This is a genomic window from Pseudoruminococcus sp. (genome assembly GCF_047012705.1).
Classification (GTDB): Bacteria; Bacillota; Clostridia; order Oscillospirales; family Acutalibacteraceae; genus Pseudoruminococcus.
In genome coordinates this window covers 44,355-102,025 of sequence record NZ_JBKXNW010000012.1, presented here as the reverse complement: position 1 = coordinate 102,025, position 57,671 = coordinate 44,355, and the positions used below count along the sequence as shown (strand labels likewise).

52 protein-coding genes, 1 tRNA gene and 2 pseudogenes (1 of these 55 only partly in view) are annotated in these 57,671 nt (G+C 33.5%); 41 read left to right on the top strand and 14 right to left on the bottom strand.

Annotated features, from left to right (window positions below; translation table 11 throughout):
* A protein-coding gene (locus ACLU24_RS11930; RefSeq protein WP_412612895.1) for a hypothetical protein crosses the window boundary here: on the bottom strand, positions 1-882 show its 5' portion. 144 nt of this gene lie to the left of the window's left edge; the window shows 882 of its 1,026 coding nt (coding positions 1-882); its start codon is at positions 880-882; its stop codon lies beyond the left edge, outside the window.
* Between the two features lie 441 nt (positions 883-1,323).
* On the opposite strand from ACLU24_RS11930, the gene ACLU24_RS11925 reads away from it, so the two are divergent.
* From ACLU24_RS11925 to lepA, 11 genes and pseudogenes are all read left to right on the top strand, one after another.
* Positions 1,324-2,016 (top strand): iron-sulfur cluster assembly scaffold protein, encoded by a 693-nt coding sequence (locus ACLU24_RS11925; RefSeq protein ID WP_022264110.1) that lies wholly within the window; start codon positions 1,324-1,326, stop codon positions 2,014-2,016.
* 25 nt (positions 2,017-2,041) lie between these two features.
* A complete protein-coding gene (locus ACLU24_RS11920) occupies positions 2,042-3,049 on the top strand; it encodes a GGGtGRT protein (protein WP_412612893.1) in 1,008 nt (335 codons plus the stop codon).
* A 202-nt stretch (positions 3,050-3,251) separates the two neighbouring features.
* On the top strand, positions 3,252-3,647 hold the full coding sequence (locus ACLU24_RS11915; protein ID WP_412612891.1) for a phage integrase SAM-like domain-containing protein: 396 nt from the start codon (positions 3,252-3,254) through the stop codon (positions 3,645-3,647).
* Positions 3,634-4,185 carry a tyrosine-type recombinase/integrase gene (locus ACLU24_RS11910; protein WP_412612903.1) on the top strand — a complete coding sequence of 184 codons (552 nt, stop codon included), beginning with the start codon at positions 3,634-3,636 and terminating at the stop codon, positions 4,183-4,185. The genes ACLU24_RS11915 and ACLU24_RS11910 overlap by 14 nt, the downstream gene beginning before the upstream one ends.
* 644 nt (positions 4,186-4,829) lie before the next feature.
* On the top strand, positions 4,830-5,495 hold the full coding sequence (locus tag ACLU24_RS11905; RefSeq protein WP_412612890.1) for a Fic family protein: 666 nt from the start codon (positions 4,830-4,832) through the stop codon (positions 5,493-5,495).
* A gap of 59 nt (positions 5,496-5,554) precedes the next feature.
* Positions 5,555-6,052: a hypothetical protein gene (locus ACLU24_RS11900; protein WP_412612888.1), complete on the top strand. Its 498-nt coding sequence runs from the start codon at positions 5,555-5,557 to the stop codon at positions 6,050-6,052.
* Between the two features lie 596 nt (positions 6,053-6,648).
* Positions 6,649-6,834 carry a DUF5659 domain-containing protein gene (locus tag ACLU24_RS11895; RefSeq protein WP_412612887.1) on the top strand — a complete coding sequence of 62 codons (186 nt, stop codon included), beginning with the start codon at positions 6,649-6,651 and terminating at the stop codon, positions 6,832-6,834.
* A gap of 14 nt (positions 6,835-6,848) precedes the next feature.
* Positions 6,849-7,028, top strand: coding sequence for a hypothetical protein (locus ACLU24_RS11890; RefSeq protein ID WP_412612886.1), 180 nt, complete (start codon positions 6,849-6,851; stop codon positions 7,026-7,028).
* Positions 7,029-7,042: 14 nt separating this feature from the next.
* Positions 7,043-7,723: a recombinase family protein gene (locus ACLU24_RS11885; RefSeq protein WP_412612884.1), complete on the top strand. Its 681-nt coding sequence runs from the start codon at positions 7,043-7,045 to the stop codon at positions 7,721-7,723.
* Between the two features lie 84 nt (positions 7,724-7,807).
* A pseudogene (locus ACLU24_RS11880) lies at positions 7,808-7,903 on the top strand (GGGtGRT protein); the annotation flags it as partial.
* A gap of 198 nt (positions 7,904-8,101) precedes the next feature.
* Positions 8,102-9,913: a translation elongation factor 4 gene (lepA, locus tag ACLU24_RS11875; RefSeq protein ID WP_412612882.1), complete on the top strand. Its 1,812-nt coding sequence runs from the start codon at positions 8,102-8,104 to the stop codon at positions 9,911-9,913.
* A gap of 108 nt (positions 9,914-10,021) precedes the next feature.
* Here lepA and ACLU24_RS11870 read toward each other — a convergent pair whose 3' ends face one another.
* Genes ACLU24_RS11870 through rfbG form a run of 6 tightly spaced genes read right to left on the bottom strand, consistent with a single transcriptional unit; the run spans position 10,022 to position 15,583 of the window.
* Complete coding sequence (locus ACLU24_RS11870; protein ID WP_412612880.1) at positions 10,022-10,489, bottom strand: GtrA family protein; 468 nt, start codon at positions 10,487-10,489, stop codon at positions 10,022-10,024.
* A 6-nt stretch (positions 10,490-10,495) separates the two neighbouring features.
* Entirely contained in the window at positions 10,496-11,269 is a 774-nt protein-coding gene (gene rfbF / locus ACLU24_RS11865; protein ID WP_412612878.1) for a glucose-1-phosphate cytidylyltransferase, read from the bottom strand.
* A 7-nt stretch (positions 11,270-11,276) separates the two neighbouring features.
* Positions 11,277-12,239, bottom strand: coding sequence for an NAD-dependent epimerase/dehydratase family protein (locus ACLU24_RS11860; protein WP_412612877.1), 963 nt, complete (start codon positions 12,237-12,239; stop codon positions 11,277-11,279).
* Positions 12,196-13,167, bottom strand: a complete 972-nt coding sequence (locus tag ACLU24_RS11855; protein WP_412612876.1) for a glycosyltransferase family 2 protein — start codon at positions 13,165-13,167, stop codon at positions 12,196-12,198. Before ACLU24_RS11855 ends, ACLU24_RS11860 begins: the two co-directional genes overlap by 44 nt.
* Positions 13,168-13,176: 9 nt before the next feature.
* On the bottom strand, positions 13,177-14,517 hold the full coding sequence (rfbH, locus tag ACLU24_RS11850) for a lipopolysaccharide biosynthesis protein RfbH (RefSeq protein WP_412612875.1): 1,341 nt from the start codon (positions 14,515-14,517) through the stop codon (positions 13,177-13,179).
* Position 14,518: 1 nt separating this feature from the next.
* Positions 14,519-15,583: a CDP-glucose 4,6-dehydratase gene (gene rfbG, locus ACLU24_RS11845; protein WP_412612873.1), complete on the bottom strand. Its 1,065-nt coding sequence runs from the start codon at positions 15,581-15,583 to the stop codon at positions 14,519-14,521.
* A 480-nt stretch (positions 15,584-16,063) separates the two neighbouring features.
* Here rfbG and ACLU24_RS11840 point away from each other — a divergent pair, with 480 nt between their 5' ends.
* Genes ACLU24_RS11840 through ACLU24_RS11830 form a run of 3 tightly spaced genes read left to right on the top strand, consistent with a single transcriptional unit; the run spans position 16,064 to position 21,088 of the window.
* Positions 16,064-17,614, top strand: coding sequence for a hypothetical protein (locus ACLU24_RS11840; protein WP_412612871.1), 1,551 nt, complete (start codon positions 16,064-16,066; stop codon positions 17,612-17,614).
* A gap of 15 nt (positions 17,615-17,629) precedes the next feature.
* A complete protein-coding gene (locus ACLU24_RS11835; protein WP_412612870.1) occupies positions 17,630-19,459 on the top strand; it encodes a thiamine pyrophosphate-binding protein in 1,830 nt (609 codons plus the stop codon).
* 6 nt (positions 19,460-19,465) lie between these two features.
* Entirely contained in the window at positions 19,466-21,088 is a 1,623-nt protein-coding gene (locus tag ACLU24_RS11830; protein ID WP_412612868.1) for an aldolase catalytic domain-containing protein, read from the top strand.
* A 169-nt stretch (positions 21,089-21,257) separates the two neighbouring features.
* Here ACLU24_RS11830 and ACLU24_RS11825 read toward each other — a convergent pair.
* From ACLU24_RS11825 to ACLU24_RS11815, 3 genes and pseudogenes are all read right to left on the bottom strand, one after another.
* Positions 21,258-21,405 (bottom strand): annotated as a pseudogene (locus ACLU24_RS11825) (IS200/IS605 family transposase); the annotation flags it as partial.
* A gap of 548 nt (positions 21,406-21,953) precedes the next feature.
* Positions 21,954-23,219 carry a replication-associated recombination protein A gene (locus tag ACLU24_RS11820; protein WP_412612867.1) on the bottom strand — a complete coding sequence of 422 codons (1,266 nt, stop codon included), beginning with the start codon at positions 23,217-23,219 and terminating at the stop codon, positions 21,954-21,956.
* A gap of 90 nt (positions 23,220-23,309) precedes the next feature.
* Positions 23,310-25,034, bottom strand: a complete 1,725-nt coding sequence (locus tag ACLU24_RS11815) for a phospho-sugar mutase (protein WP_412612866.1) — start codon at positions 25,032-25,034, stop codon at positions 23,310-23,312.
* 637 nt (positions 25,035-25,671) lie between these two features.
* On the opposite strand from ACLU24_RS11815, the gene ACLU24_RS11810 reads away from it, so the two are divergent.
* Positions 25,672-26,253 carry a DUF305 domain-containing protein gene (locus ACLU24_RS11810; protein ID WP_412612864.1) on the top strand — a complete coding sequence of 194 codons (582 nt, stop codon included), beginning with the start codon at positions 25,672-25,674 and terminating at the stop codon, positions 26,251-26,253.
* Between the two features lie 47 nt (positions 26,254-26,300).
* Here the strand turns inward: ACLU24_RS11810 and ACLU24_RS11805 are convergent.
* Positions 26,301-26,384, bottom strand: a tRNA-Tyr gene (locus ACLU24_RS11805).
* Between the two features lie 85 nt (positions 26,385-26,469).
* Positions 26,470-27,489: a tyrosine-type recombinase/integrase gene (locus tag ACLU24_RS11800; protein ID WP_412612863.1), complete on the bottom strand. Its 1,020-nt coding sequence runs from the start codon at positions 27,487-27,489 to the stop codon at positions 26,470-26,472.
* Between the two features lie 219 nt (positions 27,490-27,708).
* Between ACLU24_RS11800 and ACLU24_RS11795 the strand changes: the two genes are divergently transcribed.
* Genes ACLU24_RS11795 through ACLU24_RS11785 form a run of 3 tightly spaced genes read left to right on the top strand, consistent with a single transcriptional unit; the run spans position 27,709 to position 30,040 of the window.
* Positions 27,709-28,518 carry a ParA family protein gene (locus ACLU24_RS11795; protein ID WP_412612861.1) on the top strand — a complete coding sequence of 270 codons (810 nt, stop codon included), beginning with the start codon at positions 27,709-27,711 and terminating at the stop codon, positions 28,516-28,518.
* Entirely contained in the window at positions 28,511-29,719 is a 1,209-nt protein-coding gene (locus tag ACLU24_RS11790) for a ParB/RepB/Spo0J family partition protein (protein ID WP_412612859.1), read from the top strand. The genes ACLU24_RS11795 and ACLU24_RS11790 overlap by 8 nt, the downstream gene beginning before the upstream one ends.
* Before the next feature lie 6 nt (positions 29,720-29,725).
* Positions 29,726-30,040 (top strand): hypothetical protein, encoded by a 315-nt coding sequence (locus tag ACLU24_RS11785; RefSeq protein WP_412612858.1) that lies wholly within the window; start codon positions 29,726-29,728, stop codon positions 30,038-30,040.
* Here ACLU24_RS11785 and ACLU24_RS11780 read toward each other — a convergent pair.
* Positions 30,021-30,722, bottom strand: coding sequence for a hypothetical protein (locus tag ACLU24_RS11780; RefSeq protein ID WP_412612856.1), 702 nt, complete (start codon positions 30,720-30,722; stop codon positions 30,021-30,023). The genes ACLU24_RS11785 and ACLU24_RS11780 overlap by 20 nt on opposite strands.
* 121 nt (positions 30,723-30,843) lie before the next feature.
* On the opposite strand from ACLU24_RS11780, the gene ACLU24_RS11775 reads away from it, so the two are divergent.
* The 4 genes from ACLU24_RS11775 (at position 30,844) to ACLU24_RS11760 (ending at position 33,027) form a co-directional block, all read left to right on the top strand.
* Positions 30,844-31,806 (top strand): DUF6017 domain-containing protein, encoded by a 963-nt coding sequence (locus ACLU24_RS11775; protein WP_412612854.1) that lies wholly within the window; start codon positions 30,844-30,846, stop codon positions 31,804-31,806.
* 404 nt (positions 31,807-32,210) lie between these two features.
* Complete coding sequence (locus ACLU24_RS11770; protein ID WP_412612853.1) at positions 32,211-32,492, top strand: septation protein SpoVG family protein; 282 nt, start codon at positions 32,211-32,213, stop codon at positions 32,490-32,492.
* 194 nt (positions 32,493-32,686) lie between these two features.
* Positions 32,687-32,851: a hypothetical protein gene (locus tag ACLU24_RS11765; RefSeq protein ID WP_412612851.1), complete on the top strand. Its 165-nt coding sequence runs from the start codon at positions 32,687-32,689 to the stop codon at positions 32,849-32,851.
* Positions 32,848-33,027, top strand: coding sequence for a helix-turn-helix transcriptional regulator (locus tag ACLU24_RS11760; RefSeq protein WP_412612849.1), 180 nt, complete (start codon positions 32,848-32,850; stop codon positions 33,025-33,027). The genes ACLU24_RS11765 and ACLU24_RS11760 overlap by 4 nt, the downstream gene beginning before the upstream one ends.
* A gap of 25 nt (positions 33,028-33,052) precedes the next feature.
* Here the strand turns inward: ACLU24_RS11760 and ACLU24_RS11755 are convergent, their stop codons facing one another.
* Positions 33,053-33,631 carry a hypothetical protein gene (locus tag ACLU24_RS11755; RefSeq protein WP_412612848.1) on the bottom strand — a complete coding sequence of 193 codons (579 nt, stop codon included), beginning with the start codon at positions 33,629-33,631 and terminating at the stop codon, positions 33,053-33,055.
* Positions 33,632-33,674: 43 nt separating this feature from the next.
* Between ACLU24_RS11755 and ACLU24_RS11750 the strand changes: the two genes are divergently transcribed.
* The 19 genes from ACLU24_RS11750 to ACLU24_RS11660 all read left to right on the top strand — a co-directional run bounded on the left by ACLU24_RS11750 (position 33,675) and on the right by ACLU24_RS11660 (position 57,535).
* Positions 33,675-34,058 carry a hypothetical protein gene (locus ACLU24_RS11750; RefSeq protein WP_412612846.1) on the top strand — a complete coding sequence of 128 codons (384 nt, stop codon included), beginning with the start codon at positions 33,675-33,677 and terminating at the stop codon, positions 34,056-34,058.
* Between the two features lie 15 nt (positions 34,059-34,073).
* Positions 34,074-34,373 (top strand): DUF5052 family protein, encoded by a 300-nt coding sequence (locus tag ACLU24_RS11745; protein ID WP_412612845.1) that lies wholly within the window; start codon positions 34,074-34,076, stop codon positions 34,371-34,373.
* 16 nt (positions 34,374-34,389) lie between these two features.
* The gene (locus ACLU24_RS11740) at positions 34,390-34,764 is read left to right on the top strand and encodes a hypothetical protein (RefSeq protein ID WP_412612843.1); all 375 of its coding nucleotides are present in this window, start codon (positions 34,390-34,392) and stop codon (positions 34,762-34,764) included.
* 69 nt (positions 34,765-34,833) lie between these two features.
* A complete protein-coding gene (locus ACLU24_RS11735; protein ID WP_412612841.1) occupies positions 34,834-35,127 on the top strand; it encodes a helix-turn-helix transcriptional regulator in 294 nt (97 codons plus the stop codon).
* 16 nt (positions 35,128-35,143) lie between these two features.
* Complete coding sequence (locus ACLU24_RS11730; protein WP_412612840.1) at positions 35,144-35,794, top strand: hypothetical protein; 651 nt, start codon at positions 35,144-35,146, stop codon at positions 35,792-35,794.
* Between the two features lie 17 nt (positions 35,795-35,811).
* A complete protein-coding gene (locus tag ACLU24_RS11725) occupies positions 35,812-36,192 on the top strand; it encodes a single-stranded DNA-binding protein (protein ID WP_412612838.1) in 381 nt (126 codons plus the stop codon).
* 25 nt (positions 36,193-36,217) lie between these two features.
* Complete coding sequence (locus ACLU24_RS11720) at positions 36,218-36,574, top strand: hypothetical protein (protein ID WP_412612837.1); 357 nt, start codon at positions 36,218-36,220, stop codon at positions 36,572-36,574.
* A 358-nt stretch (positions 36,575-36,932) separates the two neighbouring features.
* On the top strand, positions 36,933-37,334 hold the full coding sequence (locus ACLU24_RS11715; protein WP_412612836.1) for a plasmid mobilization protein: 402 nt from the start codon (positions 36,933-36,935) through the stop codon (positions 37,332-37,334).
* On the top strand, positions 37,321-39,159 hold the full coding sequence (locus ACLU24_RS11710; RefSeq protein WP_412612834.1) for a relaxase/mobilization nuclease domain-containing protein: 1,839 nt from the start codon (positions 37,321-37,323) through the stop codon (positions 39,157-39,159). Before ACLU24_RS11715 ends, ACLU24_RS11710 begins: the two co-directional genes overlap by 14 nt.
* 807 nt (positions 39,160-39,966) lie before the next feature.
* The gene (locus ACLU24_RS11705; RefSeq protein WP_412612833.1) at positions 39,967-40,422 is read left to right on the top strand and encodes a TnpV protein; all 456 of its coding nucleotides are present in this window, start codon (positions 39,967-39,969) and stop codon (positions 40,420-40,422) included.
* Positions 40,423-40,556: 134 nt separating this feature from the next.
* Entirely contained in the window at positions 40,557-47,603 is a 7,047-nt protein-coding gene (locus ACLU24_RS11700) for a MuF-C-terminal domain-containing protein (RefSeq protein WP_412612901.1), read from the top strand.
* A gap of 63 nt (positions 47,604-47,666) precedes the next feature.
* Positions 47,667-48,092 carry a hypothetical protein gene (locus ACLU24_RS11695; RefSeq protein WP_412612832.1) on the top strand — a complete coding sequence of 142 codons (426 nt, stop codon included), beginning with the start codon at positions 47,667-47,669 and terminating at the stop codon, positions 48,090-48,092.
* A gap of 74 nt (positions 48,093-48,166) precedes the next feature.
* Entirely contained in the window at positions 48,167-49,444 is a 1,278-nt protein-coding gene (locus ACLU24_RS11690; RefSeq protein WP_412612830.1) for a hypothetical protein, read from the top strand.
* A 7-nt stretch (positions 49,445-49,451) separates the two neighbouring features.
* The gene (locus ACLU24_RS11685; protein WP_412228593.1) at positions 49,452-50,297 is read left to right on the top strand and encodes a leucine-rich repeat domain-containing protein; all 846 of its coding nucleotides are present in this window, start codon (positions 49,452-49,454) and stop codon (positions 50,295-50,297) included.
* Between the two features lie 57 nt (positions 50,298-50,354).
* Entirely contained in the window at positions 50,355-52,367 is a 2,013-nt protein-coding gene (locus ACLU24_RS11680) for a VirD4-like conjugal transfer protein, CD1115 family (RefSeq protein WP_412612829.1), read from the top strand.
* A complete protein-coding gene (locus ACLU24_RS11675) occupies positions 52,367-53,209 on the top strand; it encodes a hypothetical protein (RefSeq protein WP_412612828.1) in 843 nt (280 codons plus the stop codon). The genes ACLU24_RS11680 and ACLU24_RS11675 overlap by 1 nt, the downstream gene beginning before the upstream one ends.
* Positions 53,210-53,345: 136 nt before the next feature.
* Entirely contained in the window at positions 53,346-53,711 is a 366-nt protein-coding gene (locus ACLU24_RS11670) for a hypothetical protein (RefSeq protein ID WP_412612827.1), read from the top strand.
* A gap of 87 nt (positions 53,712-53,798) precedes the next feature.
* Positions 53,799-56,717 (top strand): TrbL/VirB6 family protein, encoded by a 2,919-nt coding sequence (locus tag ACLU24_RS11665; protein ID WP_412612826.1) that lies wholly within the window; start codon positions 53,799-53,801, stop codon positions 56,715-56,717.
* Between the two features lie 62 nt (positions 56,718-56,779).
* On the top strand, positions 56,780-57,535 hold the full coding sequence (locus tag ACLU24_RS11660; protein WP_412228598.1) for a leucine-rich repeat domain-containing protein: 756 nt from the start codon (positions 56,780-56,782) through the stop codon (positions 57,533-57,535).
* Positions 57,536-57,671 lie beyond the last annotated feature (136 nt).

Here is a 57,671-nt window from a genome sequence, read left to right as displayed (position 1 = left end):
TGTTTCCTTATCAACAATCATCTCAAAAGTAGCTGTATTAAATTTCTTGCCATAATCTTCGGCAGTGCCTTTTATCACAACCGCATCTCTGCCGAGATATTCTGTATCTCCACTAATCTCCCACATATCTTGATTTGAAAGATAGCCAAATGTCAAACCCTGTGGAAATAATGAATATGAAGCTGAAACACATAAATTTGTTGAATTTAACCTATTCAAATAATGTATATCGCCATTTTCATCAACTGTTACTCTCTTATCATCTGCAAATTTTTCATGTAATCCTATTCTTGCTTGCTCAATATCATCTTCTGTTTGCAAAACAGAATTATTATAGTCTGCCAATTCACTAACCTTAGTAAAATATATCGGAGATTTTTCTTTAGACCTACTTACATTATCTATATGCATTATATCCCCACTGCCGACATAAACTTCCGAATCATTGTCTTTATTAATCATATGCTCATAGCACTTATTATTTATCATATCAACCTGATATGATACAACTGTTTCCTCTTGTAAGTCATCATTTAAATAATTTGTAGTAAAAGAACCTCTTACAGTGTTGTAATAATCGATTGCATTAAGCATTTTATGATAGTAGTCTTGTTTTGTTTCGGGTGTTAATTGCTCTACCGGAATTTCTTTTATCATAATTTTCTTAACTTGCTTAGACTTTGAAACTTCGCTTAGAGCTTGTGTATAATTAAAATCATTTGTTTTCGAGGTTTCTACCTGCGAAACTATGGAAGTATCTTTTGTTGCTCTTTCATTATATGTACTATTTTTATCATTTGCAGCCGATATAGTTATAATTCCCGTTGATGCTACTACCGAAACTAAAAGAACTGCAAATAATGCTCTAACTCTTTTTCTCATAAAAATCCTCCTCATCAAATGTGTTGTTTTATTCATATTCTTTTATAAAATTAAAATATCCATCAACAAATACCAATAAATATTTTACTCAAATACTAAATCATCGAACAGAGAATGTCAATAATCATTTTATAAGAATTTAAGCTTTTCTTACTGTTAAATTTGCTTTATATCACAAAACATACTTTAAGCCTATAACTCCTTATAAATATATATGCTATCAAAAAATATACGCCCTCTGCAAAAATACATTATAAAAACTTGAAAAGTATAAAAGTATATTACAGTTAGTTATATAAAACCACTTTTGCTTTAACATTTTTTCAAAAACATCGCAATCTCTATACCTCAATTTTCAACAAAATGCTTGCTTATTTTCTATAAAATGTTATAATAAAACCGTATGCAACATACAATTATCATCTGAAAGGAGTAACGCATATGAATTATTCACATGAAGTTGAAAACATGTGTATCGTAACAAAAGGACCTCACCATGGTCCTGCCCCAATCCCTGAAGAAGGCAAGTGGGTTAAGTCCACACAAATTACCGACATCTCCGGTCTTTCACACGGTATCGGCTGGTGTGCACCTCAGCAGGGTGCCTGTAAGCTTACCCTCAATGTAAAAGAGGGTATCGTAGAAGAAGCTCTTGTAGAAACAATCGGCTGCTCCGGTATGACTCATTCTGCTGCTATGGCTGCTGAAATTCTCCCAGGCAAGACTCTTCTCGAATGTCTTAACACAGACCTCGTTTGTGACGCTATCAACACTGCTATGAAGAACATCTTCGAGCAGCTCGTATACGGCAGAAGCCAGACAGCTTTCTCCGAAAATGGTCTTCCAATCGGTGCAGGTCTTGAGGACCTCGGTAAAGGTCTCCGCTCACAGGTTGGTACTATGTATAGCACAAAGGCTAAGGGCGTTCGTTATATGGAAATGGCAGAAGGCTATGTTCTTAAGACTGCTCTTGATGAGAATAACGAGGTTATCGGCTATCAATTCGTTAAGCTCGGCAAAATGCTCGAAGATATCAGACACGGCGTATCCCCTGATGAAGCATACAAGAACAACATCGGTCAATACGGTCGTTTTGATGGTGCTGCTAAGTATATCGACCCACGTGAAGAATAATCAAGACTAAGGAGGACAGGCTTTTATGGCAAACGATGTAAAATTTGAAGGCAAGGAAAGAAGAATTGCCAAAATAGAAAAATGTCTCGCTGAGTATGGCATTGCTAGTCTTGAAGAGGCTCGTGAGCTATGTCTTAGCAAAGGTGTTGACGCCTACTCTATCGTTAAGGGCGTTCAGCCAATCGCTTTTGAAAACGCAGGCTGGGCTTATACTCTCGGCTGTGCTGTTGCTATTAAGAAGGGTGTTAAGTCCGCTTCTGAAGCTGCTGCAGCTATCGGTATCGGTCTTGAAGCTTTCTGTATCCCTGGCTCTGTTGCAGAACAGAGAAAAGTTGGCTTAGGCCACGGTAATCTTGGCGCTATGCTCCTCGAAGATAAGACAAAGTGCTTCGCATTCCTTGCAGGTCACGAATCTTTCGCTGCTGCTGAGGGTGCTATCGGTATTGCAAGAACAGCTAACAAGGCTCGTAAAGAACCTCTTAAGGTTATCCTTAACGGTCTTGGTAAGGACGCTGCGTATATCATTTCCAGAATCAACGGCTTTACATATGTAAAGACTCAGTATGACTACTTCACAGGCGAGCTTAATATCGTTGAAGAGAGAGCTTTCTCTGAGGGCGAAAGAGCTGCTGTTCGTTGCTACGGTGCAGACGATGTTCGTGAAGGTGTTGCAATCATGGCTCACGAGGGCGTTGATGTTTCTATCACAGGCAACTCAACTAACCCAACTCGTTTCCAGCATCTTGTTGCAGGTACATATAAGAAGTGGGCTCTTGAAAATGGCAAGAAGTATTTCTCCGTTGCATCAGGCGGCGGCACAGGTCGTACACTTCACCCAGATAACATGGGTGCAGGTCCTGCTTCCTATGGTCTTACAGACTCTATGGGTCGTATGCACGGTGATGCTCAGTTTGCCGGTTCTTCATCAGTTCCTGCTCACGTTGAGATGATGGGACTTATCGGCATGGGCAATAACCCAATGGTTGGTGCTACTGTTGCTTGTGCTGTTGCTGTTTACGAAGGACTTAACTAAGCGGTTTTTGGCTCTTTTACTGCAATAAATTAAATAGACAAACATTAGTAAATTAGACACATCATATTTAGGTAAAAACCTGATGATGTGTCTATTCTTTTTTGTGCGACATAAGTATAAAAACAAAGCAAATAAGCACATTTTTCTATTTTTTTAACATCAAAAAATTTAATGATGTGTCTAACATTTAGGAGGTGTAATATTGCAAAGGTTAAAAATGGGTAATCAAAATCTAACATTTGGTGAATGTTGTAAAATGTATATACAAGACTGCAAAATGCGAAATCTAAGACCAGCAACCATTAATCATTACAAGAGTAGTTACAAGCAAATGTTTAATTATTTATCGCCTGATATGCCTATTAACGAATTTACAGTCGATACATTTAATCAATATGTGTTGTATCTAAAAGGGCATTTATCAAATGATATGAGTATTAATGAATATTTAAGAGATTTAATTACTACCCTCCATTATTTAATGGATAATGAGTATATGCATACTTTAAAAAGCATAAAAATTGATAAACCCGCAAAAGAAGCTTATAGCAACGATGAATTAAAGATACTTTTAAAAAACAAATATAAACAAATGTAGTTTTGCAGAGTTTGAGTCGTGGGTTATTACTTGTTTGCTGTTTACAACCGGTATAAGACAACACAGCTTGATGGAGCTAAAAATTAAAGATGTGGACTTTACTAATGCACTATTAAATGTGAGAGTAACCAAAACCCGCAAGCCGTTATTAATACCTCTCAACGATACAATATTGTGTATACTAAAAGACTTTTTAAAATATCTGCAGCATAAAAATATTGATGATTGGCTATTTTGTAATGTATACGGCAAAAAATTAACAAAGTCTACATCTTATCATATGCTTTATGAGTATAACCATAGGCGAGGAGTATTAACTACAGGACTGCACCGATATAGGCACACTTTTGCTAAGCAATGGATATTAAATGGGGGCAGTGTTGTAGTCTTATCAAAGTTGTTAGGACATAGCAACCTTAGCACAACACAAAACTATATTAATCTATTAGTTAGTGATGTGGCTAAACAAGTTGATGAAATTGATTTATTAAATCAGTTTTTAGATAAAAAATTTTTAAAAATGAGGGGCAAAAAATAATGAATGACATAAGCAACAGTTTTTAAAACCGCTTAAAATTATTATGCACCTAAGCACACTTAATCTAACTGATAACGAGATAGTTAATACAAAAGAGTTTAAACAAGTTGTTTTACAGCTTAAAAATATTGATAAACAAGGACATAAAAGGCAATTAATTTTGTTTTGTAATTTAATATTAAATTAATACATAGTGCAACGATTATTATTGCCGTTGTATAAAATTATGGTTTTATTGATAATTATATGTTTGTAACTTACCAAAGTAGGAGTGTTTATAAAATAATTGTCAAATGCAAATAGCCATTAAAGTAACAATATTTTATTTTCACATTTTAATGGCTATTGTATATACAATATTTATATAAGAATCTAACTAAATATTTTATATATGATTAAGGAGATGCAGTTACTTAACATTATGAGTCAATCTCCTAATTTTTAAATTTTTAAAACTGAATCAGAAAAATACTTGACAATATAAAAAGTGTGTGCTATGCTATTTTCTCATATAGTAAATGAATTACAGTTAAATATCTAACCATAAAAACTAATAATTGGAGTTTTTTAAATGGCATTAGCAAATGAATGTACTATCTTACAAAAATGATATTAAAAAATCAAAACTGTGAAGGAGTGATTCAATGTATTATCAAGATAAATTTCATTTAACGCCCGAGCAAAGTTTATTTCTCGCAAAAAAGAAATGGGATGAAAATGTTTATTGCGGAATGAAGATGGAGAACAGAGCTGTAACATTTCCGCAGACTAAAACTATTTTGAATGGTGTTAATGTTCCAAATGTCCAGCTTGACGATATACAAGCGATTTTAAATATGCGTGATGCTTGGAAATTTCTTTTAAACACTATCAACGAGCCATTAACATTTGATTATTGGTGCAAACTAAATGAATATATCGCAAGAAATGAAGCTCTTGAATGGGGCAGGCTGCGAACCGGCACCGTAGGAATATCTGGAACGGATTATGAACCGCCTATTCCGGAGCGTGAGAAAGTTATCCGAGAGTTTGAAGCAATCATTTATAATCTGGATGCATCGGCTACAGATAAAGCGTTAGAGGCTTTTTCATGGGGGGCAAGGGGTCAATTCTTTTGGGATGGTAACAAGCGTACAAGTTTAACGCTTGCAAATAAAATATTAATTTCTGCCGGAGCTGGTATTCTCACTATTACCGATAAACACATGGAACAATTCAATGTGCTATTATTAGATTTCTATAATACTGGTAATAATAAAACCCTGAAGAAGTTCTTATATGAAAACGCCATCCAGGGCATGATGATATAAAATAACTTAAAAATAATAAAGTTAAAATCTATATTTTAGAAAAAAGAAGGATTGGTACTTTGAACGAAAGTAAAGATATTCTCATGCTCAATGAGTTGTGGAATAATACAGATAGTAATACAATTACAAATAATGTTATACAACTATTAGAAAATAATGGTTGTCAAAGTTTTAGTGAACGATGGCAAAAGTTATCTGAAATTACAGGTTCAACCAAACATGCAGTTTATGCTTGGCTGAATCATGGAAGAAGTAATGTTAAAATTCCTTTCTTAAAGCTTTGCATAATTGCAGAGGTTTATGGAATTGAAATATCTAAATTATTAACTGGAGGTAATTATCACATGGAAAGAAAGTATGCAATTACAAGAACTATTGATAACAATGAAGTTGTTTTAAAGTCCTTTGATGAAAATTGCAAAGACGAAGCTATTGCTTATGGTGCTGAGGTTGCAAAAACCAATACCCAGGGTGTCATTAGTTGTGTTTTTGCATTATTTAATGATGAGGGCAAAATGAATAATCATAATGTTCGTGTGTTCGAGGTATGGAAGTAATGGATAAGAAAATTAAAATGCATGTATAGATTGGCATGGTGAAGGAACTGATGATTATTATGATGAGTCAATGATTATATTGAGTCTCATGATGATGCATCTGAATTTGAGGAATTTACCAGAGAACTTTTAAGCCAAATCACATTTGATTAACTTTTCCCCATTTATGGTGGTTTATAAATATATCTTGAAGATAAAATAATGGTTTTATTGACAATTATATGTTTGTAACTTACCAAAGTAGGAATTTTTATAAAATAAGACTCTTATATAATATATGATTAAGGAGATACAGTTACTTAACATTATGAGTCAATCTCCTAATTTTTTAATTTTTAACTAAATCAAGAAAACACTTGACAGACCAAATTATTTGTGTTACTCCTAATATTTTGTCGCAAAAGTCCGTAGTGAGTTGAAAAATCAACGAACACTTAAATAAAACAATCTTTACCGCTTTTAGCGGAGCAATTTCCTAAATTTTGGCAATAGGCTATGCTGATTGGATATATCAATTAAAAGCTTACTTTAAGGTAGGCTTTAGTTGTTGTATCCAATTTGCATAGCTTTTTTATTTTCTATTTACAGAAAGTAAGGTGATATCTATATTTAAGGTGTTCAATCAAAGATTAGCAGGATTTTTAATGCTAAAAGGTTTTAAATTATTGACAGTTGAGCCAAACAAAAACATTAAAGACTTTAACATATTTACATTTGAGAAGTCAGATAAACTAAATCGTGCAATTAAACAATATGAGGAAATCAAAAAATTTATAATCTAAGGAGTTTAAATCAAATGAAAAGTAAAAAAGAAACAAAAGATAAAAAATTATTAGAAACAAAGCAAGCATTAAATTTATCTAATAAGCAATTTGATAAAGTAAAAGAAAAAAATTTATCAATACAAGAATTATTATTAATATGCAAAAAAATAAAAGAGGATATTATAAAATTCCTTCGTTTAAAACCGCACTAAAGGATGATGTAAAAATGATTTATGGATACGCAAGGATATCTAAGCCAACGCAAAACATTGATAGACAAATACGGAGCATTAAAAATTATGACGGTACAGCAACGATTTTTAAGGAGGCTTATACGGGAACAAAACAAGACCGCCCAGAATGGATTAAGCTAAACAAAAGGCTTAAAAGTGGTGATACAGTTATATTTGATAGTGTGTCAAGGATGAGCCGTAATGCAATAGATGGTTTTAGCGAATACGAAGTTTTATATCAAAAAGGTATTAATTTAATTTTTATAAAAGAGCCACACATAAATACCTTAACATATAAAAATGCTTTAAATCAACAAATTGCAGCAACAGGCAATGAAATAGCAGACACATATATAGAAGCAACAAATAAAGTATTAATGATACTTGCTAAGCAGCAAATAAAACTTGCTTTTGAACAAGCACAAAAAGAAGTTGACGATTTACACAAAAGGACAGCAGAGGGTATGCAAACGGCAAAATTAAACGGTAAACAAATAGGTCGAAAAAAAGGAACAACTGTTGTAACAAAAAAGAGTATTAAGGCAAAAAAAATAATACAAAAACATTCTATTGATTTTGGCGGTTCGCTAACCGATAAAGAAGTGATGCTTATGATTGGCAAAATAACAAGAAACACCTACTATAAATACAAAAAAGAGTTAAAAAATACTTAAATCATCGTTGACAATTAAGTTTAATAATGATAAACTTATAATGTGTTTAAATTGCATTTATTTTGTGTTGGTTTTGTCTATTTAATTGAAATGATGGGACTTATCGGCATGGGCAATAACCCAATGGTTGGTGCTACTGTTGCTTGTGCTGTTGCTGTTTACGAAGGACTTAATAAGTAATATAAATCATGTTTTCAACGATTCATCTATAATATTGCTTTTAAACTTATGATAAAATCCCTTGCAGTGCTTAACGCATTTGCAAGGGATTTTTTATATTGTAAAAATGAATTGCTTTACATCATCGGCATTTGCGTGTTATAATAAATAAGTATAGCTTACTAAGCATAAAATCCTTACGAAAGGAATGTTATATAAATGGCTTTCGATAGAAGCAAAATTCGTAATTTCAGTATAATAGCACACATAGACCACGGAAAAAGTACACTTGCCGATAGAATACTTGAACAGACTCAATCCGTTGCAATTCGTGATATGGAAGACCAGCTCCTCGATAATATGGAGCTTGAGCGCGAAAGAGGAATTACTATCAAGGCTCGTGCTGTTACTCTACTCTATAAAGCTGATGACGGAGAAGAATATATTTTCAACCTTATTGACACTCCAGGTCATGTTGACTTTAACTATGAAGTTTCACGCTCATTGGCAGCTTGTGAGGGAGCGGTTCTTGTAGTTGACGCATCACAGGGTATCGAGGCACAAACTCTTGCAAATACCTATCTTGCAGTTGATGCCGGACTTGAAATAGTTCCGGTTATAAATAAAATTGACCTGCCAAGTGCAGACCCTGACAGAGTATGCAAGGAAATTGAAGATGTTATTGGTATTCCAGCCGAAGACGCTCCAAGAATTTCTGCTAAAGCTGGCATAAACATTCATGAGGTTATGGAGAGAATAGTTTCAGATGTTCCTGCTCCATCAGGCGACAACAACGCTCCACTTAAAGCCTTAATTTTTGATTCATACTATGATAGCTATAAGGGTGTTATTATATATGTAAGGCTTATGGACGGTCAGGTTAAAGTCGGCGATACCATAAAGATGATGAGTACAGGTTCAGAATTTACTGTTGTTGAATGTGGATTTATGAGAGCCACAAATCTTGAAGCTGTTGGCACTTTATATGCAGGTGAGGTTGGATATATCGCTGCATCAATCAAAACAGTAAGTGATGCTTGTGTAGGCGATACGGTTACTACAAAAGAAAATCCTGCAAAGGAAGCTCTTCCAGGATACAGAGCAGTTCAACCAATGGTTTTCTGTGGTATTTATCCTGCTGATGGTGCAAAATATGGCGATTTGCGTGACGCTCTTGAAAAACTTGAGCTTAATGACGCCGCTCTCTCATTTGAACCTGAAACATCTGTTGCACTTGGTTTTGGTTTCCGCTGTGGTTTCCTCGGACTTCTTCATATGGAAATCATTCAAGAGCGTTTAGAGCGTGAATATAATCTCGACCTCGTCACAACTGCACCAAGCGTTATTTATAGAATAACTATGAATGATGGTACTGTTCATATGATAGACAATCCTACAAATTATCCTGACCCATCACTCATAGCAAAAGCTGAAGAACCTATCGCAAACGCTCATATTTATGCTCCATCAGAATATGTTGGAAATATTATGGAGCTTTGTCAGGATAGGAGAGGCGTATTTAAAGATATGAAATATCTCGACGATGACAGAGTTGATATTCACTATGAGCTTCCTCTCGCAGAAATTATCTATGACTTTTTCGATACATTAAAATCTCGTACAAGAGGTTATGCTTCTTTCGATTATGAATTAAAAGGCTATGCTGAATCTCAGCTTGTCAAGCTTGATATTATGCTTAATGGTGATGTAGTTGACGCGCTTTCATTTATAATACATGCAGATAAAGCATATAACAGAGCAAGAAAAATGGCGGAAAAGCTCAAGGAAAAAATTCCACGCCAACTTTTTGAAATACCAATTCAGGCTTGTATAGGCGGAAAAATTATTGCAAGAGAAACTGTCAAAGCTATGCGTAAAGATGTTCTTGCCAAATGCTACGGCGGAGATATTACCAGAAAGAAAAAGCTTCTTGAAAAACAAAAAGAAGGTAAAAAGCGTATGCGTCAGCTTGGAAGCGTAGAAGTTCCACAAGATGCATTTATGGCAGTTCTAAAACTTGATAGTGAATAATCTTAAATAAAGAATAAACTAATATAATCCCCTTAGAGCAGGCACTTGAAATCATAAAAGTTTCAAGGCTGCACTAAGGGGATTATGTAATAATTTGGGTTTAGAGATTTATCTCATAACCCATTTTTTATTTAGAATATAATTGAGGGGAACTGTTATGCAAAGATTTATAAGTGGTGCGATAACTTCGGATATTCCTAATATATCAACAAAAAGATACAATAACAATGTTCCTATAATAAGATTTGTGCCATAGGCTATATATGTTTTTATAAGCGTCTTTTTTCTTTCAGTAGTTTTCTTAAAAACAAATTTACTGTTTAAAATATATGAATTAAATACACTCACAACAAATCCGACTGCATTTCCAATAATATATAAATCACGACTAATCAATATAAAAATATAGTATACTCCAAGCGAGATTATTGTATTACTAACGCCTACAAGACAAAATTTTATAAAACGGCTTATCCCAAGCCATTTTTCGTCCGTAAGTTCTATGCCAAAAATACGCAGTATCGACATTATCAGTTTTCTTAGAATATTTTCAAAAAACTTATAAAGCTTACCCATATTTTATCACCATGATTTCCACGGTGCTTTATTTTCGTCCCAAAGTTTTTCAAGATAAAACATATCTCTCTGAGTATCCATACATTGCCAAAAACCGTCATGTCTGTATGCCATAAGCTTTTTATCTCTTACAAGACCTTCAAGAGTAGATTTTTCAAATACAGTTTCATCGCCATCAATATAATCAAAAACCTCCGGCTCAAGAACCATATACCCACCGTTGATAACGCTACTGTCATCATCATGTTTTTCACGGAACGATTCTATGCAATTATGGTCGTCTATCGCCATAACACCAAATCTTTGCTGAACATTTATTGCTGTAATGGTAGCGGACTTACCATGTGAACGGTGAAACTCTAAAAGTTTATTAATATCAATATCACAGACTCCGTCGCCATATGTCATCATAAAGGTTTCGTCTCCTATATACTTCTGAATACGCTTAATTCTTCCGCCTGTCATAGTATTCAAGCCTGTATCGACAATGGTTACCTTCCAAGGCTCTGCAACATTATTATGTACAATCATTTTATTCTCAGCACTAAAATCAAAAGTAATATCACTTCTATAGAGATAATAGTCTGCAAAATATTCTTTAATCATATGTTGTTTATAGCCCGCACAGATTATAAATTCATTAAAGCCATAATGCGAATATTCTTTCATAATATGCCACAAAATAGGCATTCCACCTATTTCTATCATCGGCTTTGGTCTTAGATGACTTTCTTCTGAGATTCGTGTTCCAAGACCTCCCGCAAGAATTACAACTTTCATAAACAGCCTATCCTTTTCTATAATATTCTTTGCACCAATCTATAGTTGTTCTTATCCCCTCATCAAAAGTATGTTTGGGAATAAAACCTGTATCTTTAGTAAGCTGTGAAATATCAGCACAAAGATACATCAACGAATTTTCATTATATGGTATATCGCCAAAACCAAGTTTTGATTCAGAACCTATATAATCTTTTATTTTTTCAATATAATTCTTTAATGGAATAGCATTTCCACTGCCTACGCAATAAATTTTTCCGTCAATTCCGTTTTTAGCAGACAAAAAAAGTGCTTCTGCTGCATCGTCACTATAAAGATAATCCCACATCTGTTCGCCTTTAGTATACGAAATACTCTCTCCCTCAAGCATTTTGATTATGCTTGACATAATCATAGTATATTCGGCGTCATATGGACCATAAACGCTAAGAATTCTACACCATATATGTTTGATTCCATATTGACCGCATAAGATTCTTGTTAATCTTCCTGCACATAGCTTTGCAATCCCATACCCATTAATAGGGTTTTCGCTCATATCTGATGTGAGTTTCTGGGATTTCAAGCCATACTCTGCCTGAGAACCTGCTCCAAGAAAAATCTTACAACCAAGCTTATTGGCAGCCTCAACAGCATTAACCGCAAACTTTATATTATCAGCTTGAATGTTTACGGCATTTCTTATATTTCCAAATGTTCCAGCCCACGCAAGATGAAAAAATATATCGCATTTTTCATTTATAATTCCGGGTAATTTATCAATATTTTCGAGATTACATTCTATTATACTTACATCCGGACTACTTGGAATATTATCAATTCGTTTTGAATTTTTATGTGCAACCGCATAAATCGCATAACCTTCATTAAGAAGCTTATTTATGAGCGATATTCCTATAGCACCCGTACAGCCTGTCACAATCGCTTTAGGTTTTTTCGTCCTTATCGTCTTCTTCGTTGTCGTTATCAAAGTTAATTCTCCGTTCTTCAATTACGAGCGGTCTTTTCATAACACGCTGATTTATACTTAATATGTATTCTCCGAGAATACCTGTAAACATAAGCTGTAACCCACCAAGCACAAAAATGCCTATCAGTGTCGGAGCATTTCCGAGTGGGAATCCATACCAATTAACCAGCTTAATAATAAGATATACCAATGCTACAAGAAGACTTATTGCAGAAACAAAAAATCCGAGAATTGTTGCTACTCTCATTCCTACTTTTGTATAAGATGTAAAGCTGAGCATTGCCGCGTCATAGAGAGTATAGAAATTATTATGAGTTTTTCCTGCTCTGCGCTTTTGCTGTTCATAGTATATATCTTTACGTTTAAAACCAAGTTCTGCAACTATTCCGCGCAAATAAGGGGTTGGGTCATCAAGATTTTTCAACACCTCTATAAAAGCCTTATCATAAAGTCCTGTTCCGGTAAAGTGTTCAATCTGCTCTACATCAGACAATTTTTTCCATATTTTATAATATATAGTTCTGAGCATACGGATAAATAGGTTTTCCTTGCTGGTATTTTTAATAGCACAAACTATTTTATATCCTTTTTCCCATTCGTTTACAAATCTTGGTATAAGTTCAACAGGGTCCTGAAAATCACAGCACATAGTTATTGTGCAGTCACCAGTTGTCTGACACATACCATAGAAAGGAGAATTAAATTGTCCGAAATTCTTTGCATTAAAAATAGCTTTTATATGTTTATTATTTTTGCAAAGCTCGACTAATTTTTCTCTTGTTGTATCTTTGGAATCGTTATCTATAAATACTATCTCATAATCGTAATTACTCAGATATAGCTTAAACTGCTCTATAATAGCTTCGCTTATCGGCACAACATTTTCTTCTTCATTATAACATGGAATAAGAACGGAAATCTTCTTCATTTTATACACCTACCTATTTACCGCTGATATAATGACCTTACACATATAAGCGAGCTGTTCGTCTGACATTCCGGGATATACGCCAATCCAGAAAGAAGAATTCATTATCTTATCCGTATTTTCAAGAGAGCCGACAATCCTATACATATCCTTGTTATCTCTTATTATATCAAAGCAAGGGTGTTTTGTGATATTTCCTGCAAAAAGCATTCTTGTCTGAACTCCCATGCTTTCAATATATCTTACAATATTTCCTCTGTCTAAACCATCACGACAAGTCATAAGGAAACCAAACCAACATGGGTCTGAATTAGGACAGGCTTCCGGCAAAATAAGTTTATCTGAAACGGCTTCGAGACCTTTTCTCAAGAAAGCAAAATTTTCTCTTCTTTTCTTTGCAAACGATGGCATTTTTTTAAGTTGAGCACAACCAACCGCAGCCTGCATATCAGTAGCTTTAAGGTTATATCCAAAATGAGAGTATACATATTTATGGTCATAACCAAGCGGAAGCTCTCCATATTGTCTATCAAAACGATGACCGCACATATTGTCACAGCCAGATTTACAAATACAGTCACGTCCCCAATCACGCAGAGATTTTAATATTTTGGCAAGTAAAGCATTGCTTGTATATACTGCGCCGCCCTCTCCCATAGTCATATGATGTGGAGGATAAAAGCTTGATGTACCTATATCTCCAAAAGTTCCAGTAAATTTCTGAGTATCACCAATTTTATAAAGCGAACCAAGTGCGTCGCAATTATCCTCTATAAGCCATAGGTTATGCTTGTCACAAAATTCTTTAACAGCTTTTATATCAAATGGATTTCCAAGTGTATGTGCAAGTATAATAGCCTTTGTTTTATCCGAAAGCGCCGATTCAAGTATATTCACATCAATATTATACTGAGGAATCGTTACATCAACAAAAACAGGCACCGCCCCAAATTGTACAATCGGAGAAATAGTTGTCGGAAATCCTGCTGCAACTGTAATTATTTCATCTCCACGATTTATTGCACGATTACCAAGCAAAGGTGAAGTTAATGCCATAAAAGCCAATAAATTTGCACTTGAACCTGAATTTACTACAAAACAATATTTTGTTCCAATATATTCCGCAAAATTTTTCTCAAATTCCTCGGTAAATCTTCCTGAAGTAAGCCAAAATTCAAGCGAACTGTCAACTAAATTTACCATTTCTTCAGCATCATACACTCTTGACGCATATGGTATTCTATCCCCTTCTTTGAAATCCTTCTTTTTTGCATGATATTTTTGGTAATACTGAGCAGTAAGCTCAAGAATTTTTTCTCTTGCTTGCTGTTCTGACATATTTTCAAACATCTTATTTTGCCTCTCTTTTTATATTATCAAAGTATTCTTCTATTTGCTTATTCATAACGCTCATACATTCCGATGGGTCTGAAAAAAATGTTAAGTACCATAATGTCGTTTTTCTTACAGCTGTATCAATATCCCATTGCGGTTCAATACCAAGTCGTGTTTTTATTCTGGAGCAATCCAATTTAAGTAAACCTGCCTCATGTGGTGCATTTTCAGTCTTATTACTACACCATGAAGCTTGCCAATATTTACAGAAAAGGTTTACAAGCTCGCCTGTACTAACATAACTTTCATTATTGGGACCTACGTTATAATTTCCTGCGAGAGATTTATCTTCATACTGCCGACGAGCAATCTCAAGATACGCATAAAGCGGTTCAATAACATGCTGATACGGTCTGACAGAGTATGGATTTCTTACAATTATAGGTTTTCCGCAAGATGCTGCACGAAAACAATCAGGAATTATGCGGTTTTCTGCAAAATCACCGCCACCTATGACATTTCCTGCTCTGGCTGTAGAAACCGGAATAGAATTTTCATCAAAGAAGCTTCTTATATAGCAAGCTGTAACCATTTCAGAACACGACTTACTATTTGAATATGGGTCATATCCGCCTAACTCATCATTTTCACGATAGCCCCATTCCCATTCATTATTTTTATATACTTTGTCCGTTGTAACATTTACCAATGAACCTATACCACTCAGCCTTGCACATTCAAGAATATTTACTGTACCCATAACATTCGTCTCATATGTATAAGCAGGATTTTTATAACCTTCAAGCACTAACGGTTGAGCTGCAAGATGAAAAACAATATCCGGCTTTGCCTCATCGAAAGCTTTCTTTAAGGAATCAAAGTCACGAATATCGCCGTATATAGCATTTATATCCTTTTCTACTTGGCTAAGAGAAAACAATTTATTTTCTTCAGAGGGAGGAAGTGCATATCCGGTAACATTAGCACCTAAAAGCAGCAACATTCTGCATAGCCATGAACCTTTAAAACCAGTATTTCCGGTAACAAAAACATTTTTTCCTTTATAAAAATTATATATCATTTAATTTCTCCTGAATTTCAATCTATACTATATGTAATTATCAAATGTTAAACATTCTGTTCTTAAAACTAAAATACATTCATTTATACTACAATTTTATTTATGATAAACATTAAAAATTAAAATAATTCTACAAAAATCTACTTAATACCAATTAAATTATACATCATAAACATTTAATTATCAACAAATACCTAAAACATTTAGCTTATAGTATATATCGACTATATGCAATAATTTTTGATTTTTTATTAATATTTTGGGGAAAAATTCAAATAATTCAGAAAGTGCGGCCGCAAATATAAAATAGCTTTTTTATATAAAGTAAAAATTTGTATCAGGGTCATAAAGATAATTTTTATTATGTAAACAAATTGATATTTATTAATTTGTATGATATAATAAATTCGAAATAGTAATTTTTATATAATTTATATAATATTAAAAGCTATTTAAAATTTTATCTGGAGGCTCAATAAAGTGACGTTACACTATAAGAACATAAAACTTTCAGCAATGATTTATGCAGGCATACCTATCATAATATTTATGCTTGGATGGCTAAATATTATTTATGGCATTTTATTTTCTGCGGTATTTATAGCCGGTATTATATTTTTAATCAAAAAATCAAAAGATGATGACGGAGAAATTAAAACCCTTAATTTATCTAAAAAGAAGTTTTTGATTATTATAGCTATCGCTTTTGCCTGGTGTATATTGGCGGGGCAAGGTGGTTTTGTTCATCAGACTTCCGACCATACAATAAGAAACGCTATATTCTACGACCTTATTATTAAGCCTTGGCCTGTAACATACAATAATGGAGAAGCTCTTTTATCTTATTACATAGCTCATTGGATGGTTCCTTCAGTCTTTGGAAAGATTGTATTTTTTATTTCCGGTTCATATTTTGCAGCATATTTAGTAGGAAATATTGCGTTGTTGCTTTGGAGTAGTTTTGGTGTGGCTCTTGTTCTGCTACTATTTTCTATGATGGCAAATATAGGGAAGAAAACATATCCTATAATCGCCGTAATCTGTTTTGTATTTTTCAGTGGATTGGATATAGTAGGCTCAAATATTCTGAATGGTGGTGTTTTCTCACTACATATCGAATGGTGGGCAACCTATTTTCAGTATAGCTCAAACTCCACTTGTCTTTTTTGGGTATATAATCAAACAATAGTCACATGGCTTATGACGCTTATCATAATCAATGAAAAGAAGCTCAAGGATCTCGCTGTTGCGGGAATTTTAATTTTCCCATATGGGCCATTCCCATTTGTTGGAGCATTTATTATATGTCTGATAAAAGTTATAGAAAGATTTGTTGAAGAATTTAAAAAGCATAAGTTTGCTCAAGTAATTAAGGAAACATTTTCACCGCAAAATATTATGGTTGCACTAAGCGTGGCAATCGTATTTATTATCTATTTTATGTCGAACCAAATAGTAGCAAATGAAACAAATTCCGGTATAGATACAGGCTTAAGATTACATAGCGATTTAATATATGGATTTTTAGGCTTTAGCCCATTGTGGAACTTCATTTATAGATATATTTCATTTATTATTTTTGAGTTTGGTTTATTTGTATTTATTATGAGGAAAGGCCATAAGAATGATTTACTTTTTTGGGGAATAACTGCTTCTTTAGTTGTAATTCCTCTTATCCAAATGGGAACATCAAATGATTTTTCAATGCGTGTATCAATTCCCGGACTTGTATATATATGCCTTATGTTCTTAAGGTATATATTTGAAAAAATGTCCACGTTACCCAAAAAGATAGATTCAAAGTCAATAAAAAGTCAAATTGGTGTCATTGCGGCTGTTTTAGCACTTTTTATAGGTGCTATAACTCCGACTTTTGAATTTTATCGTGAAACTTCATTGACCATTCAACAGGGTATAGATTATGGCAATCAATATTCATCTCAGGAATCTCTTGAGAATATGAATTATGGTGATAACTTTACTAATGAACATTATAAAGACTCTGCTTTTTATAAAATAAGCAGACATTAAAAAGGAGAATTTAAATTGAAACAAAGACTTGCAGACTATGTGGCAGATTTTTTAGTTGCTCATGGCGTTACAGATTGTTTTAGCGTTGTTGGCGGAGGTGCTATGCACCTAAATGACGCTTTAGGGCATAAAGAGGGGCTGAAGGTAACTTATAATCATCACGAGCAGGCATGTGCCATGGCAGCAGAGGCATATGCTCGCATAGATAATAGAATTGCTGCGGTTTGTGTAACAACAGGTCCTGGTGGCACTAATGCCCTTACCGGTGTTTTAGGTGGTTGGCTTGATTCTATACCTATGTTTATTATCAGTGGTCAGGTTCGTTATGATACTACCGCACGATATGCTTTGCAATTTACAGAAACGCCTCTTCGAGCAATGGGCGACCAAGAATATGATATTGTTAAATCAGTTAAGCCTATGACCAAATACGCAGTTATGATAGAAAAACCTGAACAGATACGCTATGCTCTTGAAAAAGCTTGGTATCTTGCAACAAATGGCCGTCCGGGGCCTGTATGGATAGATATACCAGTAAACTATCAGGGTTGTACTATTGAAACTGATGAATTAGATGGATATAATCCCGATGAAGATGCCGCTATGCTTCCGTCACCTGTTTCTGAAGATATAATTCAAAAGGTTATTGAAAAGATAAGAAATGCAAAGCGTCCAGTGTTTCATGCAGGATACGGAATAAGACTTTCAGGAGCTTATGATGTATTTCGCTCTGTTGCCAAAAAACTGAATATTCCTATTGTAACTTATTTAAACTCAGTTGATTTAATAGAAGATGAAAACCCTCTTTATTGCGGCAGAGCAGGAAATACTGGTGACCGTGCAGGAAACTGGGCAATACAAAATTCAGATTTGATACTTGCAGTCGGAACACGAATTTCTATTCGTCAGGTTGGTTATAACTGGAAAACATGGGCAAGAGCTGCCGAAGTAATTATGGTTGACATTGACCAAGCGGAAATGAAAAAACCAACACTACATGTTGAAATGCCTATTTGGGCTGACGCTAAAGATTTTCTGACAAAACTTAATGAATCAGCAGACGATATAGTTAATAATTCTAAAGAATGGCTTGAAACTTGTCAGGGTTGGAAAAAAGAGTATCCAGTTGTTCTTCCTAAGCATTGGGAGGAGAATGGAACTACTGCAAATGTTTATGCTTTTATTCATTATCTAAGCAGTCGATTACCAGAAAATAGTCTCACTGCCTCTTCTAATGGTGCTTGTTGTGTTGTGGGGAATCAGGCATATGTAATACAAAAAGGTAGCCGTTTGACTAATAATAGTGCAGTTGCAAGTATGGGGTATGGACTTCCTGCTGCAATCGGAACTTGCATCGGTGGCGGTAGAAGAAATACCATATGTCTTGAGGGCGATGGAAGTATTATGATGAATTTGCAGGAACTTCAAACTGTAATTACGAATAAACTGCCTATAAAAATATTTGTAGTCAACAATCAGGGTTACCATTCTATCCGTATTACACAAACAAATCTTTTTAGTCAACATACAAAGGTTGGCATTGGTGTAGAATCCGGTGACCTTTCTTTCCCTGAATTTGAAAAACTTGCGAAAGCATTTGGATATACATATTATAGTGCAAGAAGTAATGCAGAGATGAAAAATGTAGTTGATGAAGTCCTTGAAAAAGATGGTCCGATTTTCTGCGAAATATTTACTGATACTAAGCAGGTATGGGAACCTAAAAGCAGTACAAAAAGATTAGAAGATGGAACCCTTGTGAGTCCTCCGCTTGAAGATTTGGCACCATTCTTACCACGTGAGGAGCTTAAAAAGATTATGTTTATTCCGATGATTGAGGAGTAAGACTATATGAAAAAAGTATCTTTACTTGATTGTACATTGAGAGATGGTGGCTATGTTAATGACTGGAAATTTGGACATAGTCACCTTATAAGTATTTTTGAGCGTCTGATTGATTCTAATGTAGATATTATCGAAATCGGTTTCTTAGATAAAAGAAGACCATTTGATATTGATAGAAGCATTATGCCCGATACAAAGTGTGCTGATAAAATCTATGAAAAATTAGAGCGAAAAAAAACAATGCTTGTTGGAATGATTGATTATGGAACATGTAGTATCGAAAATTTACAACCATGTGAAAATAGCTGTTTAGATGGAATTCGTGTTATCTTTAAAAAACATCTTATGAATCAGGCCATGGAGTTTTGTCGTAAAGTCAAAGCACTTGGATATAAGGTATTTTCACAATTAGTTTCTATAACAAGCTATAATGATGAAGAACTGATGGAACTTATCAATTTAGTAAATGAGGTAAAGCCATATTGTGTATCTATTGTAGATACATATGGTTTACTTTATCCCGAAGATGTACTACATTATTATGAAATATTAGATAATAATGTAGAAAAAGATATACGCATAGGTTTTCATGCACATAATAATTTTCAATTGGGATATGCAAACTCATTAGCTTTTATAGATAAAAAAACGAATCACGATATTGTAGTTGACGGAACACTTTATGGTATGGGGAAAAGTGCAGGTAATGCACCTATTGAATTAATTGCTATGAGATTGAATAATAAATTTAATAAGAATTATAATATTTCACCTATGCTTGAAGCTATCGAAGAAAGTATTATGGAATTCTACTCAAAATCTCCTTGGGGATATAAAATGCTTTTTTATATTTGTGCAAAAAATCGATGTCATCCAAATTACTTTACATATTATGAAAGTAAAAGAAATCTCTCAATATCAAAAATAGACCATATAATGTCAAAGATAGAACCAGAAGAAAAAAAGCTTTTATATGATAATAAAGTTGCAGATGAACTTTATAAAAGCTTTATTGAAGGTGAGTATTCTGACTATAAAGATAGATTAAAATTCGTAAAAGAAATTGCGAGAAAAAGGTTACTTATTCTTGGGCCTGGCAAAAATATACAAATACAAAAAGATAAGGTTAACAGCTTTATTGAAGAATATGCCCCATATATTATTGCAATTAACTATATACCAGATGGTTTTAAAATTGATTGTGTTTTTGTTACTAATGGAAAAAGATATCATGATATGACGCTCAAACTGAAAAATAGCAGTAATATTAAATTTCTTGCTACTACAAATGTTGAATGTAGAAATGGTTCATTTGATTTTGTAATTAATAGAGCGCCTCTTTTAGAAGACAAAGAGAGTATTATTGATAATTCTTTTCTGATGTTACTTAAATTTTTTAAAAGCATAGATATTGATGAATTATATTGTGCTGGCTTTGATGGGTATTCAGATAAAGAAGATAATTATTGCAATCCAACAATGGAATACTTTTTTGTCAAGCAAAAAGCTTCCCACTTAAATTTTCATATGAAAAATGCCATTGCCGATTTTAGAAAAACAATGAATATTAAATTTATTACATATTCAGCGTATGATGAAGTGGAAGATATTAATGGTGCATCAATATAAAATTCTTGTGTTTTGTTATTAAAAAGTCAAATAAAAAAACTTTATAATGCTTATAAAGTATATAGATACATAATAGCCCTACGTAAAATGTGAGGTTTGCAAAACTATTCCATAGGGGCAATATACCCGCATATAAAGGTGCAGAAATGTCTGAGGAATCATCATCGAAATCTTTATAATCCTTAAAGCTTAAACTAATTCATTATATCTTCTATTTCTTGATTTCGGATGTATTCTTGCACTATCTTTTTATTTGCTCTTACTGTACTTACATAATATCCTTTTGCCCAAAATACTCGCCTGTCATACTTATACTTCTATAATTCCCACACGCTTAAAACCACACAATCTTCTCAGTACCTTTCCTACATCACTACTCAATTTCTTATGTATTACTTTTCTCATCCCTATTTCTATTGAACCACAAGCTTAGCTTGTGGTTTTCTTAATACAAAAAAATCTCAGTCATATAAAAGCTAATCTGACTAAGATTTTTATTTTTCTTTGATTTTTCGCTGGCTCGCCGTCTCAGAATCGCATAATTGATTTTGCAGGAGAAGTTTATTGATTCAATTAAGGAAACTAACTACTAAAATGGCGTACTCCGTCCGCTGTTAGAGCAAAAGAGGATTTTAAGGTTTTTCTCTTAAAACCCATTAGGGACTCCGTCCCTCACCCCTGTAGGCTTTTTCAAAAGCTTAAGCAAAACTTTTAAGTATCTTAGGGTAGTTTGTTAGATAAGCGGTAGTTACTTCAACCACATAAAAAAACTTACCTTGCAAATGTTGAGCGAGACTTGCCAGACAATTCTGCGTCTTATCCTGTGCAATCACACCACACGACTTCGCCGTGGATAGGCGCCTAATTATTTTCCTTTGATTTTTCGCCAATATTCCGCAAAAGCTTGCTCGTTTTTATTTTCAGCGGGAATATAATATATAGCGTCCTTTATTGCATCAGGCAAATATTGTTGTTCAATCCAATGGTTTTTAAAATCGTGCGGATAATTATAAAACTGCCCTTTGACCTTTGCGTCTGCCCCGTCATAATGTTTATTTTGTAGTTGCCTTGGAATAGCACCTGTTTTTCCGGCTTTTATATCCTCCACTGCTGAATTTATAGCCATATATGCCGAATTGGATTTCGGTGCAGAGCATACTAAAATCACTGCGTCTGCAAGCGGAATTCTTGCCTCCGGCAAGCCTACCTGCAAGGCTGAATCAACCGCCGCCTTGACTATTGGAATTATCATCGGATATGCCAAACCCACATCTTCACAGGCACAAACAATAAGTCTTCTGCAAACTGACGGCAAATCTCCTGCTTCTAAAAGTCTGCCGAGATAATGCACCGCCGCATTAGGGTCAGAACCTCTCATAGATTTCTGAAAAGCTGAAAGTAAATCGTAATGCTCATCACCTTCTCGGTCATACTTTGCAGCACTCATTTGAGTAAGTGATTTTACAGTTTCGAGTGTAATATGTTTTATGCCGCCCGTTGCACAGGTTGAGAGAACAGAAAGCTCAACCGCATTAACCGCCTTGCGGACATCTCCGCCACAGCCATAGGCTATATGTTCGGCAACTCCATCTTCAAGCTCAATTTTTTCTTCGGACTCTTCACGAAGTATATTATAGGCTCTCTCTACTGTATTAAGAACATCATTCTTTTCAACCCGTTTAAATTCAAAGACGGTCGAACGGCTCAAAATAGCACCGTAAACATAGAAATATGGATTCTCCGTAGTAGATGCAATAAGCGTAATACTACCATTCTCAATAAATTCAAGAAGTGTCTGTTGTTGCTTTTTATTGAAGTATTGAATCTCATCAAGATAGAGCAAAATTCCATTTAAGCCAGAAAAACCTGAAAGTTCAGAAACAATATCCTTTATATCTGCTGTTGATGCAGTAGTACCATTCAACTTACGGAGTGTCATATTTGTACGCTTAGCAATAATTGAGGCAAGTGTGGTCTTTCCGACGCCCGATGGTCCGTAAAAAATCATATTAGGAATTTTGCCCGATTCAATAATATTTCTAAGCGGCATATTTTTGCCAATAAGGTGCTTTTGTCCTGAAATTTCGTCAAGCGTTTGTGGACGGATTCTGTCTGCTAACGGTCTGTTCATAAACCTCAATCTCCAATATCATTTCTGTATGCGAAAACAGCCACAGTATGAAATCTGTGGCTGTTTATTAAATTAATTTTTATTCAGTAATTATAAGCCTAATTTTGTTTCCATATCCTTGCCAAGCTTATCGCAAAGAGCAAGGGATTCTTCTCTTGTCTTACCAACAGAAGTAAGGTAAAGCTTAATCTTAGGCTCTGTGCCTGATGGACGAACAATAACAGCTCCGCCATCTGCAAGTGAATATGAAAGAACATTTGACTTTGGAAGATTGATAACTTCCTCTGTGCCTGCCTTCAAGTCCTTAGCAACTGAAAGCTTATAATCGGCTGTTGCAACAACTTCGATACCTGAAACTTCAGCAGGAGGATTATCGCGAAGACCACTCATAATATTAGCCATTTTCTCCATACCTGATGCACCGTCAAATTCGAAGCTGAGAGTTCTGTTGATATAGTAGCCATATTCTTCATAAACGCTGTTCATAACTTCATAAAGGCTCTTGCCTTTCTTTCTGTAATATGCAGCCATCTCGCAGATAAGCATAGATGCAACAACAGCGTCCTTATCTCTTACATATGTGCCGGCAAGGTAGCCGTAGCTTTCCTCAAATCCGAATACATATCTTGATTCTTCGCCATTCTTTTCAAGTCCAAGAATCTGCTCGCCGATATACTTAAAGCCTGTGAGAACATTTCTGAGTTCACAGCCATACTTTTCGCAAATTCTTTCAACAAGCTTAGATGTAACGATTGTTTTAACTGCAACCGGCTTTTCAGGAAGTGTACCGTTAGCTTTTCTGCAAGAAAGAACATAATCCATAAGAAGGATACCTGTTTCGTTACCTGTGAGAAGTCTGTAACCGTCCTCTGTCTTAACTGCAATACCTACACGGTCGCTATCAGGGTCGGTAGCGAGAAGTAAATCTGCTCCAACCTTTTCAGAAAGCTTTAAGCCGAGGTCGAGTGCTTCTCTGATTTCCGGGTTAGGATATGGGCAAGTTGTGAAATTGCCATCCGGATTTTCCTGTTCAGGAACTACTGTAATATCTTCAACACCGATTCTTGCAAGAATCTTGCGAACAAGCTTATTACCTGCGCCGTTAAGTGGAGTATAAACTACTTTGAGTCCTGCGTTCTTGCAAATATCTTTATTGACTGTCTGAGCCTGAACATTATCAAGATAAGTTTCATAAACGTTCTCATCAACCCACTCGATAAGACCGCTCTTAATGCCCTCTTCAAAATCAACAAGCTTAACACCATTGAAGATGTCAACCTTTTGAATTTCATCATAAACTGTGCCAGCGTTTACATCTGTCATCTGACAGCCATCTTCGCCATAGCACTTATAGCCGTTATACTTTGCAGGGTTATGGCTTGCTGTAACCATAATACCTGCCTTACATTTAAGCTCTCTTACGAGGAATGAGAGAACCGGTGTTGGCTGAAGTTCTCTTGAAATATAAGCCTTAATGCCATTTGCTGCGAGAACTCTTGCAGCCTCTTTTGCAAAATAATCCGCCTTGATTCTTGAATCATAAGAAATAGCAACAGCAGCTTCGCCATACTTTTTTTTGAGGAAGTTTGCCAAGCCCTGAGTTGTACGGCGGACAACATAGATATTCATTCTGTTTGTACCGGCACCGATAACACCTCTCAGACCTGCTGTGCCGAATTCGAGTTCACGATAAAATCTTTCGTAAACTTCATTTTCATCATCTGCAACTGACTTTAATTCTGCGATAAGGTCAGAATCGTCAACGGCATTTTCAAGCCAAAGATTAAATTTATTTTTTACATTTATTTCGCCCATAAATAACATCTCCCATGAGTATATTCTTGTTCAAAACTTTCCCATAATAGTATATACTTTCATATTCTCAATTATATCACGAAATCTTTTTTCTTTCAACATCAGCTTTAGAAAATTATTACATTTCTATCAACTGTAACATTGTTTTTTCTCACTGTAATAATAAATCAGTAAATATTCACTATTTTCACCAATGAATTTGTGTAAATATAATAATATGCGTTTGAATCGTAGATTAAATAAAATTAAAAGTTTCGCGCAAGCCTTTTCAAAGGCTTGCGGACTCCAAAGGCAGAGCCTTTGGTGGGTCTTAAGGGCGAAGCCCTTAACTTGTTTTTTTCTAAGTGCGAATTTTGTTCGCACTTTAATTACTAATGTTGATAATAAGAGAAAATTAAGCGGTGGACTTCGTCCACCGCTTTAGGAGCAAAGAATGTTAAGGGCGTTGCCCTTAAAACCCATGAGGGACTCCGTTCCTCAACCCTACAAGCTTTTGAAAAAGTTTGAGCAAAACTTTTATCTGTCTTAAGAAAGATGGTTAACTAAGGGGTAATAATATCAAGGAAATTTTAAATTCACACTAAACAAACAGCTTGAATATACTATTAAGAGTATTATTTCAGGAGGTAGGATTTTTATGAATAAGGCAAATACCCCACCAAAAATAAGCAATGTTGCAAGGCGTTATCTTGACACATTTTCCGTTATCCTTGATACTATGATTCGCTGTATGACAGAATTTAAACTTACAGACAGCATTTCCTGTAACTTCATAAAGCAAATGATTCCACACCATCGAGCCGCAATAGATATGTCATTAAACATACTTAGATACACTACCGACATAGAAGTACAGAACATAGCGCTTAACATAATTGCAGAACAAACTAAGAGCATAGACGATATGGTTTCAATTGAGGTTTGTTGTCGTGCCAAGACTAATTCGCCTATTCAGCTCAAGCCATATATGAGAACATATAACGAAATTACACAAAAGATGTTCAGTGAAATGAAATCCTCGCCACAAACTAATAATGTAAACTATAATTTTCTTTGCGAAATGATTCCACATCATATGGGTGCTGTAAGAATGAGCGAAAATGCTATGAGGTATTCCATTTGTCAGGAACTTCGACCAATTATCAGCGCCATTATACGCTCTCAAAAGGAAGGTATAGCAAAAATGCAAGTATTGGCACGGCATTATCAATCGACATAAACATATAACTAAACAAAAAAGCCTTCTGCATGATGCAGAAGGCTTTTTGGTGGGAGAGGGTGGATTCGAACCACCGAAGCCGAAACAACAGATTTACAGTCTGCCCCATTTGACCGCTCTGGAACTCTCCCATATGTAAGGGCTGTCTTTTGAACAGCCCTCTTTTTAGTCTGGAGCTGGTGGACGGATTCGAACCCCCGACCTGCTGATTACAAATCAGCAACGATAAAAATAAGATGATGATATATAATCGCAAAACACATCAATAGATATATTCATTTTAGTTTCTTTTAGGTGTGTGTATATTGACAAAGTAGTAGAAACATCTGAATGTCCCAATAATTTCTGTGCAGATAAAACATCTACACCAGAAGAATAAAGTAGTGTAGCATATGTATGTCTAAGCATATGAGGAGTTATTTTATCTACTTTCTTTTTTATTCCCTTTGGATTGTATATACTTTGGCTTGCCTGTTTAATTGTTGCATAATTATGGCTAAGTTGATTGTTATATGATTCCCACAATCTTTTCCAAGATGACGGTGTATGCATATCCCCCTCAGTATTACAGCAAACAAATCTGGAATTTGATTTGGTTTGATATTCTTTAAGTTCTTCTAATATTTCATTTGGCACTGGAATAATTCGTGGCTTACCATTCTTTGTTCCACTCTTGATACTATACTTATTAGAAGATACTCGTTCTACTGATTTAATTATAGATAAAGAAGATTTTTCAAAATCTATATCAGTCCATTGCAAAGGGATTAATTCTCCTGTACGCAATCCGCAAAATGTCATTATCAGTGCTGGTAATCTTGCTCTATGAGATGTACTAACAATCCACCCTATCTCACTATCATTCAATGCTCTACGAGTGGTTTTAGGTGCATTTCGAGGTATTTGAATTTTTCTTGCAGGATTCTTATCATAATTAGAATTATCAGCAGCATATTCAAAAATTTTAATAGCTACATTTTTGATGTCCTTTAATAGCTTTTTTGAAGAGGGTTTATGAGTTTTTGGATTTTCAAACGCTAAATTTGAAATTAGTTCATCAAAGTGCATTGGTTTAATTAAATTAATTGCAGTATCACTAAAAAAATCTATTAGATAATTCACTTGACTATCAATAGTTCTTTTATAAGTTGCAGATAAACCAATAAGCTTTTGTTTCTTCCATTTCTTTGCCCACTCGCTGAATGATGAATTTTCATCTAAGATTATTAGTTCCATATTTAAAACCTACTTTCTGTTGCAACAGAATTGATTATAAATATTTTATAATTGTCTGTCAACATTTATAAAATATTTCTATTCTATAAATATTTATATTAAACAAGTTGAACAAAAAGTATTTATTTTTAGGTTATAAGTATTTGATATTAAGCCGATTACAAATGTACTCGGCTTTTTATTATATAAAAAATTATTGCGATTAAGGAGAATGCGACTATGAAAACAAAGAAACCAAAGAAACCAATTATCATTGCTATTGCAAATCAAAAAGGTGGAGTAGCAAAAACCACAACCGCCATCAACATCGGTGTCGGGCTTGTTATGCACAATAAAAAGGTGCTTCTTGTTGATACAGATAATCAAAGTCACCTCAGCCGTTGGCTTGGTTATGCTCAAGATGGAAAACCAACTATTTCAGAGCTTATCTGGCAAACGGTTTCAAAAAATAAACAGCTTATTTCAGAAGCAATCAGACATTCTGAGATTGAAAATATAGATTATATACCATCAAACTTTATGCTCGCAGGCATAATCTCAATCTTAGGCACAGACAGTGATAGCACTGGTGTATTTTCAAGATTATTTGCTGATGAAACTTTTGAAGATTATGACTATATAATCATTGATTGTCCTCCAACACTCGATTTGCTTGTATCAAATGCACTGAAAGCGTGTGATAAGGTGCTTATTCCAGTACAATCTGATTACTGGGCATATGAGGGCGTAGACCAACTGCTCGCAACATTACAGCGTGTAAAGCAGACAACTAATGTTGAGAAGTTTGTGCTTGGTATGTTGGTTACAATGTTTAATAATCGTACAAACTCCGCAAAGGCTATTGTAGAAGCTCTAAAAGATAGCTATGGTAACTTTGTATTTGACACTGCAATCTCATATCGAGATGAGGTCAAGGTTGCATCAATTACTCACAAAAGCCTTGTCGGAAGAAAGAGCAGTGTAACAGGGCAACAATATATGGCAGTAGTTGATGAAATTATAAGCAAGGAGGATAACATCAATGGCTAAACCAAAGCTCAATATACAAAAACAAGGATTTCCAAGTGTTGCGGACGCATACAATGATATTCTTGGTATAAAAAGTGATAACCAGTATGTAAATCTTCCACTTTCTTCGCTTGAGGAAATAGATAATCAGCCATTTCCAATAAATGAATCAAAAATAGAACAGATAGCTGATAGCATTGAAAATGTTGGTGTTATCGAACCTATTATAGTCGTTAAAGACGGCGAAAAATACAAAATTTTGTCGGGAAGACATCGTTTTAGAGCTTGCAAAAAGCTTGGTAAAGATGATATTCCTTGTTATATAAAAAATGTACAAGCTGATGATGATATTGCGAGATATATCATTATTGCAACTAATACGGACCGCAATAATGAATATAAACCGAGCGTATATGCAAAAGCTTATGCAGAGCAGCTGTCATTAATGAAAAAACTTGGTAAGAAATCAACTGTATCAGCAATAGCGGAGCAGAATGGTCTGAGCCGTAAACAGATATATCGCTATATAAGGCTTACAAATCTCATTCTGGAAATGCAAGGCTTAGTTGATGATGGAATTATAAGTATTGAAACAGCAGTTGAATTTTCTTTTCTTTCGATAGAAAAACAGTCCTCACTATATAACTACATAGGTGGTTTTGAAAAATCTTATATATCAAGTTTATTAAACCTATCCATTGCTAAATATATTCGAGGATTGGAATTAAGCGATAATGAGTTTGATGAACATATTCAAGATATTGTTACTGGCAGATTTAATAAGCCAGTTGAGCAAATTACTGTTGAGCCTGAACAGTTATATTCAGATAAATCTGAAATAGATAGCTCTGATGAAGATACTATTCAGGATATAGAAGTTAAAAAATCGGATGCACCTAAAATATCAGAAACAAGCATTTCTGAAAAAAGCTTTGAAAATGAAATAACAGATAATTACGAAGATACTGTTTCTGATGAAACAGATACAGAAACTCAGTCTGATTACCAAGAAGAGCATAAAACCATAGATATTACAGCAGATATGTACAAAAGAAGTCCTGAAGAAATAAATGATATGTGTGATTCGGGAATGTTCAACGAAATAATAGAGGGTTATATTCTTCTTGCCTGTGATGAAGCTGGTAAGGAACTTGGTATAAATCTTAGTAATCTCTTGAGTATATACTCTGCTCAAGACGCACGAAATAGATATATGAGGTAATATATTATGGAATATTTCTGGATTTCTTTTGCATTACAAATAATTATACTTCCTTTGGCATTATCAAAATCAGCTGTTAATCTTGATATATTAAATACAGCTTTATGTATGTTAATCGCAGGAATACTTGTTATTGTTTCATCATTAAGTATAGGTACTTCCTCACTTTTGGAACTTTTCTCTTTAGTATTTTGTTTCTTGGGGACATTGAATGAAGTTGATAATATGCGTTTTGGAAATATAAAAAAAGCAAGGCTTCATATATTACTTTGGATTTTAATTGGAATCATAATTTTAAATATTATAACTTTTTTTGTATAATACTTTTAAGCCCTTCATAAAAAGATTTATCATATTTTTCCTGAATATTTGCAGGTATATATTCATTTCGGCTAAGAACACGTTGTATATAGTCAAATTTTATCGCTCTTTTTAATTCATTTTGCTTTATTAGAAGAATAATAAGAGCACCGGATAAAAATATCGATGAAAACAATATTCCAATGTTATTTTCAATAATGACTTCTACTACCAATATAACTGATAAAAGTAAAATGATAAATACTATAATCCAAATCATCATCCAATTATTTAACTTTATTCCAAAATAACTAACATTACCTAATTTTATATTTATATTTTCAAAACAATCTATATCTTTTTCTATATCTTTATTTTTCCTTATGAATTTCTTGTATGTTTTATTTTTACTTCCCTCTTTATTCAAACAATCAGCAATTTTAGCATTACAGATAATCATAGCTTGACGAGTAGCATTAAATTTTTCACTATCTTGTATATTATTGCGGTCTAATAACTTAAAAGCTAATGTATCCAAATCATTGCTTAATCTAATTATCTTATTTATATACTTAGATTCTTTAAGAAAATCTAAATCCTGTATTAGCTTAATTCGTCTTTGATTCAATTCAATTACATCTCGAATGTTCTCCAAGGAAAAAATATAATTATACTCAATATCTGATAGCTCTGAAATATTCAAGCTTATCACCCTTTCTATTTTGATAATATATTGTATCAAAAATCATCAAATAAATAAACACAAATCCGTTCTGATATTCAGGACGGATTTTTAATTATTTCGATTATGGAGGTTGCGAAAAATGACAAAATCAAGAACATCAAATTCATCAGTTTGCAGAGTACATAAGAATGCAAACTATACTGTAATGAGTAATTATCATCTACAATCCCGCAATTTATCATTAAAAGCTATTGGATTGCTCAGCAAAGTATTTTCTCTTCCTGATGACTGGGATTATTCCATTGCTGGCTTGACTTGCATTTGCAAAGAAAACGAAACAGCTATTAAATCTGCCCTTAATGAGCTGAAAGAATGGGGATATTTAACTGTCACAAAGCTCATGCCAAGTGAAACAAAAAGTGGACGCATTGAGTATGTGTATGACTTCTATGAGTATTCAGATAAAGATACACATTCACGAGAAGGTACACCGGTAAAGAAAGCTCATATAAAAAAACAAGAAGTAGAAAATCCACCCCTTGAAACATCTGAAATTACTTCTATGAAACAAGAAGTAGAAAAACAAGAGGTAGAAAATCTACCCCTTGAAATTCTACAGGTAGAATTTCTACCGACAGAAAATCAAGGACAATTAAATACTAAAGAATCAATTACTAAAAAACAAAGTACTAATTATCTTATCAATCAATCTCTTACTGATGATGAGATTGATAAGATGAAGTGTGAAATAGAAAATCGTATAGGATATAAACGACTTGTCAGTAACTATGGCGATATTGTTGATGGCATTGTTGACATTATGCTTGATGTATATTCATCCACTGGTACAGTGCAGATATGCAATCAAGCAAAGCCTATCAAGCTTGTACAGCGTGTATTTGACAAACTTGATGAGGTAACAGTTGAGTATGTTTTAGATTGCTTCAAAGTAGCAAGTTCACGCAATCCAATCAGAAATATCAAGAAATACTTGCTGGCAGCCTTATACAACGCTCCAATGACCTCTGACGCATATTATAGTGCCGAGGTTAATTATGATTATGGAGGTACGGAAAATGACGATTATGGATATGAAGATTAGGTAAATATAAATCATGTTGATTAAATTTCTAATGGTTATCTTTGGTATTGTTTTGATTATATTAGTACATGACTACTATGAAAATCGAAAAAGTTCAAAATTAAGATATATGTTGTACTTGTTTTTAAAGATAGTATATATATATTATATTATATACTATCTTTTTGAATTTGTTATATTTAATTTATATAATATATTTTTAAAATTAAATATGAGTAAAATAATGCCAATAAATCCTATAATCAGCCTATGTTCCAATGTTTTATTTTATATAATTAATATACTTATTTTTACTATACTTACTATAATTCATTTTAATAAGAGTAACAAATCGAAACAATTATAAAATATTTAAAGCAGTTTTAAAAATCAGGACCGCTTTTCAATTATTGGAGGTACAGAAAATGACAATTACAGATATAGTAATTGAAACTGAAGAAGTACAAAATGCTAAACCCCAAAGAAGATTAGCTAAAGCTCGTATTGTCATTGATGGAAGCTTGAAAATCAATGATATACAGATTCTCAAAAACAATAAGCGAATGTTTGTTGAGTTTCCTTGCCCTCAAGGAAATTCCTCGAATCCATACATTATTCCTCTCAACCGTAACATAAGAGCTTACATTGAGAGAGAAATCATTGGAAAATATCTGAGCGAAAGGAAATGGCATAATGATATGTCCTGATTTTCAGCGAATGATGGAACAAATATTACAAGGAAATCATGAACTATATTTGATAATTAAATTTTTATATTGGTTTAATGCTTTATCAATTTTACCACATATCTTCATAGTTATTGATTTACTTCCAAAATTATTAAATGATATATTAAGTAATAATATAAAAAAATTATAATGTAACGGTAGGAGGAATCAGAATGTACTGTGATAAAAACTGTATAGCAAATCTTGATGGTAAGTGCTGCATTAGTGATTGCAAAGGTCAGTTTGTTGGATTCAGCTTTAGAAATACAGACAAGGAACAATGTACAAGGCTTTATGAAATGGCAAGAACTATTTTTACAAAGGAGAAGAACAAATGAAAAATGAAATTAAAATCAGAGTACGAGATTTAAGAAAGGCAAGAAATATAACACAGGTACAGCTTGCACGAACACTTTGTGTTTCAAAACAAAGCGTGTCAAATTGGGAAAATGATAATATTCTTCCCTCAGTTGAAACACCTGTAAGAATCACTAAGTATTTTTTGTACACATAGATTATTTACTTAGTTTAGATATTATTCAATTAAAAGATTGATATGGAAATTTACTCAATAGTTCCAATAAACTTATTATAGTGGCTAAAAATGTAGTTATTGTTGCTATAATAGATGTTATATTTTTTATCCATAAAACTGTATTAGAGAATTTATTATTAAATATCTTTGAAAAAAATTTGTCAGTTATGGATTTGATAAATTTAAATATATCTACAATCAAATTAATTAAAAATAAAATCGAGCCTAATAATAGCCAAAACATAAATATATACAATATCACATTACCTCTTCCTCCTAAATATACATATACCCAGAATACTAATGAAATAGCTGTTATTATTAACATCATTGCATAGATTGATATTTTATAAAAAATTTGTTCTCGCTTTTTTTCATTTAATGGAGTTAATATAAAACCAAAAGAAAAAGAGCATGATGATGCAAATAAACAAAACATATATAAATTAATATCAGATTCCCCACTTTTAATACCAATCATAGAAAAAATAACACCACAAATAAATAAAGAAAGTATTAATTTATATAAAAAGGATTTATTTTCAACTTTGTGTTTAATATGTATCTTTATTTCTTTTATCATAAGAGTAACACCTCTATTCATTAATTTTATAGGAGATATAAAAATGTATAATATTAATATTAACCTGGTAATGCTCATTATATTTGTAATAATTGCACTTCCATCTTTAGTTGTTTTATTACTTTTGTATAATAAGGAAGTTTATAAAAATTATTATAAGAATAAAAAGATAGCAATAAAAATAATTAAATCGTGCAAAAACATTCATACTTTTTATGAATTAAAAACTTTGTTGCCATATTCATCGGGTTTAACATATGAAGATATATTTGATATAAATTTCAATATTGTTAGTGATATTGAAGATGATACAGAAATAATAATTACACTATATTTTTCTGACAGCATTATCATAGAAAAATTGACAGAAAAATTAATTGAACCTGATTTAGTTAATCTAAAAATAGGTAGTATAAATAAATTATAACAAGAGGAATGACAAATGAAAAATAAATTTTCATCAGCTAGACTTAAAAAAATTATTGTAATTACAATTTCGGTGAGTGTCTTAATTGTTTCTATGGCTGCTTGCTCAAGTTTCAATAGAAAAATTAAAGACACAACATCAGACTTTGGAGGTGGGTTGAACAGAACAATTACAATTTATGATTATAATGGAAACATTATAAAAACATATGAAGGAAAATGTGATATCGAAGAAAGCGAAAATAAAGTGCTTTTTGATATAAATGGTAAGCGTACTATCATATATAATGCTATCGTTATCGCAGAAGAAAATTAAAATAGGAGAAAATTATATGGACTTTAACAATGCAGATTATTTGAATAAATTTTTTACAATATCTTTGATAATTCTTGCACCTTTTATTATATATGCTAAAGTTTCCAAAGTAACAGATTGCAAAAATAGATGGAAACTTGCTCAAGAAATATTGAATATCAGTAAAAAAAGTCAGAAAATTTCAGAATTAAAGGATTCATTATCTAAGATAACTTCATTGACTTATTTAGAATTATTTGACATAAATACTGATAATGATTTTGATGATAATGAAGAAATATCCATCTCTTTGTATTATAAAGATAAAACTATAAAATATAAAATATCAGAAAAATTAAATCACCCTTGGCTTTATTCTGATATAAAAATTGGCGAAATTAATTCAATGTAAATTATATCAGAATTATATCATAAAATATGAGAATTCACAACAAAATAATATAGTAAGGAGAAATGACAAATGAAAAATGAAATTAAAATCAGAGTACGAGATTTAAGAAAGGCAAGAAATATAACACAGGTACAGCTTGCAAAAACACTTTGTGTTTCAAAACAAAGTGTGTCAAATTGGGAAAATAATAATATTCTCCCTTCTGTCGAAATGCTTGTAAGAATCGCTAAGTATTTTTCGGTCAGTACAGATTATCTGCTTTATTTGGACGATAGAAAGTATGTAGAAACTACAAATCTCGACAAAAAACAAATAGCTCACTTCCAACAGCTTATGGATGATGTAGCGAAAAATAATATTTAAGAATGGAGCTGACTATATGAGTGCGGAATACTATGACAGCAGATTTCGAAAAAATCTTTTAGAACTGCTTTCAAGTTGCAGGAAAATGTTCCAACAGATAGAGCTGTCCTCAACAGATAAAGATTATAATTTTTTCATAACAGATACAATTAAAAAGGTTGACGAGGCTTATAAAATTGTAAGCCCTTCACCTTTTGATTTTCTATCTGAAAAAAAACTTGAGAAACTGCAATCAGATGAATTCTTAAAACAGAAAGCTGATGAACTTGACAAAAAACTTAAAAGTGTAAGAAAAGATGTTGCTGATGAGTTGCGTGAAAAAATCGAAAAGGAAATGTTGCAACAATATAAAGAAAAGCTAACCGAAGAAATTCAAGAACAAGTTATCAAGGATTATCGAAAACTGCTTACAGAAGAAATCAGAGCTGAGCTTACTCCTATAATCAAAGAAGAATGCAAGCAAGAGCGTAAACTTAAAAAAGCTCGTAAGAGAGCTAAAACGCTTGAACTTATACAAAATGAAATTTTAAGTATCTCTCAGGAAACTAAAGCTAAGGCTTCTAACGATAACGCAAATGAAAAAAAGTCGACACAAAATATTGAAAGCGATACTGACGAAGATGAGTTCGATGTTACTCCAGAGCCGGATATAGATAGCATTGGATAAGGAAAGGAAAATGTAATATGTTAAACAAAGTAATGTTACAGGGCAGACTAACAGACTACCCTGAACTAAAGCATACAAAATCAAACAAAGCTGTTGTTGATTTTTTCTTAGCAGTTGAAGAAAACCGAGCCGTCAATGGAGAAAGAAATTCAAATTTCTTTCGATGTGAAGCTTGGGGAAGTACCGCAGAATTTATCTGTAAATACTTTGAAAAGGGGCAGCAAATTATTGTTGATGGTAGGCTCTCATCAAATACATATACTGACAAGGATAATGTAAAACGCACAAATATATTCATAGTAGTTGAGGGTGTGAATTTTTGCGGAGCTAAAAGTTCAGAAGCTCAACAAAAAGAATTTGAAAATTCTTTTGATACTGATATGGATGTAATAAGTTAAAAATTTATTGAAAGGGAAAGATGATATGAGTAGATATGATGATAAAATAAAAAGTAATTTGGAGAAGATAGCAAAGCTGCAAGATGAGATTGAAAAAAGAAAAGCTAAGATTATTAACTTGCAGACTGAAAACAAACAGCTTCAAGCAGAAAAGGATAACGAATTTAGCCAAACTCTTCTCAAGAAACTTGCAGAGCTTGGAATAAATTCTCCAGAGGACAGAGTAGCACTTATGAGCAAACTTGAAGATTTTGCACTGGAGCAGGAAATTGCAAAATCCGAAGCAAAGGCACAAAGTGAAATTTCTTCATTATCTTCTGATTCAGAAACTTCACAGAAAACTGAAAAGTTTTCAACAACTGCTCAATCAAAAGAATATTAAAATCGTGAGATTGCCAGAATGACACTCTTACGATTTTTTTCATTTTTACAGTTTCTGAATTTGGAACAAATTTCAGAAATCTGTAAATTTGGTGAGCGAAAGCGATTTTAAAATTTTGCAAAATGCAAAATTTAGGGTTTTAGGGTTATCCCCTAACAAGCGATTTTGTACACCAAATGGTGTACAAAATCTCTGCTTGCGACCTTGAATTTTGCAAGCAAAATTCAATCTGTTTTTCCGCAGAAAAACAGACCGCCGGAGGCGGGGTCCGTTTCTGTTTCGTCCACCTTTTTAAAGGTGGCAGAGTTCAAGGGACAGCGTTCCTTGTCGAAACTGCTATGAAAGGAGTTGAAAATATATGTCAGAAGAAAAGAAAAGTTGCAGAGTATACTTAAGAGTTACTCCGTCGGAGTTAAATGAATTACAGAAAAAAGCTAAACAAGCACATATGAGTATTTCAAGCTATATCATTCATTTATCAGAAAACAAAAAAATAATCGTTTCTGAAAACATTCCTCGACTTCTTGTGGAGGTAACTCGTATTGGCACGAACATAAATCAGATTGCACATATTGGCAATTCACAGAAATATGTCAACAAACAGCAGCTTGACGAAATCGCAAATTTGCTTGAAGATGTAAAATCAATAATGCAAAAAATTCTATCTGAAATATATAATGAAGATGAACATACATTCAGAAGTCTGGAAAAAAAGATAGATAAACTTCTGGAAAAGGTTGATAAAGATGGCAATCTGTAAAGAGGTAGAAAAGAAAATCAAATCTCATCAATATGTTTACGATTCGATTGCCTATGCCCTATCGCCTGAAAATAGTGACGGTGATGAAAAATGTTTTCAAGCAACTTGTTTAAATTGTGATAACAATGGAGCAGATAGCTTATCTGAACAATTCTATGCTGTTAGAAAAATGTTTGATAAAGACAATAAAATTTTAACACATCATTATGTGCAAAGCTTTTCTCCAAATGAAAAAATCACTCTTGAGCTTGCACATAGAATTGGTGTAGAGCTTGCTCAAAAAATTGCTCCGGGATTTCAAGTTATTGTTTCAACTCATATTGATAAAGACCATATACATAATCACTTTTTAATCAATTCTGTAAATATTGATACGGGAATGAAATGGAAAGCTGATAAAGCTACAAGAAAGAATATGCGTAAAGTTAGCGATACAATTTGTAAACAATACGGACTAAGCACTATAAAAAACGAATCTGGACTGAGTGGTATTGACCAAGCGACCCAAAAACTTGCAGAACAGGGTAAGTCTTGGAAAGTAGAATTATGCATGGCTCTTGATGAAGCAACTCAGATATGCAACAGTAAAAAAGAATTTATTGAGTTTATGAAACACAAGAATTTCATTATAACCCGATATGAAAAAGATATAACATTTCAAAAGGTCGGTGAGAAAAAGAAAATCAGAGTTAGCAGGCTTGCAAGACAATTTGGAGATTGTTATACAAAAGAAAATCTTGAAAAGCTGATGGGATTTTATCATTTACCTAAGCAATCGGAGATTTCTAAACCATATGAAAAGAAAAAAATTCAGACAAATTTCAAAAGCGAATTTGAAAAATATGAGCAAAATTATTTCAGAAAAAATCCACCGCCTGCTAAAGTACAAGAATTGAAAACTTTGAAAAGACTGATTAAAAATTCTCGTAATCCTCTTTTAATGTTGCTCTTTATCATTATGATACTGCTTATAAGACAAAGGAAGCAACGAAACAGGCTCGATAGAAAATACAGTCTGCTTCATATATATAGCAGGCAAGCGAAATATAAAGTAAAGAAAATCTCGTTAGAGGAAAAACTTGATAAGATAGAAAAAATACAAACCACTGCCGGAAACATACCTTATAAAAATCTTATCGAATCACAAGGCGAAAATTATCGTGTCAGGCTTGCACTTTCTGCTGTGCCAAAGCTTTATGCTTATCCGTTTTTCTTTTCCGCAAAACTGTATAAAGATTATGCTCTTGTTACTATTAAAGAAAAAGACAAGAAGTTACTACAGACCGCACTTGAGGTCGAAGATATACAAGTTTTAGAAAAACATAATAAGCACTACACTCCGTTGAATGATTATTATGAGTTAAAAGCACGAGCTGAAAAATTTGGAGTCAAAGTAGAATTTTTGAATATTCAAAAGGAGCAGTTAAGCAAACTTGATGATGAAAAGGATAGATTTGTTGCGATTGAAACAAAAGAAGGAAAAATTCGTTTAGCATTTCTTCCGCAAAATAAAGATTATATATTACATACTCTTTATCCTGAAAAGTATAAAGATAGTAATTTATTTTCTGTTGTAAGAAATTCAAAGGTTAATACAAGACTTCGCAGTGAAGCATTGCTTGAAGGTCAAGAAATGCATTATCGTTTTTTGACAAAATCACAAGTTGAACAACTTGCAGCAAGTGGCAATGATGAACTTTTTGCAGTCTTTAATAAAAATGCAAAAGGTGAAAGCTTAGGCGAAAGTTATAATATTGCATTTAAGGAGAGTGACGAACAGAAAATTAATGAAGCATTAAATCATACAAATAAAAGAAAATTATAACAATAAACATCCGAAAAATTTCCCTGTGAAATGTTGACTTTTACACTTTAAAGTGATAAAATCTTAATTAAGAGGAGGATATTCAAGTGGCGATAAAATATCGTGAAGCAGTAGACTTGAGAATGTCTACAAGACAAGAGCTTACCTCATCACCTGAAAATTGGTTGAAGTTTTTAAGGACAGCTTCAAACACTTACAAATATAATTTTTTTGACCAGCTACTTATATTTGCACAGTTTCCTAATGCAAAAGCTGTTGCGGTATTTGATGTGTGGTCGAAAACATTTGGAAGAAAAATTCGTGAAGGCGAAAAAGGTATAGGCTTAATTGATGATAAAGGAGAATATCCAAGAATTAAATATGTTTTCGATATTTCTCAAAGTTCACCTATACAACCTAAAAAACAGCAGCCATATATATGGGAGCTTACAGAAGAAAATCATCAGGAAGTTGCTTTTCTTCTTTCTTCTGATAAAAACAAGTCTATTGAAAATGCTTTAGCAGATACAGTAGAAGATACTGTTAATGAGATGATTGATGATTATGTCAATAATTCACTTAATGAAGATAACTCTATTAAACCTGAAAAATTCCGTCAGCTTGTTTGTGATAGTGTCAAATATATGGTATTGCAACGCTGTGGACTTGATACATCTTCATATATTGATAGCGATATATTTAGTAGCCTGAATGAATTTTCAAATCCTGATGTTATAGATATACTTGGCGAATCAATAAGCAATATATCAGAACAAGCTTTAAGAAAAGTTGAACAAACAGTTAAAACTATTGAGAGGAGAAATCAGAATGAGCGAAACAATGCCCAAAACAAAAATGATAGATGGAGTAGAACATCTTCTGTGCGAGTCGAACATGACATATTATCCAACGACAACAGTGGACAAGACAACTGGTCTAAGCTACACACTCGACCCGGAAACATTCATATACCTTCCAGCTCTGAGCGTAGAGGAGGATACGAGGGACGTGGGTCGCTGGGGGCGACTTCGCCACAAGTATCTCAGAGAAAACAAGAGAAGAATATTGACAAAGCTAATCGACACACACAAACTGACAGACCACTTGATAGAAGTCAACGAAGCAGCGGAGAAACAGATGGAACAGCTCGAAGCGGAAATGATGGAAGCAGAGGGAGTAACAGAAGAACTCAAAGCAACAGACCAGATGAAGTGGGTACAAATGATGAACTCAATCAGAGCAAGAGCAGAGGAAATAGTTCTGAACAATCTGATATACGCATAACACAAGAAAATACAGTAACGCAAACGGCAGAGGATAATTCCCCTGCCGTTTTTTCATTTGAACAGATAGGCTTTTTTGATTTTAAAGTATCAGAACAGCAAAGCGAAATTGACAACTTTGTCAATGCTGTATTGATGAAAGGCACTGGAACTGAGGACGGCAAATTCAGGGTAAATGACTTTTTCTTAGAAAATCATACAGAAAAAGAAAAAATTGATTTTCTTAAAGAGGAATTTGGTTGGTATGGTCGCTACACTTCAAACGAAAGTCTTGAATCTCAACCAAGCAAGGGTTTAGCATTTACTCGCACAGATAAAGAAAATCCTGAAAACAACTTAAACATTCATCTCTCTTGGCAAGAAGTAGCTGAACATTTAGATAGTATGATTTCAGCCGAAACATATATTACAGAAAAGGATATTGCCGAAAGACAAAGACACGCTTTATATGTCCTTAAAAACTATTCCGGTGATAATCCTAACGATGTTTATGCTATACAAAAGGCAAAAGAAATTCTTGACAGTTATAATATTGACTACAATGATATTATTTCACCTGAGTTGCCTGAAAAATCAATTATTGATAGTTCTGTAGATTACTCAAAAGATTTATTTTTCTTGAATGAGAACAGCGAAATAGTAACTCTTTTACAATATAATCCCGACTCAAACTCAGGAGGTCAATTCGTATCAACAAATGTGCGTTATAGTCAAATACAAGAAGCTGCACAAAAGTTTGAAAACTCGGCGGAAGATTTTTTTGATTATATTGTTTCTGTTGGTCAACAATATATATCAGATATTGGAACAGATTTGTATGAAGCTGATTTAAGAAAATATACAAGCAGCACTCATAATTTCGAAGGATTTACACCTGAAATAATGACGCAGCTTGTTAGTATTACGAAAACGAAAAATGATGAACTTTATAAATCTGATACACATCCAACAATTACTTGTGAATGGAGCGAAAGCCCTGCATTTGAAGACGGCAAAACTTATTCTGTTGCCGAATTTGACAGCATAATGAAGCAAGCCGATGATGATTGGATTAAACAAAGGCAGTATGAAATTGATACTTATGGTGATGATATTGATAAAATCTATGAAGCATATGAAAAAGGTGAAATAAGCGGTATACATCAAGGATATGCTAAAACAAAGTTCAATGTGAATATGCCTGATGGAACGGTTCATACATTCCGACAAGATATTGGTGACGGTGATGGTGGAGTTATTGATTTTCTAAAGCAATATTCAGAATATTCTGAAGTTGTTAGGATACTTGAAACGGATATATATCTTGAAAATTATAGTGATGAGCTATTGAAGCCTACGCTTGCTTTTGATGAAGAAGTTGCAATAACAGATGAATTTTTCAATTTTGAAAAAGCATGGCATAATGTTGATTCTGGTATACCAGAAATTGCTGAAAGATATAGAAATGGCGAAGATATAAGCATTGACCTTGCAAAATATTTTACAAACCATTATGTAAATTTAAATAATTTCAATGATTATGGAAAATTTGAAATTCATTCTGATGATAACAAAGTGACAATTCAAAATGGAGAAATTTCTAAAAATTACTCTTTAAATGAATTAGGTGAATATTACCTTAGCTATCTGAAAAATACCTTTATCAACATACAAACCAAACGAGTTTTGGAATATCCTGAAATAAAAGATGAAGTAGAAAAACTTATTACAAGTGTTAAAGTAGAACAAAAGTCAGAAAATAAAACAGCAAAATCTAATGAAAAAACATTTGCTGAACAAGTTGATGAAGTTTTATCTGGTAAAATGCCTTTCTATTCAGCTCTAAAGGTTTGTAATACACCTAAAATTCTTCTTGATATAGGTTGTAAACAATTACCTATGTTATATACTCAAAAGCATTTAAAAAATGCTATCAAGGAAAAAACAAATAAGGAACATACTCATGGATTATCTGTTGAACAAATAAAGCAACTACCTGAACTCATAGAAAATCCATTGATGATTATGGATTCACTATCTAATAAAAACAGTATAGTTATAGTAACCTCTGAAACTGATTTAGATAATCTTCCTATTATGGTATCTGTTAAACCAAATGGTAAAGGTAGGTACGAACTTGAAGAATTAGACTCTAATTTTATAACAAGTGTTTATGGAAGAAATAATTTTGAAAATTTTTTTGAAAGAACAGTAAAATCAAATAATCTGCTTTATTGTAATAAAAAAAGCCAAAGTCTTTTTGAAAGATGGGGAGAACAATACTCCGAATTAACAAAAAGCTTTGGCTTTGATACTATTATACATCAAAGTCGCAACATTGTCAACGAAAATATTGTTGAGGAAAAATATACCTCTACTCAATCTGAAGAAAAAGAAACAATCCAAATTAAGCCTGAAAACTATCATATTTCAGACTTATCGCTCGGACAGAGAAAACCTCTCGAAAAATATCAGGATAATATAACAGCCATTAAAACCTTAAAACAGCTTGAAGCTGAAAACAGAAACGCAACTCCAGAGGAACAGGAAATACTTTCAAAGTATACCGGCTGGGGCGGTATGGCAAAAGTCTTTGAGCTTGGTAATAGTCACTATGACGAAGTTAAAGGATTGCTTACAAATGATGAGTATGCAGCTGCAAGAAAATCGGCTATGAGTGCCTTTTATACCTCCCCTGTTATCATTAAAGAAATATATTCCAAACTTTCTGATATGGGATTTTTAAAAGGGAAATTGCTTGAACCGAGCTGTGGAGTAGGTAATTTTATTGGTATGATTCCTCAAGATATGCAGGCAAAAATTACTGGCATAGAACTTGACAGTCTGACTGGAAGAATTGCTAAAAAGCTATATCCAGAAGCTCAGATACAAATATGTGGTTTTGAAAACTCAAATTTGAAAAGTGAAAGCTTTGATGTTGCAGTTGGTAATGTTCCTTTCGGCGATATAAGAGTTTATGATAAAAAATACAATAAGGAAAATCTGCTTATACACGATTACTTCTTCTCTAAGTCACTTGATATGGTAAAGCCTGGCGGTGTAGTTGCATTTATTACATCAAAAGGCACACTTGATAAACGCAATGACACAGCTCGTCGGTTACTTGCTGAAAAAGCGGAATTTTTAGGGGCTGTAAGGCTGCCTAACAACGCTTTTAAGGCTAATGCAGGTACAGAGGTTACCTCAGATATTATCTTCTTACAGAAGCGTACAGAGCCAATTAAGATAACATCAGAAGATGAGCCGTCATGGCTTAAAACCGAAGAGGACGAAAGTGGAATTGAAATGAATTCCTACTTTGTTCAAAATCCACAGCAGATATGCGGGCATATGGAAATGGTAAGCGGTCAATTTGGTATGGAAAGCACTTGTGTGCCAAACAGAGATACAAAGCTTTCTGAGCAAATACGAAACGCTATGGAAAATATACAAGGCAATATCTCTACAAAAGATACTAAGCTTGACAATGTAGATTTCGTAGATGAACAGGTTGAAATACCTGATTCACTCAGAACCGGAAGCTATTTTCTTTCTTCTGATAAGGTTTATTTCTTTGAGTATGGAACTGCAACAGAAGTAAAATTACCAAAATCGAACAGAAAACAAAATCTTGAGAGAATGGCAGGACTTATTGCCATTCGTGATACAGTAAGACAACTGCTTGAAATGCAGCTTGATGATAAAGTAACGGACGATGAAATTAAAGATGTTCAGTCTGTTCTATCTTCGCTCTATGATGATTTTGCAAGCAAATACGGAAGAATAAATGATGATGTAAACAAGTCAATCTTTAAAAACGATTCATCGTTGCCATTGCTCCGTTCACTTGAAAAGTTTGATAAAGATAAATATGTCGGTAAAGCTGATATATTTACCAAAAGAACGGTTAATGCATATAAAAGAATTACATCAGTACCGACCGCTGTTGACGCTCTTGCAGTATCTCTCAGCGATACTGCAAAGGTTAATCTTGAGTATATGTCTAAGCTTACCGGTTTGGACAAAGAAAAACTTATTGAAGATTTGCAAGGTTCTATTTATCGTATTCCAAATACTGATAAATATGTAACCTCAGATGAATATCTTTCCGGAAATATTCTTAAAAAGCTTGAAGAAGCACAAAATGCTTTTGATAAAGGCGATAGTAGTCTTGCAATCAATATACAAGCACTTGAAAAAGCTATGCCGGAAAAAATACAAGCAAGTGATATTGATGTAAGACTTGGTACAACTTGGATAAATCCTGAGTATATTAAAGATTTTGTTTATGAGCTTTTAGACACCAGTTATTATCATAAAAATCCTCTTTTTAAAAAGGAATTTATTGATGTTCAGTATTCAGAGCTTTCCGGAAAATGGTATATTACAAACAAATCATCTGATAAAAACAATGTTCACGCTACATTCACATATGGTACAAGTGATAGAACCGCATATGAACTGATAGAAGATATACTCAATCTGAAAGCTACTCAGGTTAAAAGTGCTCAGGTTGTCGATGGCAAAGAAAAGCTTGTTGTTGATAACAAAAAGACTGCACAGGTCAGAGCAAAACAGGAAATTATACAACAAAAATTTCAAGAATGGATTTTCTCGGATAAAACAAGGCGTGACGATATTGTAGATACATACAATAGAATATTTAATGTTAATCGACCGAGAGAATATGACGGTAAATATCTGAATTTTGTCGGAATGAACCCTGAAATACAGCTCAGACCACACCAGCTTAACGCTGTTGCTCGTTGTTTATATGGCGGTAACACGCTCCTTGCACACGAAGTTGGAGCCGGTAAAACATTTGAAATGATTGCCGCAGCAATGGAAGGTAAGCGTTTAGGCTTACACACCAAAAGTCTTATGTGTGTTCCTAATCATCTCACAGAGCAGATGGGAGAGGATTTCCTGAAGCTTTATCCAAATGCAAATATTCTTGTCGCTAAAAAGAAAGATTTTGTAGGTGATGCTCGCAGAGCTTTAATGGCTAAGATTGCTACAGGCAACTATGATGCAGTTATAATCGGTCATAGTCAGCTCGCTAAAATTCCACTGTCAGCCGAAAATCAAGAGCGTTTCATACAAAATCAGATTGATGAACTTATAAACAATATAGCGGAAATGAAAGCTCATAATGGGCAAAACTTTCAGGTTAAACAAGCTGAACGAACTAAGGCTAATCTTGAAGCAAGGCTGAAAAAGCTGCTTGATACAAAAAAAGATGATACAGTAACCTTCGAGGAGCTTGGAGTAGATAAACTATTTTTGGACGAAGCTCATTATTTTAAGAATCTTTTTCTTTCGACAAAAATGACGAATGTTTCAGGTATTGCAACATCAGATAATGTAGGAAAGACAGCAGACTTATATATGAAAACACAATATCTTGATGAAATAACAAATGGCAAAGGCTTAGTATTTGCAACAGGAACGCCAGTTTCCAATACTATTTGTGAGATATATAATATGATGAAATATTTGCAATCTGATTTGCTCAAAGAAAAGAATTTGTGGCACTTTGATTCTTGGGCAAGCACATTTGGCGAAAGTGTAACACAAATGGAACTTGCACCGGAGGGCAACACTTATCGTGCTAAAACTCGTTTTGCAAAATTTCATAATCTTCCTGAACTTATGAATTTGTTTAAGGAATGTGCTGATATTCAAACAGCAGATACTCTTAATTTACCAAATATACCGGATTGTGAGATACATAACGTATCTTGTGAACCTACAGAAATACAAAAGCAGCTTGTCGAAGCCTTAGCAAAAAGAGCTGTAAAGATACATAATCATGAGGTTGACCCACACGAAGATAATATGCCTAAGATAACAACTGATGGAAGAAAGATAGGTCTTGACCAAAGGCTTATAAACCCTGATTTGCCTGATGAACCGGGTACAAAGGTTAATGCTTGTGTTGACAATGTTTTTAGAATCTGGAATGAAACTAAGGAAGAAAAATCAACACAGCTTATCTTTTGCGATTATTCAACCCCGAAAAAGGACGGTTCATTTAATATTTATGACGATATTAAAAAGAAACTGCTTGCAAAAGGTGTGCCTCCTGATGAAATCGCTTTCATACACGATGCAACAACAGAAGCTGCAAAAGAAGAACTTTTTTCAAAGGTAAGAAGTGGTGAGGTTCGTGTACTTATAGGCTCAACTTCCAAAATGGGTGCTGGAACTAATGTACAGACAAAGCTTGTCGCAAGTCACGACTTAGACGCACCGTTCCGCCCAGCAGATATGGAACAAAGACGAGGTCGAATGGTTCGTCAAGGTAACGAAAACAAACAAGTACATCTTTACCGCTATTGTACAAAGGATACCTTTGACGCGTATTTATTTCAAATGCTTGAGCGTAAACAGAAATTTATAAGTCAGATAATGACCTCTAAATCTCCTCAACGCCGATGTGATGATGTTGATGAAGCGACCTTGTCATATGCCGAAGTAAAAGCTCTGTGTGTTGGTGACCCACGCATAAAAGAAAAAATGGAACTTGATAACGAGGTTGCAAAGTTAATACTTGAACGAAGTAGCTACCAGCAAGAGCAATATAGGCTGGAAGATATGGCTGCAAGTCTAACTAAGAAAATCTCAATTTTAGAGGATGTTATACCTAAGAATCAGAACGATTTTCTTTACTATCAAAAAAATCATTCTACTTCTGATGGAGATAAAAAGAAATTCGAGGGTATAACGATAAACGGTCAGCAATATAGCAAAAAAGATGAAGCTGCGGAAGCACTTAAACAAGCTTATATTAAAGCTTGCAGTGATGGAAATAATAAATACACTCCGATAGGTGAATATAAAGGTTTTGAAGTGGCAGTAATGTTTGATTGTTTTTCAAGAGAATACAAGGCATCTCTTACAAGAGAAGGTACTTATTATTTAGACTTGGGAACGGATAACTTCACAAGAATGGATAATGTTCTTGAAAAATTGGAGAATACCTGTAAGGAAAGAATAGGAAGACTTTCTGAACATAAGAAATCTTTAAAAGAAACTAATGAACAGATTGGTAAGCCTTTTTATAAAGAAAATGAATATCAATCTAAAACTGCAAAGCTCGCTAAGCTTAACGCAGAACTTGATGTTGATGGTAGAAAGGATAATATAGCTGATATTGAGGATACAAAAGAAGTAAGTCAGAATATTGTGCAAAAACGATAAGTGGGACTTGAAGTCCCACTTATCTAAAAATTTTATTACTCCAAAACAGAAAGGAATTTTATTATGTATATTCATACATCAAGCGTTTCACAAAATGGATTTGTGTTAGGTAATTCAGGAAATGGTCAAGGATTTCATCCATGGGACAATGATTATTGGAGTTGGGGAGTTAGAGATAAATCAGGCATTCTTTTGGAATCATATGTCAACAATACACAATTAGATATAAAAAGAGCTGAACTGTTTAAACGAATGATAATTGACTGCAAAGAAGATTTCAATCCGTCTATACATATTCTTACAGTTAAGAAATGGTCGGATGAGTTTGCTCTATATTTTCTCGGATATAGTGGATTAGGAGAAAATATATTTAATTGTTATTTTCTTAAAACAGTAGATGAATTACTTGCAGAAAGTAAGGAGGTAAGCGATTTAGAGTGCAATCGCATAATTGAACATTTCAGAACTGTTTATAAAATAAGACAATAGTATACTATCATTTATAAGATTTTACAGTAAGTGGGACTTAAAGTCCCACTTTTAAATTTAAGGAGGTAAATTTTATGACTGAAACACTCGAAAATATAGAACAAGCAGAAAACACCAAGGTAGAATTTACTGAAAATAATCAGGCGCAAACGGAATCAGTATCTATTGCTGATAAAAATGAATTTCTTCAGAATTTCATAAAAGATACGGACACTCAAAGCGTTGAAGAAGCTAAAATCAAGGATAAAATCAGTATGCTTGAAGCTAAAATAGCAGATATTAAAGCTACAAAATCAAGTCAGAATGATACAATCAAGGCTTGTAAAACGGTTATAGATAGCAATATATATCCAAAGCTCAACCCTATCATTTCTTCTTTTTCTGCCCATCTTGAAAAGCTTGATAAGAAAAAGGACAAGAAAATCGTAAAAAAAGAAAAACAGCTCAAAAAAGCTCAAAGAAATCTCGTAAAGCTACAGCGTAAGCAAAAAAGAAGCAAACTTCTTAAAAGCTTCATTTCTGCTATGGTTCATAACTCGTCAAATAAGCAGGAAACATATATCAACGCTATGCAAGCTCTGAAAGAAGATAGCTTAGGTCGTGCAGATAGACAACTTGATAAAGCTAATTCTAAGCTTAACAAATTAAATGCTAAACTGAACAGTAGTACTCTTGGCGAGGTAGATAAACTGAAAATTAAATCTCAAATTAAAAAAGTTGAGAGTAAAAGAGATACGCTCATATCAAGAATAAATAATCTTAATGAGCTTGAACAGGAGCTTAATAAACTTGCTAAGATAGAGCTTGTTGATAATAAGATAGATGAACTTAGAAATACCGCCGTAGAAACAGCAGAAAAAGCGGCTATGAATGGCAGCAGTGTATCTGAAACTATTGATAATGTAGCTGAAACTTCAAGCGAAGTTATCAAAGGAGTTTTAGAACCTGACAAAGTTAAGGAAGCAGAAAATGATATGAGTGAAGAACAAAACAAGCAAACTGAAAATCAACAGGAAGAAACTAAACAAGCAGAAGTCGAAGCTCAAATTTCGGAAAAAGAACAAAAAGGCGAAGATAAGCCACAAACTAATATTGTTGACCAAGAGCAAAAAATTGAGGATAAACCTCAAGAGAAAAAAACTCAAACAAATGGCAACAATTATTTGAAGAAAACTGGCTTAACACAAAAACAGTTGTTAGCAATTTTGAACACTGGTATAGCAGTCAAAGTGGCTGAAACCATACCGGACAAAGAATATACAGTAGCTTTTACTAAAGAAAATAAAGAAAAAATAAACCAAGTGCTTGAAGCTGTAAATACTCAAATTCAAGGTAAACATATAATGAGGTGATGATTGTATGGATAATTTAATTATTAAGGACAATATCGTTATAGGTTGCTCAGAACCTGACATTTTAAGTGTTAAAATTCCAGAGGGCGTTATCGCAATAGGCGATAACGCTTTTTTAGATTTCCGTAGGTTATCTGAGATACAATTACCAAGCACACTCAAAAAAATCGGTGACAAGGCATTTAAAGGCTGTGAAGCTTTGAATGTTATAAACATTGAAAATGTAAGAGTGATTGGTACTGGAGCTTTTGCAGGCTGTAAATCATTATCTAAAATACAGTTTGGAGATAATATAGGCTATCTTTGCAATGCAACATTTTGTGGCTGTACATCTATTGATGAAATAGATGTGCCTAAAAATATTTCATACATCGGTTGTGAATGCTTTAAAGATTGCACTGGTCTTACTGAGATAAAGCTTGCAGGTGTTATGGAAATTGATAACAATGCCTTTGAGCATTGTACAGAGCTATATAGTATATCTTTTCCATACTCACTACTACATATTGCACCAAATGCTTTTTCTTTTTGTACAAAACTTCAAACAGTTATGGTACAAAACAGATTTGTTGATATTGATGAAACAGCATTTGAATACAGTGTAAATGTTATTGTCAAAGCTGCACAATTTTCAACAGCATATCATTTTGCCATTGAAAACCGTTTTAAATTTATACCAACAATCGTTTCTGCCGATTATCGTATAGTAACAAATGAAGATGTAGCGACCTTAAGTAAAGCAGGCATACTTTTCAGAATGAAAGTTATTGATAGTAGCACTATCATAATTTCTTTTGATAAGTCTGCAAAGAATAAAATTGAAAAATTAATAGGTCCTGAAGAATATAAATGATTAATTTGGAGGTAAAAGAATATTGCGACTAAATAATTAGCGAAAGGAGAGAAGTTTGTGGAAAGTAAAAATAAACTTCGTGCGGAAAAAAGCAAAGCACCTATGATATACACTGGAGTGGTCCTTGGACTGCTATTTTTTCTTTTTATGATTTATGGAACATACAACTATATGCAATATACAGCCCGAATGCACTTAGACGAACTAAGTATGCAACAGTTTATAGATTCTCTGAATGACCTTTTTAAATCATTTTATCTTCCATTTTCGTGGAATTTATTATGGACAATACTTGAATGGCAAGTAACAAAGCTATGGTGGGTATATCTTTGTGTATTATTAGTTGTATTTATTATGGCTACATCAAATAACAGAGATGATTTCAAAGGTATGGAACATGGCTCAACAAGATGGGCAGATAAGTATGAAAAAAAGCGATTTACAGATAATACAGGTATTCCTTGTGGTGATAACTTCTACATAACCGTTTTTAATGTCAAAGGTGCGTTTTATTCAAGTCATAATCTGAATGAGATAGTCATTGGTGGTTCTGGTGCTGGTAAATCATTCCGTAAAATCAAGCCTGACATTATGCAAATGACAGGCTCATATGTTGTCACTGACCCATCGGGAGAGTTATACAGAGATTGTGCAAAACTATTAAAAGCAAATGGTTATAAAGTGCGTGTTTTTAATCTTAATGACATTACCCTGTCAAACACATATAATCCGTTTAACTATATGGTTACTGATACAGACGCTATAAATGTTGCGGATTTATTTATTAAAAACACTGCTGGAGAGGGGGAAAAAGATGATTTCTGGTCCGCATCAGCAAAAGAAATGCTGTTTATGATTATGCTGTATCTCTTTAAAGCTCCTGATGAAACAAAGTCATTTAGCAGAATTGTAAAATTGCTTACATCACTTCAATTCAAAAATGGAGCAATAGACGAAAACTGTGAAATTGCTAAGTGTATAAAAAGACATCAGCAAAGGGAAGGTACTATTGATGATGCAGTATCAATCTACTGGAATTCAATTAAGGGTACACCGGAAGAAACATTAGGAAGTATAACAAAAACACTTTCAACAAGGCTCAGTTTGTGGGCTATAAAAGAAGTTGATATGTTGACTGCCACTGATGAAATGGATTTCGATGATATTGGTGTACATAAGACTGCAATATTCTTGATTATTCCAGCAGCTCGTCAAACTTACAAAGCTTTAGCTAATATCTTCTATACACAGCTTTTTGAGCGTTTGATGTACATTGCAAGTCTTAAATATAACAATCGCCTTCCGTTGCTTGTTTCTTGTGAACTTGATGAATTTGCAAACATAGGCAGAATACCAAATTTCGCTGAAACATTAGCAGTTATTCGTAAATATAACATCAGACTTTGTATAGTTCTACAAGGCTTATCACAACTCAAAGCAATTTATGAAAAAACTTGGGAAAGTATTATCGGTAACTGCTCAATATTTACTTTTCTTGGCACAAATGACCAAGATAGTAGAGAATATGTATCAAAAAAGCTTGGTAAAACAACTGTAAGAGTGGATACACGAAGCTATAACCGAGGTAATCAAGGCGGAGGTTCTGATAGCGAAAGCTATATAGCTCGTGAACTCTTAGCTCCTGATGAAATACCCAAAGCATTAAAAAGAGGGAAAAGTGGTAAATGTATTATCTTTGTTGATGAATTTTATCCTTTCTTTATTGATAAATTTGATACATTACAGCACCCGAAAATATCAGAGGTTGGCAGTGATAGAGGAGAAGCTCAAAAGAATAACTCTGACATTACTGTTGATTTTGCAGGCATTAAAAGCAACAGGGAAAAAGAATATGAAGAACGACAGAAAAAGGCTCACATAATATCAAATGCTATTATGTCAGGAGATTACGATGAAAACACTACATACGAAGAAAATCAAGAGATGTTTACTAAAGAAAAGCTAAGACAAATTTTTGATAGTAATGATAGTGAACTTGTGACATTTAATGGTGATACTATTACAGCCGATAGCCTGATAAATACTGATGAAATAGAGGAGGATGAGTAATGAGTTTATACGATGAACTGGGTGAAGAAGTACGAAACAAAACTCGAAATCTCATGCAAAATATTCAACAGATAAGACAGCTAATAGATACTTTTATAAAAAATAGCAAAGCTGAAAATCAAACCACACAAAAATTCGTAAGTGATGTTGTTAATGACAACCCACTTACGAATTTTACATTTACGGGAAAAGATACGGATTTATCGTATTTCTTGCAATCTGAAAAAATGCCTTTATCTGCTGTAAGCAATATTGCAGATGAAAATATAAAATCCGCTGTTTTAAACACCTTTGATAAAGCTGCTGAAAACGGTTTGATAGAACTTGATGGCCGTGATATTAAAATCACTGAAAAGGGAAAAGAAAAAATCAATAATCCCAATTTTATAAAATCAGCACAAAAAGAACAATCCGAAGCTTACAATCAAAAAATAAACTCTACCTTAAGTAAAGCTTGTAAGCCTGATGAAGCACAAATGTGTGCTGAACTTACTGGAGATTACATAAATGATTTTACATTTTTTAATCATTCAGATAATCTCGACCTTTCTACTGTTATAAGTCACCCAGATAGAGAGCTTTCAAGCAAGATTTTATCAAATGTAAAACAATGGCAAATTAATGGTGCTGTAACTGTTAAAAATGGTGTTGCAACAGTTACAGATATGGGCAAGCAAATGTTAAAAATGCCTGAATTTCAGTCCATAGCTAATAATCCAGTGACAGAAAAAGCTTTATCTGCCACTGGAGCTGGCAAAGTGATTGTAGCAACTAAAAAAGTTGTACAAGCTATGCAATCAGTGCAACAAGTAACAAATACAATAAGCAAAGGTTCACGCTAATAAGCTCCGAGAATTTAACTTCTCGGAGCTTTTTATATAGATATTTTTCTTTCAAGGAGGTGTTGCTAATCAAAACATAAACTGTCCGAAATAGAAACTATTACATAAAATATCAAATTTAAGGAGATTACAAACTATGAATATTAAAAAGGTAACAAAAAACAAGAAAATCGTTAATGGAGTCAAAAAGTTCCAGAAAGCAGTAGCAGTAAGCTGCACAGCAATAACATTTATGCTTAGTTCCGCACTTACTACATTTGCTGCAAACGCAGAAAACTCCGCTCCTACAGGCATAAAGACAAACACAATGAACAATATAGTTGGCATTTTGATGTGGGTTGTACGTGGTATACTTATCTTTTTTGCTGTTGTAGGTGGTCTGTTAAAAGCTGCTCATGGAGCTCAGGCAGAGGATAATCGTGAGCGTAATTCAGGCTTTATTACACTCGGAATTATTGCTGTATGCTTTGCAGGAACTTTCGCCCTTGAAAAATTGTTATAAAACTAAGTAATTATAGAGCAACCGACACCGTTGAGAAGGGGCAGCGGTGTCGCTTTCTCTATTATTAACTAAAGGAAGGAGATATGTATGTCACCTTTATCAACCTCGTCAAAATATCGACAGACAACTAACAAAAAGCTTATCCGGCTTATCGCTATTGTTCTGATGATTATGACTGTGCTATCATCTATGGGTGCTTTGCAAAGTAATGCAGCAGCAAATTTTAATATAGGTAATTCTACTTTATCTACAACAGATGTTGCCGCAGATGGTAAGATTGTAATGAATATTAAGGTTAATGGTACAGGTACAGTTAATCAATATGCTTACTGGTATCGTAAAGAAAGCGAATCTGCATGGTATGCTCTTACTTCATCTAACTGGGTATCATCAAATAACTTTATTATGTATCCGAGCAGATATTCAAGGATTATGTCTGATACTAATTCCCGATGGATTATTCGATTAGCTGCCAAAGATACAACTGGAGCTGAATCTTCAAAAACATTCTATGTAACAGTTGGTCAGCCTAAAATTACTATTGATACTTTTACTGCTCCTGATTTAACTTTAGGACAAAGCATAAATCTTAAAACTACTTTGTCAGATACAGTAAGTGGATTTTCATATCGGTATAAGTATACATATGTTGATAAATCAGGTACAGAACGCTTAATTACAGATTTTCAGAATAATGCAAATTATACTTGGTCTACTGCTAATAATGGTACTTTGCCTGAGAATGCTAATTGTACACTAAAGGTTTATGTCAAAGAAAATAACGGCTATGCTAAACAAGCTACAAAAACTACGACTATTAAGGTCACTAAGCCTACTTATCCTGATGTCAATATATCATCGTTTAGTGCTTCAAAAAGTGGTTATGTTGGTGATTCGGTTACTCTCAAGGCTTCTGTTTCAAGCGGAACAGCACCTTATGAATATCAATACAGCTATGATGATAATAAGGGTACAAAGCATATCATCACAGCTTATACAGCCAATAAAACCTCAACAACTTGGGATACTTCTTCCCTATCTGCCGGTGATTATACAATAAGGGTTGAGGTCAGGGATAAAAACAAAAAAACTGCGACAAAAACAAGCACAATAAGCCTGAAAACAAGAAATGTCAAAGGCTCAATATCAACTATGGAAACAAGCTACACGCAGAATGACGAATGGTATCCAAATGTAAGATTTCAGGTTAATATAAGTGATGAAACCACCGCCCCCTCACCGTATAAGTACAAAGTTCAATATAAAAAAAGCAGTGATAAAAATTATACCAATTTAAGTGATTTCAAAACTTATAGTGGTAGTACCCAGATTGAGCTTCTCCCTACCTCAAAAGATATTGGCACATATAATTATCGCCTTATTGTTCGTGATAAAAACAACAAGGAATATACGATAAATGCTACATCAACCTTTGAGATTAAATATAACGCACTAAAATTTAATTTTAATGCGTCTACAAAAGAATTTCTTACAGGTGGTGGCGACCAGAAGTCAACATTTACGGTTTCTGATGTTACTGGTGGAAATGGCAAGGATATACAATATAAGTTTGAATATACAAAATATGCTGATTTAACAACAGCTTCTCCAAAACTCGATAACAATAATGCGACTTGGACAACTCTCAAGGACTGGTCAGAAGAAAGTACATCAGAACTTATTGTTGATAAGCAAGAGGACGCAGGCTATTATGCTGTGAGAGTATCTGTTCAAAATAAGGATAATACAGATAGCTCTAAAATATCGACTAAAACCATTGATAAAATAAAAGTAAAAAAGCCTGTCGAAGTTGCTCTTACTGATATAAATGACCTTATCACAAAAATAGATACTTGGATGAGTAACAGTCTTACTGATACACAGTTAAACACTATAAAAGAATGGGAAAATTTAACGGACAAATCTACTACCCCCCCAACATCGCTTTTGGATACTTATAATTATCATTTCAGTGAATTTCAAGCTGCATATGACACAGCCAAAGACGCTTCTAATCATGATAAGAGTGAATATTCTAAAATTTATAAAAATCTCGATGATGAATTCACTAAGCTGAAAACATTCTTTAAAAGTAATGAGTTCAGAAGTTATTCTCCAGATGGTGGTGAAAACACAGACTGGTCATCACCTATGGCAATCTGCAATTTCATATTTGATACATTTGTAAACTATCTTGTAATGGTAATAGATTGTTTCAGTATGTTAGCAGGTAATGGTAAAACCTCTGTTACTTTCTTTTCCGGATTTGATTATAACCAAATTGCTCAAGTAATATATCCTGTATTTCAAGCTATTGCCTATGCCTTAATAGTTATACTTGTTGGAGTTAATGCTATAGAATCAGCCTTTCAATACGAAATGTTCACACTCAGAGGTGGATTCAAAATTGCTGTTAGACTAATATTTGCAAAGGTTTTTGTAGATTTATCTCTTACAATATGTCAATCTATTATATCTATTGGTGTGGGCTGGACAAATCAAATTTTGGAATTAACAAAGGGAATATTGAATAATTTACAATTAACTCTTACGGGTCCAGATGCTTCTGGATTATGGATAGTTGGTTGGATTGTTGATTTCTTTACGGGTCTGCTCTTTGTTATAATTATCGGTCCAGTTGCGATTGCTTTAGCGATTGCAGCTTTTTGCTTAATGTGCAAATTATTTATTCGTTGTTTTGAGATTGCAATGCTCCAATGTGTATCCCCTGCTTTCTTTGCTTGCATTTGTGGAGAAGCAACTAAAGAATATTTCAAGAGGTTCATGATTTCATACTTATCTGTTGTACTTGATGTTGTGTTTACAGCTGTTGTTTTCTATATTTACGCACAATATTTAAATGGTTTCATTAAGGATATAAGTATAACAAAACCAGATGATATATTAAACACTCAAATGGGATTTTTCTCTTTTATATTTGTTTCAATCGGTGCATTTATACTTATGATAAAAACTCCAAGAGTTCTCAAAAATTTAGTGGCATAGTATTGAAATAAAAATCACTTTATGATATTATAATAATCATAGTATTTGAAAGGATTGATTATATGAAAAACAAAGTGAAAATAACTACTTTAATATTAGCTTTGATGGTATCTATGGTAAGTATAGTTGGTTGTTCTAATAACAATTCAACAAGCACAGAAGCAAGCGTATCAAGCAGTTCTTCCATAGAACCATCTGTAGAAAGTTCTATAATAGAAGAATCCTCTATCCTTGAATCATCTGCTGAAATATCATCTGAAACAACAAGTACGGCAGAAAGCAGTATAAGTAGTAGTTCTGCTGTTGACCCTGTTGTTGAGGAACGCTCATATAGTGATAAAGAAAAAACTGAATTTCAAGATACAAAAATTCCTAATTATAAGTATTATCCTGCAAGTGGTGAATATTATTATTTAGGAAATGAAAGTGTTGTAACTATACAACCTATTTTTTCAATTTGTCCTAATGTAAACGGTAGCACAATTAAAGAAATCATTGTTCCTGAAACAGTAACTAAAATACCAAAGGGAGCTTTTACAGGCTGTACAAACCTTGAAAAACTTGTAATCTTAAATCCTGACTGTGAGATTGAAGACGGCAGAATCCTTCCGAAAGCAGACCCTAATGCCAAGTATAATTCATATAACAATAAACTTATTAATATTTACTGTTATTTTAGGTCTGATAAAACTATTCCTAAACAACGCTTAGTTGGTATACAGGGTTGCAGTAAGGTATTCAATGCTCTTGGCGGCAGCTATACAGGCAAGGACTTTGATAAGTGCATGCACGACTTAGCAGAGGAATCATACGAATAAAGCCAAAAATAAAAGCACAGCTCAAGCTGTGCTTTTATTATGCCCGTCAGAAGATTGACGGAATATGTAGATTTTGGTATAATGTACTCGCACACGAAAGTGTGTACATAGTGCATACCACATAACGGTAGGCGGT

What these genes read in the sequence shown, in the direction of transcription:
- ACLU24_RS11715 (WP_412612836.1), top strand. Translation starts at nt 36,933, where the DNA reads ATGTCAGAAGAAAAGAAAAGTTGCAGAGTATACTTAAGAGTTACTCCG.
- ACLU24_RS11885 (WP_412612884.1), top strand. Translation starts at nt 7,043, where the DNA reads ATGATTTATGGATACGCAAGGATATCTAAGCCAACGCAAAACATTGAT.
- ACLU24_RS11870 (WP_412612880.1), bottom strand. Translation starts at nt 10,489, where the DNA reads ATGGGTAAGCTTTATAAGTTTTTTGAAAATATTCTAAGAAAACTGATA.
- ACLU24_RS11725 (WP_412612838.1), top strand. Translation starts at nt 35,812, where the DNA reads ATGTTAAACAAAGTAATGTTACAGGGCAGACTAACAGACTACCCTGAA.
- ACLU24_RS11890 (WP_412612886.1), top strand. Translation starts at nt 6,849, where the DNA reads ATGAAAAGTAAAAAAGAAACAAAAGATAAAAAATTATTAGAAACAAAG.
- ACLU24_RS11800 (WP_412612863.1), bottom strand. Translation starts at nt 27,489, where the DNA reads ATGGAACTAATAATCTTAGATGAAAATTCATCATTCAGCGAGTGGGCA.
- ACLU24_RS11685 (WP_412228593.1), top strand. Translation starts at nt 49,452, where the DNA reads ATGGATAATTTAATTATTAAGGACAATATCGTTATAGGTTGCTCAGAA.
- ACLU24_RS11815 (WP_412612866.1), bottom strand. Translation starts at nt 25,034, where the DNA reads ATGGGCGAAATAAATGTAAAAAATAAATTTAATCTTTGGCTTGAAAAT.
- ACLU24_RS11690 (WP_412612830.1), top strand. Translation starts at nt 48,167, where the DNA reads ATGACTGAAACACTCGAAAATATAGAACAAGCAGAAAACACCAAGGTA.
- ACLU24_RS11750 (WP_412612846.1), top strand. Translation starts at nt 33,675, where the DNA reads ATGTATAATATTAATATTAACCTGGTAATGCTCATTATATTTGTAATA.
- rfbG (WP_412612873.1), bottom strand. Translation starts at nt 15,583, where the DNA reads ATGATATATAATTTTTATAAAGGAAAAAATGTTTTTGTTACCGGAAAT.
- ACLU24_RS11905 (WP_412612890.1), top strand. Translation starts at nt 4,830, where the DNA reads ATGTATTATCAAGATAAATTTCATTTAACGCCCGAGCAAAGTTTATTT.
- ACLU24_RS11670 (WP_412612827.1), top strand. Translation starts at nt 53,346, where the DNA reads ATGAATATTAAAAAGGTAACAAAAAACAAGAAAATCGTTAATGGAGTC.
- ACLU24_RS11810 (WP_412612864.1), top strand. Translation starts at nt 25,672, where the DNA reads ATGAATAAGGCAAATACCCCACCAAAAATAAGCAATGTTGCAAGGCGT.
- rfbF (WP_412612878.1), bottom strand. Translation starts at nt 11,269, where the DNA reads ATGAAAGTTGTAATTCTTGCGGGAGGTCTTGGAACACGAATCTCAGAA.
- ACLU24_RS11755 (WP_412612848.1), bottom strand. Translation starts at nt 33,631, where the DNA reads ATGATAAAAGAAATAAAGATACATATTAAACACAAAGTTGAAAATAAA.
- ACLU24_RS11770 (WP_412612853.1), top strand. Translation starts at nt 32,211, where the DNA reads ATGACAATTACAGATATAGTAATTGAAACTGAAGAAGTACAAAATGCT.
- ACLU24_RS11675 (WP_412612828.1), top strand. Translation starts at nt 52,367, where the DNA reads ATGAGTTTATACGATGAACTGGGTGAAGAAGTACGAAACAAAACTCGA.
- ACLU24_RS11720 (WP_412612837.1), top strand. Translation starts at nt 36,218, where the DNA reads ATGAGTAGATATGATGATAAAATAAAAAGTAATTTGGAGAAGATAGCA.
- ACLU24_RS11745 (WP_412612845.1), top strand. Translation starts at nt 34,074, where the DNA reads ATGAAAAATAAATTTTCATCAGCTAGACTTAAAAAAATTATTGTAATT.
- ACLU24_RS11660 (WP_412228598.1), top strand. Translation starts at nt 56,780, where the DNA reads ATGAAAAACAAAGTGAAAATAACTACTTTAATATTAGCTTTGATGGTA.
- ACLU24_RS11820 (WP_412612867.1), bottom strand. Translation starts at nt 23,219, where the DNA reads ATGAACAGACCGTTAGCAGACAGAATCCGTCCACAAACGCTTGACGAA.
- ACLU24_RS11665 (WP_412612826.1), top strand. Translation starts at nt 53,799, where the DNA reads ATGTCACCTTTATCAACCTCGTCAAAATATCGACAGACAACTAACAAA.
- ACLU24_RS11830 (WP_412612868.1), top strand. Translation starts at nt 19,466, where the DNA reads ATGAAAAAAGTATCTTTACTTGATTGTACATTGAGAGATGGTGGCTAT.
- ACLU24_RS11730 (WP_412612840.1), top strand. Translation starts at nt 35,144, where the DNA reads ATGAGTGCGGAATACTATGACAGCAGATTTCGAAAAAATCTTTTAGAA.
- ACLU24_RS11740 (WP_412612843.1), top strand. Translation starts at nt 34,390, where the DNA reads ATGGACTTTAACAATGCAGATTATTTGAATAAATTTTTTACAATATCT.
- ACLU24_RS11735 (WP_412612841.1), top strand. Translation starts at nt 34,834, where the DNA reads ATGAAAAATGAAATTAAAATCAGAGTACGAGATTTAAGAAAGGCAAGA.
- ACLU24_RS11925 (WP_022264110.1), top strand. Translation starts at nt 1,324, where the DNA reads ATGAATTATTCACATGAAGTTGAAAACATGTGTATCGTAACAAAAGGA.
- rfbH (WP_412612875.1), bottom strand. Translation starts at nt 14,517, where the DNA reads ATGTTTGAAAATATGTCAGAACAGCAAGCAAGAGAAAAAATTCTTGAG.
- ACLU24_RS11700 (WP_412612901.1), top strand. Translation starts at nt 40,557, where the DNA reads ATGAAAGGCACTGGAACTGAGGACGGCAAATTCAGGGTAAATGACTTT.
- ACLU24_RS11785 (WP_412612858.1), top strand. Translation starts at nt 29,726, where the DNA reads ATGGAATATTTCTGGATTTCTTTTGCATTACAAATAATTATACTTCCT.
- ACLU24_RS11795 (WP_412612861.1), top strand. Translation starts at nt 27,709, where the DNA reads ATGAAAACAAAGAAACCAAAGAAACCAATTATCATTGCTATTGCAAAT.
- lepA (WP_412612882.1), top strand. Translation starts at nt 8,102, where the DNA reads ATGGCTTTCGATAGAAGCAAAATTCGTAATTTCAGTATAATAGCACAC.
- ACLU24_RS11920 (WP_412612893.1), top strand. Translation starts at nt 2,042, where the DNA reads ATGGCAAACGATGTAAAATTTGAAGGCAAGGAAAGAAGAATTGCCAAA.
- ACLU24_RS11775 (WP_412612854.1), top strand. Translation starts at nt 30,844, where the DNA reads ATGACAAAATCAAGAACATCAAATTCATCAGTTTGCAGAGTACATAAG.
- ACLU24_RS11710 (WP_412612834.1), top strand. Translation starts at nt 37,321, where the DNA reads ATGGCAATCTGTAAAGAGGTAGAAAAGAAAATCAAATCTCATCAATAT.
- ACLU24_RS11760 (WP_412612849.1), top strand. Translation starts at nt 32,848, where the DNA reads ATGAAAAATGAAATTAAAATCAGAGTACGAGATTTAAGAAAGGCAAGA.
- ACLU24_RS11695 (WP_412612832.1), top strand. Translation starts at nt 47,667, where the DNA reads ATGTATATTCATACATCAAGCGTTTCACAAAATGGATTTGTGTTAGGT.
- ACLU24_RS11705 (WP_412612833.1), top strand. Translation starts at nt 39,967, where the DNA reads ATGAGCGAAACAATGCCCAAAACAAAAATGATAGATGGAGTAGAACAT.
- ACLU24_RS11790 (WP_412612859.1), top strand. Translation starts at nt 28,511, where the DNA reads ATGGCTAAACCAAAGCTCAATATACAAAAACAAGGATTTCCAAGTGTT.
- ACLU24_RS11765 (WP_412612851.1), top strand. Translation starts at nt 32,687, where the DNA reads ATGTACTGTGATAAAAACTGTATAGCAAATCTTGATGGTAAGTGCTGC.
- ACLU24_RS11855 (WP_412612876.1), bottom strand. Translation starts at nt 13,167, where the DNA reads ATGAAGAAGATTTCCGTTCTTATTCCATGTTATAATGAAGAAGAAAAT.